49 protein-coding genes (1 of these 49 running past the window's edge) are annotated in these 57,671 nt (G+C 59.1%); 17 read left to right on the forward strand and 32 right to left on the reverse strand.

Annotated features, from left to right (window positions below):
* The 4 genes in view from truD to AC3WK5_RS07385 are tightly spaced (at most 42 nt apart) and all read right to left on the reverse strand, a layout consistent with a single transcriptional unit that may run on beyond the window.
* A protein-coding gene (gene truD, locus AC3WK5_RS07370) for a tRNA pseudouridine(13) synthase TruD (RefSeq protein ID WP_103315506.1) crosses the window boundary here: on the reverse strand, nt 1-378 show its start. 681 nt of this gene lie to the left of the window's left edge; only the first 378 of its 1,059 coding nucleotides appear in the window; the start codon lies at nt 376-378; its stop codon lies beyond the left edge, outside the window.
* Nucleotides 375-848, reverse strand: a complete 474-nt coding sequence (gene ispF / locus AC3WK5_RS07375) for a 2-C-methyl-D-erythritol 2,4-cyclodiphosphate synthase (RefSeq protein ID WP_054595926.1) — start codon at nt 846-848, stop codon at nt 375-377. The genes truD and ispF overlap by 4 nt, the downstream gene beginning before the upstream one ends.
* Nucleotides 849-890: 42 nt before the next feature.
* Complete coding sequence (gene fghA / locus AC3WK5_RS07380) at nt 891-1,736, reverse strand: S-formylglutathione hydrolase (protein ID WP_103315507.1); 846 nt, start codon at nt 1,734-1,736, stop codon at nt 891-893.
* Nucleotides 1,737-1,744: 8 nt separating this feature from the next.
* The gene (locus AC3WK5_RS07385) at nt 1,745-2,857 is read right to left on the reverse strand and encodes an S-(hydroxymethyl)glutathione dehydrogenase/class III alcohol dehydrogenase (protein ID WP_054595925.1); all 1,113 of its coding nucleotides are present in this window, start codon (nt 2,855-2,857) and stop codon (nt 1,745-1,747) included.
* Between the two features lie 106 nt (nt 2,858-2,963).
* On the opposite strand from AC3WK5_RS07385, the gene AC3WK5_RS07390 reads away from it, so the two are divergent.
* Nucleotides 2,964-3,860, forward strand: coding sequence for a LysR substrate-binding domain-containing protein (locus AC3WK5_RS07390; protein WP_103315508.1), 897 nt, complete (start codon nt 2,964-2,966; stop codon nt 3,858-3,860).
* A 693-nt stretch (nt 3,861-4,553) separates the two neighbouring features.
* Here AC3WK5_RS07390 and ispD read toward each other — a convergent pair.
* The 23 genes from ispD to rpsB all read right to left on the reverse strand — a co-directional run bounded on the left by ispD (nt 4,554) and on the right by rpsB (nt 30,958).
* Nucleotides 4,554-5,261, reverse strand: a complete 708-nt coding sequence (ispD, locus tag AC3WK5_RS07395; RefSeq protein ID WP_103315509.1) for a 2-C-methyl-D-erythritol 4-phosphate cytidylyltransferase — start codon at nt 5,259-5,261, stop codon at nt 4,554-4,556.
* Nucleotides 5,258-5,536 (reverse strand): cell division protein FtsB, encoded by a 279-nt coding sequence (gene ftsB, locus AC3WK5_RS07400; RefSeq protein WP_019692104.1) that lies wholly within the window; start codon nt 5,534-5,536, stop codon nt 5,258-5,260. Before ftsB ends, ispD begins: the two co-directional genes overlap by 4 nt.
* 333 nt (nt 5,537-5,869) lie before the next feature.
* A complete protein-coding gene (gene eno / locus AC3WK5_RS07405; RefSeq protein WP_103315510.1) occupies nt 5,870-7,159 on the reverse strand; it encodes a phosphopyruvate hydratase in 1,290 nt (429 codons plus the stop codon).
* 163 nt (nt 7,160-7,322) lie between these two features.
* Nucleotides 7,323-8,168, reverse strand: a complete 846-nt coding sequence (gene kdsA, locus AC3WK5_RS07410) for a 3-deoxy-8-phosphooctulonate synthase (protein ID WP_054595922.1) — start codon at nt 8,166-8,168, stop codon at nt 7,323-7,325.
* A gap of 5 nt (nt 8,169-8,173) precedes the next feature.
* Complete coding sequence (gene pyrG, locus AC3WK5_RS07415; RefSeq protein ID WP_054595921.1) at nt 8,174-9,805, reverse strand: CTP synthase; 1,632 nt, start codon at nt 9,803-9,805, stop codon at nt 8,174-8,176.
* 274 nt (nt 9,806-10,079) lie between these two features.
* On the reverse strand, nt 10,080-11,393 hold the full coding sequence (tilS, locus tag AC3WK5_RS07420) for a tRNA lysidine(34) synthetase TilS (protein WP_103315550.1): 1,314 nt from the start codon (nt 11,391-11,393) through the stop codon (nt 10,080-10,082).
* A gap of 201 nt (nt 11,394-11,594) precedes the next feature.
* The gene (locus AC3WK5_RS07425; RefSeq protein ID WP_019692099.1) at nt 11,595-12,542 is read right to left on the reverse strand and encodes an acetyl-CoA carboxylase carboxyltransferase subunit alpha; all 948 of its coding nucleotides are present in this window, start codon (nt 12,540-12,542) and stop codon (nt 11,595-11,597) included.
* 153 nt (nt 12,543-12,695) lie between these two features.
* Nucleotides 12,696-16,217, reverse strand: coding sequence for a DNA polymerase III subunit alpha (gene dnaE, locus AC3WK5_RS07430; protein WP_103315511.1), 3,522 nt, complete (start codon nt 16,215-16,217; stop codon nt 12,696-12,698).
* A 76-nt stretch (nt 16,218-16,293) separates the two neighbouring features.
* On the reverse strand, nt 16,294-16,920 hold the full coding sequence (gene rnhB, locus AC3WK5_RS07435; RefSeq protein ID WP_081013746.1) for a ribonuclease HII: 627 nt from the start codon (nt 16,918-16,920) through the stop codon (nt 16,294-16,296).
* A gap of 11 nt (nt 16,921-16,931) precedes the next feature.
* Nucleotides 16,932-18,065, reverse strand: a complete 1,134-nt coding sequence (gene lpxB, locus AC3WK5_RS07440; protein ID WP_103315512.1) for a lipid-A-disaccharide synthase — start codon at nt 18,063-18,065, stop codon at nt 16,932-16,934.
* A 2-nt stretch (nt 18,066-18,067) separates the two neighbouring features.
* Complete coding sequence (gene lpxA / locus AC3WK5_RS07445) at nt 18,068-18,844, reverse strand: acyl-ACP--UDP-N-acetylglucosamine O-acyltransferase (RefSeq protein WP_103315513.1); 777 nt, start codon at nt 18,842-18,844, stop codon at nt 18,068-18,070.
* The gene (gene fabZ / locus AC3WK5_RS07450; RefSeq protein ID WP_007978374.1) at nt 18,841-19,281 is read right to left on the reverse strand and encodes a 3-hydroxyacyl-ACP dehydratase FabZ; all 441 of its coding nucleotides are present in this window, start codon (nt 19,279-19,281) and stop codon (nt 18,841-18,843) included. The genes lpxA and fabZ overlap by 4 nt, the downstream gene beginning before the upstream one ends.
* Before the next feature lie 108 nt (nt 19,282-19,389).
* Nucleotides 19,390-20,445 carry a UDP-3-O-(3-hydroxymyristoyl)glucosamine N-acyltransferase gene (gene lpxD / locus AC3WK5_RS07455; RefSeq protein ID WP_054595916.1) on the reverse strand — a complete coding sequence of 352 codons (1,056 nt, stop codon included), beginning with the start codon at nt 20,443-20,445 and terminating at the stop codon, nt 19,390-19,392.
* 3 nt (nt 20,446-20,448) lie between these two features.
* On the reverse strand, nt 20,449-20,952 hold the full coding sequence (locus AC3WK5_RS07460; protein WP_019692093.1) for an OmpH/Skp family outer membrane protein: 504 nt from the start codon (nt 20,950-20,952) through the stop codon (nt 20,449-20,451).
* 45 nt (nt 20,953-20,997) lie between these two features.
* Entirely contained in the window at nt 20,998-23,397 is a 2,400-nt protein-coding gene (bamA, locus tag AC3WK5_RS07465) for an outer membrane protein assembly factor BamA (protein ID WP_103315514.1), read from the reverse strand.
* A gap of 74 nt (nt 23,398-23,471) precedes the next feature.
* On the reverse strand, nt 23,472-24,824 hold the full coding sequence (gene rseP, locus AC3WK5_RS07470; RefSeq protein WP_054595914.1) for a sigma E protease regulator RseP: 1,353 nt from the start codon (nt 24,822-24,824) through the stop codon (nt 23,472-23,474).
* Between the two features lie 54 nt (nt 24,825-24,878).
* A complete protein-coding gene (gene ispC, locus AC3WK5_RS07475; RefSeq protein WP_103315515.1) occupies nt 24,879-26,069 on the reverse strand; it encodes a 1-deoxy-D-xylulose-5-phosphate reductoisomerase in 1,191 nt (396 codons plus the stop codon).
* Nucleotides 26,066-26,872 carry a phosphatidate cytidylyltransferase gene (locus AC3WK5_RS07480; RefSeq protein WP_103315516.1) on the reverse strand — a complete coding sequence of 269 codons (807 nt, stop codon included), beginning with the start codon at nt 26,870-26,872 and terminating at the stop codon, nt 26,066-26,068. Before AC3WK5_RS07480 ends, ispC begins: the two co-directional genes overlap by 4 nt.
* Nucleotides 26,872-27,627 carry a polyprenyl diphosphate synthase gene (gene uppS / locus AC3WK5_RS07485; RefSeq protein ID WP_103315517.1) on the reverse strand — a complete coding sequence of 252 codons (756 nt, stop codon included), beginning with the start codon at nt 27,625-27,627 and terminating at the stop codon, nt 26,872-26,874. The genes AC3WK5_RS07480 and uppS overlap by 1 nt, the downstream gene beginning before the upstream one ends.
* A gap of 17 nt (nt 27,628-27,644) precedes the next feature.
* Nucleotides 27,645-28,202: a ribosome recycling factor gene (gene frr / locus AC3WK5_RS07490; protein WP_019692087.1), complete on the reverse strand. Its 558-nt coding sequence runs from the start codon at nt 28,200-28,202 to the stop codon at nt 27,645-27,647.
* Nucleotides 28,199-28,942 carry a UMP kinase gene (gene pyrH / locus AC3WK5_RS07495; protein WP_011059526.1) on the reverse strand — a complete coding sequence of 248 codons (744 nt, stop codon included), beginning with the start codon at nt 28,940-28,942 and terminating at the stop codon, nt 28,199-28,201. The genes frr and pyrH overlap by 4 nt, the downstream gene beginning before the upstream one ends.
* Nucleotides 28,943-29,152: 210 nt before the next feature.
* On the reverse strand, nt 29,153-30,016 hold the full coding sequence (tsf, locus tag AC3WK5_RS07500; RefSeq protein ID WP_054595910.1) for a translation elongation factor Ts: 864 nt from the start codon (nt 30,014-30,016) through the stop codon (nt 29,153-29,155).
* A 204-nt stretch (nt 30,017-30,220) separates the two neighbouring features.
* Entirely contained in the window at nt 30,221-30,958 is a 738-nt protein-coding gene (rpsB, locus tag AC3WK5_RS07505) for a 30S ribosomal protein S2 (RefSeq protein WP_003219330.1), read from the reverse strand.
* A 370-nt stretch (nt 30,959-31,328) separates the two neighbouring features.
* Here rpsB and map point away from each other — a divergent pair, with 370 nt between their 5' ends.
* From map to AC3WK5_RS07540, 7 genes are all read left to right on the forward strand, one after another.
* Complete coding sequence (gene map, locus AC3WK5_RS07510) at nt 31,329-32,111, forward strand: type I methionyl aminopeptidase (RefSeq protein ID WP_054595909.1); 783 nt, start codon at nt 31,329-31,331, stop codon at nt 32,109-32,111.
* A gap of 43 nt (nt 32,112-32,154) precedes the next feature.
* Nucleotides 32,155-34,857, forward strand: a complete 2,703-nt coding sequence (locus AC3WK5_RS07515) for a [protein-PII] uridylyltransferase (RefSeq protein WP_054595908.1) — start codon at nt 32,155-32,157, stop codon at nt 34,855-34,857.
* Nucleotides 34,858-34,901: 44 nt separating this feature from the next.
* On the forward strand, nt 34,902-36,101 hold the full coding sequence (gene dapC / locus AC3WK5_RS07520) for a succinyldiaminopimelate transaminase (protein WP_103315518.1): 1,200 nt from the start codon (nt 34,902-34,904) through the stop codon (nt 36,099-36,101).
* Nucleotides 36,102-36,379: 278 nt separating this feature from the next.
* Nucleotides 36,380-36,688, forward strand: a complete 309-nt coding sequence (locus tag AC3WK5_RS07525) for an arsenate reductase (protein WP_256585141.1) — start codon at nt 36,380-36,382, stop codon at nt 36,686-36,688.
* Between the two features lie 33 nt (nt 36,689-36,721).
* On the forward strand, nt 36,722-37,756 hold the full coding sequence (gene dapD, locus AC3WK5_RS07530; RefSeq protein WP_103315520.1) for a 2,3,4,5-tetrahydropyridine-2,6-dicarboxylate N-succinyltransferase: 1,035 nt from the start codon (nt 36,722-36,724) through the stop codon (nt 37,754-37,756).
* A gap of 137 nt (nt 37,757-37,893) precedes the next feature.
* Complete coding sequence (locus tag AC3WK5_RS07535) at nt 37,894-39,099, forward strand: aminotransferase class V-fold PLP-dependent enzyme (protein ID WP_103315521.1); 1,206 nt, start codon at nt 37,894-37,896, stop codon at nt 39,097-39,099.
* Nucleotides 39,096-39,500, forward strand: a complete 405-nt coding sequence (locus AC3WK5_RS07540; RefSeq protein WP_103315522.1) for a SufE family protein — start codon at nt 39,096-39,098, stop codon at nt 39,498-39,500. Before AC3WK5_RS07535 ends, AC3WK5_RS07540 begins: the two co-directional genes overlap by 4 nt.
* Nucleotides 39,501-39,638: 138 nt before the next feature.
* Here AC3WK5_RS07540 and tcdA read toward each other — a convergent pair whose 3' ends face one another.
* On the reverse strand, nt 39,639-40,451 hold the full coding sequence (tcdA, locus tag AC3WK5_RS07545) for a tRNA cyclic N6-threonylcarbamoyladenosine(37) synthase TcdA (protein ID WP_162491271.1): 813 nt from the start codon (nt 40,449-40,451) through the stop codon (nt 39,639-39,641).
* 268 nt (nt 40,452-40,719) lie between these two features.
* Between tcdA and AC3WK5_RS07550 the strand changes: the two genes are divergently transcribed.
* The 4 genes from AC3WK5_RS07550 to AC3WK5_RS07565 all read left to right on the forward strand — a co-directional run bounded on the left by AC3WK5_RS07550 (nt 40,720) and on the right by AC3WK5_RS07565 (nt 45,966).
* Complete coding sequence (locus AC3WK5_RS07550) at nt 40,720-43,311, forward strand: glycosyltransferase (RefSeq protein ID WP_054595901.1); 2,592 nt, start codon at nt 40,720-40,722, stop codon at nt 43,309-43,311.
* A 217-nt stretch (nt 43,312-43,528) separates the two neighbouring features.
* Nucleotides 43,529-44,680, forward strand: coding sequence for a succinyl-diaminopimelate desuccinylase (gene dapE, locus AC3WK5_RS07555; protein WP_103315523.1), 1,152 nt, complete (start codon nt 43,529-43,531; stop codon nt 44,678-44,680).
* Nucleotides 44,680-45,489 (forward strand): putative RNA methyltransferase, encoded by an 810-nt coding sequence (locus tag AC3WK5_RS07560; RefSeq protein WP_019692073.1) that lies wholly within the window; start codon nt 44,680-44,682, stop codon nt 45,487-45,489. Before dapE ends, AC3WK5_RS07560 begins: the two co-directional genes overlap by 1 nt.
* Nucleotides 45,490-45,588: 99 nt before the next feature.
* Nucleotides 45,589-45,966 carry a hypothetical protein gene (locus AC3WK5_RS07565; RefSeq protein WP_054595899.1) on the forward strand — a complete coding sequence of 126 codons (378 nt, stop codon included), beginning with the start codon at nt 45,589-45,591 and terminating at the stop codon, nt 45,964-45,966.
* A gap of 179 nt (nt 45,967-46,145) precedes the next feature.
* On the opposite strand, the gene AC3WK5_RS07570 is transcribed toward AC3WK5_RS07565, so the two are convergent.
* Nucleotides 46,146-46,355 (reverse strand): cold shock domain-containing protein, encoded by a 210-nt coding sequence (locus AC3WK5_RS07570; protein ID WP_054595898.1) that lies wholly within the window; start codon nt 46,353-46,355, stop codon nt 46,146-46,148.
* Nucleotides 46,356-46,600: 245 nt separating this feature from the next.
* Between AC3WK5_RS07570 and plsB the strand changes: the two genes are divergently transcribed.
* From plsB to AC3WK5_RS07590, 4 genes are all read left to right on the forward strand, one after another.
* Entirely contained in the window at nt 46,601-49,114 is a 2,514-nt protein-coding gene (gene plsB, locus AC3WK5_RS07575) for a glycerol-3-phosphate 1-O-acyltransferase PlsB (RefSeq protein WP_103315524.1), read from the forward strand.
* A 42-nt stretch (nt 49,115-49,156) separates the two neighbouring features.
* Nucleotides 49,157-49,555 carry a YbaY family lipoprotein gene (locus AC3WK5_RS07580; RefSeq protein ID WP_103315525.1) on the forward strand — a complete coding sequence of 133 codons (399 nt, stop codon included), beginning with the start codon at nt 49,157-49,159 and terminating at the stop codon, nt 49,553-49,555.
* Between the two features lie 31 nt (nt 49,556-49,586).
* Nucleotides 49,587-50,276, forward strand: coding sequence for a DUF4197 domain-containing protein (locus AC3WK5_RS07585; protein WP_103315526.1), 690 nt, complete (start codon nt 49,587-49,589; stop codon nt 50,274-50,276).
* A gap of 475 nt (nt 50,277-50,751) precedes the next feature.
* Nucleotides 50,752-51,126 carry a DUF6124 family protein gene (locus AC3WK5_RS07590; RefSeq protein ID WP_103315527.1) on the forward strand — a complete coding sequence of 125 codons (375 nt, stop codon included), beginning with the start codon at nt 50,752-50,754 and terminating at the stop codon, nt 51,124-51,126.
* A gap of 58 nt (nt 51,127-51,184) precedes the next feature.
* On the opposite strand, the gene AC3WK5_RS07595 is transcribed toward AC3WK5_RS07590, so the two are convergent.
* From AC3WK5_RS07595 to AC3WK5_RS07605, 3 genes are all read right to left on the reverse strand, one after another.
* Nucleotides 51,185-52,540, reverse strand: coding sequence for a Fic family protein (locus tag AC3WK5_RS07595; protein WP_103315528.1), 1,356 nt, complete (start codon nt 52,538-52,540; stop codon nt 51,185-51,187).
* 181 nt (nt 52,541-52,721) lie between these two features.
* Complete coding sequence (locus AC3WK5_RS07600) at nt 52,722-55,787, reverse strand: efflux RND transporter permease subunit (RefSeq protein ID WP_103315529.1); 3,066 nt, start codon at nt 55,785-55,787, stop codon at nt 52,722-52,724.
* 6 nt (nt 55,788-55,793) lie between these two features.
* The gene (locus AC3WK5_RS07605; protein WP_054595892.1) at nt 55,794-56,882 is read right to left on the reverse strand and encodes an efflux RND transporter periplasmic adaptor subunit; all 1,089 of its coding nucleotides are present in this window, start codon (nt 56,880-56,882) and stop codon (nt 55,794-55,796) included.
* Between the two features lie 93 nt (nt 56,883-56,975).
* On the opposite strand from AC3WK5_RS07605, the gene AC3WK5_RS07610 reads away from it, so the two are divergent.
* On the forward strand, nt 56,976-57,620 hold the full coding sequence (locus tag AC3WK5_RS07610) for a TetR/AcrR family transcriptional regulator (RefSeq protein ID WP_103315530.1): 645 nt from the start codon (nt 56,976-56,978) through the stop codon (nt 57,618-57,620).
* The last annotated feature ends 51 nt before the right edge of the window (nt 57,621-57,671 follow it).

Raw genomic sequence — 57,671 nt, forward strand, 5'->3', positions numbered from 1 at the left:
CGCACCGCGCTGCAGCTTGCGTTTATGGCGTGCGGTCTTGAGGATTTTCAGTGTGTCGTTTTCTGCCGCGGACAAGTCAGGATCGGCCTTGCCCGGCAATTGCACGCTGAACCACTGGCGGGTCAGTGCCTGGCGATCTTTCAAGCCGGCATAGCTGACGGTGCGCAACGGCACGCCGGCAGCCTTGGCAATCCGCCGGGCCGCCTCTTCGGTGTTCAAGCCGCGTTTTTCCACCCAGATCCACAGGTGTTCGCCTTCGCCGGTCAGCGGGATATCGAGGACTTCATCGACCTGAAAATCTTCCGCGATGGCTTTCAGTACGGCAGTGCCGAGGGCTTCACCGTAAGCGCGCGAGCCGAGCAATTGCAGTTCATTCATGCGCGCAGCAACAAGGCAACGGAGTGCACGGCGATGCCTTCTTCGCGACCGACAAAGCCGAGCTTTTCGGTGGTGGTAGCTTTCACGTTCACTTGATCCAACTCAACTTGAAGATCCGCGGCGATCAGCGCACGCATCGATTCGATATGCGGGGCCATTTTCGGCGCCTGGGCAACGATGGTGTTATCGACATTACCGACCTTCCAGCCCTTGGCGTGGATCAGCGCGACAACGTGACGCAACAGTACGCGGCTGTCAGCACCTTTGAATTGCGGGTCGGTGTCTGGAAAGTGTTTACCGATATCACCCAGCGCCGCTGCGCCGAGCAAGGCATCGCTCAACGAATGCAGCAAGACGTCGCCGTCGGAATGGGCGAGCAGTCCGAAACCGTGTGCAATTCGCACGCCGCCCAGAGTGATGAAATCGCCTTCAGCGAAACGGTGCACATCATAGCCGTGGCCAATACGCATAAAAAAACGCCCCGATTTAGTCAGGGCGTGATTCTACCTGCTTTAGGCGCCTAGAGCGTGTGCGTGATGTCGCAAGTGTTCATCAATAAAGCTGGCGATAAAGAAATAGCTGTGGTCGTAGCCCGGTTGCAGACGCAAGGTCAGCGGATGGCCGGCCAGTTTCGCCGCCTGCTGCAGCGCTTCGGGTTTGAGCTGAGTGGCGAGGAAGTCATCCCGATCACCCTGATCCACCAGCAACGGCAGCTTTTCGCTGGCCTCGCTGATCAACACGCAAGCATCCCATTCGCGCCACTTCGAACGCTCTTCGCCCAGGTAGCGCGAAAACGCCTTCTGACCCCACGGGCAATCCATCGGATTGTTGATAGGCGCGAAGGCCGACACCGACTGATACCGCCCAGGGTTGCGCAAGGCACAGACCAGCGCGCCGTGCCCGCCCATGGAGTGGCCGCTGACGCCACGTTTGTCCGAGGCCGGAAAATGCGCTTCGACCAACGCAGGCAATTCCTGCACCACGTAGTCGTGCATCCGATAGTGTTTGGCCCAAGGCTCCTGCGTGGCGTTCAGATAGAACCCGGCACCGTGGCCGAAATCCCATGCGCCATCCGGGTCGCCCGGAACATCGGCACCTCGCGGACTGGTGTCCGGCGCGACGATGATCAACCCCAGCTCGGCCGCCATGCGCATCGCGCCGGCCTTGTGCATGAAGTTTTCGTCGGTGCAGGTCAATCCCGACAACCAGTACAACACCGGCAGCTTGCCGCCCTGCTCCGCTTGCGGCGGCAAGTACACGGCAAACACCATGTCGCAGCCCAGCACTTCGGAATGATGCTTGTAGCGTTTATGCCAGCCACCGAAGCTCTTCTGGCATGAGAGATTTTCCAGACTCATGACCGACCTCAGAAATGGATGACAGAGCGGATGCTTTTGCCTTCATGCATCAGGTCGAATGCCTTGTTGATGTCTTCCAGGCCCATGGTGTGGGTGATGAACGTGTCCAACGGGATTTCGCCGCTCTGGGCCATTTCCACGTAGCTTGGCAACTCGGTGCGACCGCGCACGCCGCCAAATGCCGAACCGCGCCAGACGCGACCGGTCACCAGTTGGAACGGACGGGTGGAGATCTCCTGGCCAGCACCGGCAACGCCGATGATCACCGACTCACCCCAACCTTTATGGCAGCACTCCAGCGCCGCACGCATCAGTTGTACATTACCGATGCACTCGAAGGAGAAGTCGACGCCGCCGTCAGTCATGTCGACGATCACGTCCTGAATCGGACGGTCGAAATCTTTCGGGTTCACACAATCGGTAGCGCCCAACTGCTTGGCGATTTCGAACTTGGCCGGGTTGATGTCGATGGCAATAATTCGCCCCGCCTTGGCTTTGACCGCACCGATGACCGCTGACAGACCAATGCCGCCCAGGCCGAAGATGGCCACGGTGTCGCCCGGCTTGACCTTGGCAGTGTTGATGACCGCGCCGATACCGGTGGTGACGCCGCAACCCAGCAGGCAGACTTTTTCCAGTGGTGCCTCTTTAGGAATCTTCGCGACGGAAATTTCCGGCAATACGGTGTATTCGGAAAAGGTCGACGTGCCCATGTAGTGGAAAATCGGCTGACCTTTGTAGGAGAAACGCGTGGTGCCGTCTGGCATCAGGCCTTTGCCCTGGGTCGCACGAATAGCCTGGCAGAGGTTGGTCTTGCCCGACTTGCAGAATTTGCACTGGCCGCATTCCGGGGTGTACAGCGGAATCACGTGATCGCCGACCGCGACCGAAGTCACGCCTTCGCCGATAGCTTCGACAATCGCGCCACCTTCGTGGCCGAGGATCGACGGGAAGATACCTTCCGGGTCAGCGCCCGACAGGGTGTAGGCGTCGGTATGGCAAACACCGGAGGCGACCACACGCAACAGGACTTCACCCGCCTTGGGCATGGCGACATCGACTTCAACGATCTCAAGGGGTTTCTTGGCCTCGAAGGCAACGGCAGCGCGCGACTTGATCATCCTGTCTCTCCAGCGAATAAAAACGAGACAACGAGTGTAAAACACCACCGGACGATTAATAATCCAGCCGAAAGCAAAACATTATTGCTGCACAGGGATAATCCTCATGTCCGAGAACCGCTGGGAAGGCATCGATGAATTCGTCGCCGTCGCCGAATGCAACCAGTTCACGGCTGCCGCCGAACGCCTCGGGGTTTCGTCCTCGCACATCAGTCGACAAATCGTACGCCTTGAAGAGCGCCTGCAAACCCGCCTGCTTTACCGCAGTACCCGTCGGGTGACGCTGACCGAAGCCGGGCAGACGTTCCTGCAACACTGCCAACGCTTGCAAGACGGACGCGAAGAAGCCTTGCGCGCCGTCGGCGACCTGACCAGCGAACCCAAAGGCATGCTGCGCATGACCTGTGCAGTGGCGTACGGCGAGCGCTTCATCGTGCCTCTGGTGACCAGCTTCATGGGGCTTTATCCACAATTGCGGGTCGATATCGAGCTGAGCAACCGTCCGCTCGACCTGGTGCACGAGGGCCTGGACCTGGCAATCCGGCTCGGCCGCCTGCAAGACTCACGACTGGTGGCCACGCGCCTGGCGCCACGACGTATGTACTTGTGCGCATCACCGTCCTATCTGGAACGGTATGGCCGACCGCACAGTTTGTCCGAGCTGAGTCGACACAACTGCCTGATCGGCAGCTCGGATATCTGGCAACTGGAACAGGACGGCAGAGAATTTTCCCAGCGAGTACAAGGCAATTGGCGCTGTAACAGCGGGCAAGCAGTGCTGGACGCAGCGCTACAAGGTGTCGGGTTGTGTCAGCTGCCGGACTATTACGTGCTGGAGCACCTGAACAATGGCGCACTGGTGTCGTTGCTGGATGCCCATCAACCACCGAACACCGCCGTCTGGGCACTGTATCCACAGCAACGGCATCTATCGCCGAAAGTGCGCAAACTGGTGGACTATCTGAAAGAAGGGTTGGCAAAAAGGCCGGAATACCAACTTTGATCAAAGGATCAAAGGATCAAAGGATCAAAGAATCGCAGCCTACCGCAGCTCCAAAGATAACCAATGACACGCCCCCACCACTCAACAGGCCGAGCGTTAGCTCGCCTGCCGCTGCTGATCTTGATCCACCCGCCCCTATCGGAAGGCCGAGCGCAGGTGTTCATCAGGGGGTGGGCGCGCAGCGCCGTACGGCGCAGCCGGACACATCGAGAGGAGGTCGTCGCGAAGCAGACCGTAGGCGATGCCCCCTGATGAATACCGGAGTGAGGGAACGCCGAGCCTAGGCGAGGTGCCGTACGCTTGGGGCGAAGACCTTTGCTTCCTTTGGGGCGTTTGCCAAAGGGAGTCGCCGTCAGGGCGAAACCCTAAGCGGTCGTTACCGCAGGAATGGATATGTACACCTGCAGGAGGTTGGTCGGCTTTCAGGCCGCCATCGCGAGCAGGCTCGCACAGTTGAACGGTGTACATTCGCAAGAGATGGGTCGGCTGTCAGGCCGCCTTCGCGAGCAAGCCCGCTCCCACAGTTGAACTGTGTACATCTGCGGGAGGTTGGTCGGCTGTCAGGCCGCCTTCGCAGGCAAGCCAGCTCCCACAATTTTGATTGGTGTACATCTGCAAGAGATTGGTCGGCTGTCAGGCCGCCATCGCGGGCAAGCCCGGCTCCTACATCAGGTGAGCGGTATGACAGAGGAATCAGCGGCGACTAGCCCAACGCAGCCGCAACCATTCAAGGTCTTCAGGCCGAGTAACCTTGAGATTATCCGCCCGCCCCTCGATCAAGCGTGGCGCCTGACCCGACCACTCCATCGCAGACGCCTCATCAGTAATGGTCACATCAGCCACCAGACTGTCCGCCAACGCCCGATGCAAAGCCCCCAAACGAAACATCTGCGGCGTATACGCCTGCCAGATCAAACTGCGATCAACCGTTTCAAGGACCCGACCATGCTTGTCCACACGCTTGAGCGTGTCACGCGCAGGCACAGCCAGTAACCCGCCGACAGGATCGTCAGCCAACTCCGACAATAACTTGTCGAGATCATCACGGGTCAGATTCGGCCGCGCAGCATCGTGGACCAACACCCAGTCTTCATCTGCAGCGCCTAGCGCATGCAAATGCAGCAACGCGTTCAGCACCGAACCCGAGCGTTCTTCACCACCGTCCACCCGCTGGATACGCGGATCGGTAGCACACGCCAGGGTCGGCCAATAAGGGTCATCAACGGCAAGACTGACCACCAGGCCTTTCAAGGCTGGATGATCGAGGAAACAGCCAAGGCTGTGTTCGAGAATAGTGCGCCCGCCCAGTTGCAGATATTGCTTGGGACGGTCCGCGGCCATGCGGGCACCGACGCCCGCGGCAGGAATCACGGCCCAGAAGGCCGGTAACGTATTCATCATTGAGCCAACTGGTAAAGGGTTTCACCGTCCTTGACCATGCCCAACTCATGGCGAGCCCGCTCTTCAACGGTCTCCATGCCTTTTTTCAACTCACTGACCTCGGCGTCCATGACCCGATTGCGCTCCAGCAACGACTCGTTCTCAGCATGCTGATCAGCAATTTGCTGAGTCAACTCGGCCACTTGCGCCAGACTGCCATTACCCACCCACAGGCGGTATTGCAGACCAGCCAGCAGCAAGAGCAAGACAAGAAACAACCAGTAAGGACTGCGCATCGAATATCAGGTATCCAGTGAAAAAAGACAGCCATGCCAACTTTAAAGCTTCTGATAGCACGAAGCCTGGAAGAACCAGGCTCGTACTTATAAGGCATCAGATTAGTGGCAAAAATCCCGATCAGTCACTGTAAAAACTACTGCAGGCTGTGCGCCTTCGGCGCTACGCACAAAATACTGCGTTAAAAACAGGCTCGGACTGCTCATTTACAACACGTAAACTCCGCGTCCTCGCCTGTTTTTGCCTTGTCTTTCCTGCGCTCGCTACGTTTTTACAGGGACTGATGCTGCGATTTTTTCGACACAATCCGGTGTCTTTTTAACTACCCAAGCTTAGCCGCGGAATTCGCCACGACCGTTGTACTTGGCTTTGCCGCCCAATTGCTCTTCGATGCGCAGCAGTTGGTTGTACTTGGAAACGCGGTCGGAACGGCACAGCGAACCGGTTTTGATCTGGCCAGCCGAAGTGCCCACAGCCAGGTCGGCAATGGTCGAATCTTCGGTTTCGCCGGAGCGGTGCGAGATCACGGCAGTGTAACCAGCGGCCTTGGCCATCTGGATCGCTTCCAGGGTTTCGGTCAGGGTGCCGATCTGGTTGAACTTGATCAGGATCGAGTTGGCGATCTTCTTGTCGATGCCTTCTTTCAGGATCTTGGTGTTGGTCACGAACAGGTCGTCGCCCACCAGCTGGGTTTTTTCGCCGATTTTGTCGGTGAGGATTTTCCAGCCAGCCCAGTCGGACTCGTCCAGGCCATCTTCAATGGAGATGATCGGGTAACGTTCGGTCAGGCCTTTGAGGTAGTCGGCAAAACCTTCAGCGGTGAACACCTGGCCTTCACCGGACAGGTTGTACTTGCCGTCTTCGTAGAATTCGCTGGCCGCGCAGTCCAGAGCCAGGGTCACGTCGGTGCCCAGTTTGTAGCCAGCGTTGGCCACGGCTTCGGAGATTACTTTCAGTGCATCTTCGTTGGACGCCAGGTTCGGTGCGAAACCACCTTCGTCGCCCACCGCAGTGCTCAGGCCACGAGCCTTCAGTACAGCTTTGAGGTGATGGAAAATCTCGGTGCCCATGCGCAGACCTTCCGAGAAAGTCTTGGCGCCCACTGGCTGAACCATGAATTCCTGGATGTCGACGTTGTTATCGGCGTGCTCGCCACCGTTGATGATGTTCATCATCGGAACCGGCATCGAGTAAACACCCGGAGTACCGTTCAGGTTGGCAATGTGTGCGTACAGCGGCAGGTCCTGGTCGTGGGCAGCAGCCTTGGCAGCAGCCAGCGACACGGCGAGGATTGCGTTGGCGCCCAGGCAGCCCTTGTTCTCGGTACCGTCCAGCTCGATCATGATGCGGTCGAGGGCTTTCTGGTCAACCGGGTCTTTACCCAGCAGCGCGGTGCGAATCGGGCCATTGATGTTGGCTACAGCTTTCAGTACACCCTTGCCCAGGTAACGGCTCTTGTCGCCATCACGCAGCTCGAGCGCTTCGCGCGAACCGGTGGAAGCACCGGACGGCGCGCAAGCGCTGCCGATGATGCCGTTATCGAGAAGCACGTCCGCTTCGACGGTGGGATTGCCACGGGAGTCGAGAACTTCACGACCTTTGATGTCGACGATTTTTGCCATTGTTGTAAACACTCCAAAGTTGACGAAAACGCTGTAGGAGCACGGCTTGCCGGCGATGGGGCCCTCAAGGACACCATCGCTGGCAAGCCCTGCTCCTACAAGAGCAGTGCGGCCAGCGGGCCAGAGCGATAAATCGAGCGGTACTTTACCGGAGAATTGAGGATTACGCGGTTTCTACCGTCGGAAAACTCTTCACCAACTCGTCCAGAGCCTTGAGCTGAGCCAGGAATGGCTCCAGTTTGTCCAGACGCAAGGCGCAAGGGCCGTCACATTTGGCGTTGTCCGGATCCGGATGCGCTTCCAGGAACAGGCCGGCCAGCGACTGGCTCATGCCCGCCTTGGCCAGGTCGGTGACCTGCGCACGGCGTCCGCCGGCAGAATCCGAGCGACCACCAGGCATTTGCAGCGCGTGGGTCACGTCGAAGAACACCGGGTATTCGAACTGTTTCATGATGCCGAAGCCGAGCATGTCCACGACCAGGTTGTTATAGCCGAAGCTCGAACCACGCTCGCAGAGGATCAACTGATCGTTACCGGCCTCTTCGCATTTGCTCAGGATGTGTTTCATTTCCTGAGGGGCGAGGAACTGGGCTTTCTTGATGTTGATCACAGCGCCGGTCTTGGCCATCGCGACGACCAGATCGGTCTGGCGCGACAGGAAGGCCGGCAACTGGATGATCTCGCAGACTTCAGCGACAACTGCAGCCTGCTCAGGCTCATGGACATCGGTGATGATCGGCACGCCAAAGGCTTGCTTGATGTCCTGAAAAATCCGCATGCCTTCCTCGAGGCCGGGGCCCCGATAGGAGGTTACCGACGAACGATTGGCCTTGTCGAAGCTGGCCTTGAATACGTAAGGGATACCGAGTTTCTCGGTGACCTTTACGTACTCTTCACAGACCTGCATCGCCATGTCACGGCTTTCCAGCACGTTCATGCCACCGAACAGCACCATCGGTTTGTCGTTGGCGATTTCGATGTTGCCTACGCGGATGATCTTCTGAGCCATCAGGTTCAAGCCTTCTTCTGGTGTTGAGCCAAAGCTGCTTTGACGAAACCGCTGAACAACGGGTGGCCGTCGCGCGGAGTCGAGGTGAACTCCGGGTGGAACTGGCAAGCAACGAACCATGGGTGGTTCGGCGCTTCAACCACTTCAACCAGCGCACCGTCACCGGAACGACCGGAGATTTTCAGACCGGCTTCGATCAGTTGCGGCAGCAGCTTGTTGTTCACTTCATAGCGATGACGATGACGCTCGACGATCACGTCCTTGGCGTAGCAATCGTGAACCAGGGAGCCGGCTTCCAGCAGGCATTCCTGAGCACCCAGACGCATGGTGCCGCCCAGATCGGACGATTCGGAACGGGTTTCAACGGCACCGGTGGCATCTTCCCACTCGGTGATCAGACCCACGACCGGGTGACCGCTGGTGCGATCGAATTCGGTGGAGTTGGCATCTTTCCAGCCCAGCACGTTACGGGCGAACTCGATCACGGCGACTTGCATGCCCAGGCAGATACCCAGATATGGAACCTTGTTTTCGCGAGCGTATTGAACGGCGGTGATCTTGCCTTCCACGCCACGCAAACCGAAGCCGCCAGGCACCAGAATCGCATCAGCGCCTTCCAGCAGCGCGGTGCCCTGGTTCTCGATGTCTTCGGAGTCGATGTAACGCAGGTTGACCTTGGTACGGTTGCTGATGCCGGCATGACTCATCGCTTCGATCAGCGACTTGTAGGCGTCCAGCAGTTCCATGTACTTGCCGACCATGGCGATGGTGACTTCGTGCTCAGGGTTGAGCTTGGCATCGACCACGGCTTCCCACTCGGACAGATCGGCGCCGCCACATTGCAGGCCGAAACGCTCGACGACGAAATCATCCAGGCCCTGGGAATGCAGGATGCCCGGGATCTTGTAGATGGTGTCGGCGTCTTCCAGCGCGATGACCGCACGTTCTTCAACGTTGGTGAACTGCGCGATCTTGCGACGCGAAGAGATATCGATCGGGTGGTCGGAACGGCACACCAGCACGTCTGGCTGCAGGCCGATGGAACGCAGTTCCTTGACCGAGTGCTGAGTTGGCTTGGTTTTGGTTTCGCCGGCAGTGGCGATGTACGGCACCAGTGTCAGGTGCATCAGCATCGCGCGCTTGGCGCCGACTTCGAAACGCAATTGACGGATGGCTTCGAGGAACGGCTGGGATTCGATGTCACCCACGGTGCCACCGATCTCGACCATCGCCACGTCGGCATCGCCTGCACCCTTGATGATGCGGCGCTTGATTTCGTCGGTGATGTGCGGAATCACCTGGATGGTTGCGCCCAGGTAATCACCACGGCGCTCTTTGCGCAGGACGTGCTCGTAGACACGGCCGGTGGTGAAGTTGTTGTTCTGGGTCATGGTCGTGCGGATGAACCGCTCGTAGTGGCCCAGGTCCAGGTCGGTCTCGGCGCCGTCGTGAGTGACGAACACTTCACCGTGCTGGAACGGGCTCATGGTGCCCGGGTCAACGTTGATGTACGGGTCCAGCTTGAGCATGGTGACCTTAAGTCCCCGCGCCTCCAGGATGGCCGCCAATGAAGCCGATGCAATGCCTTTCCCCAATGAAGAAACAACACCGCCCGTGACGAATATGTAGCGCGTCATGAAAAACCCTAGAAGTCTGCGTTAAAGCGGTCCGAGCCGCCGGGGAAAGCGAAGGAAGGCCGAAGCCCCCGATCACCTGCATTAATTACAGTGCATCTTTCAAAAAAACCGCCGCGTTGGGACAGACCGGAAGAAGAATCACCGGTACGTTGCTCGCTACACATTTTTTGGAATCGCCCAGCAAAGACTGCTTGGTAATCGGCAACTCCTGCAATTCAGCTGAATCCACAGAAGTTGTATCAAGAAGGGAGCGTAGTCTACCGGAAAGCCCCTTTCAGCTCAAACCTTGATCGTTGATCGCTGGCTGCCACCGCAAAAGACCGTTTCCCCCCGCACTACCGTCGAGCCCACGCAGGTTTGCCACCGCGAGCAATTGTTCATTGCAGAAGAGCAGCGGCAATCTGCCACGGGCAAACAGCGGCAGGCCGCTTTCATTGAGCAAACGCTTGAGGTCGCGATGCCCGCGCCCCGGCAAATGCATGTTTTCACCGCCCTGCCGGTAGCGCACGCTTAATACGCCGGCAGGAATGGTCCCGCTGAAGGTCAACCGGCCGTTGTTCGGCAGCAGCAGTGCCACCGACGGATCAGGCCAAAGCGGAGCCGGCTCGGGGAGGTTCAGCCAATGGCCGGACAACCACCAGATTCGCCCGTTCGCACGATGCAACTCACCGTCGGCCAGGCGCCAGATCGGCCGTGCATCCGTCGCTGCATCGCGCAAATTTTCCCAACCCGACCAATGGTCGCTGTCCGGCATCCGCGTCAACGGCGCCAGCCAGTGGCTGAGAGCATTGCGCTGGCGGGCGGCGGAAAGCGTTTCAAGCGCAGCCATTTCCAGCGACGGCACGCCCAGCCAATCGAATTCGCTGACCGTTGCGGCGGGCGCCAGATCCATCTCGGCCAAATCATCGAGCAAACCCTGCGCTTCACTCAAATGCGCGGCGCTGCGAGCGATGGTGGCCACGGCCTGTGGCCAACGCTGAGTGAGCGCTGGAAAAATCTGCTGGCGAAGGTAATTACGAGAAAACTGTTGATCGGCGTTCGACGGATCCTCGATCCAGCTCAACCGATGCTCGACGGCATAGGCTTCGAGTTCAGCCCGCGACACCTCAAGCAACGGTCGCAGCAAAAAACCACGGCCCAAAGGACGCTGTGACGGGATCGCCGACAAACCTCTCACCCCTGCCCCGCGCAACAGGCGGAACAAGAGGGTTTCCGCCTGATCGTTCTGGTGCTGCGCCGTGAGTAGCAGCTCATTGGTTTGAGTCGCCTCGACAAAGGCGCCATACCGCGCCTCGCGCGCCGCGCGCTCCAGGCTCGCCCCAGGCTGAACCTGAACGTGAATAACCTCCAATGGCACCCCCAGGGCGTCACACACCGACTGACAATGTCCCGGCCACGCATCAGCCGCAGCCTGGAGACCGTGATGGATATGAATGGCTTTGAGTTCAGGCAGGGAATGTTTTTTTGCGAGTTGCGCAAGAAGGTGCAGCAGAACGGTGGAGTCGAGACCACCGGAGAAAGCGACACGCCAGGTCGGCGCGGTGTGCCAGGGAGCCAGGCGTTTGAGAAGTGCAGCTGAAAGGCTCATGAACATCCCCAAACCTGCAGGAGCAAAGCTTGCTCGCGATGAACTTGTGGTGAGGAGGCTTGCCCCCGTTCGGCGGCGTAGCCGTCGCAAAAAGGTCGATTCGTTCGATCGCATCGACTGTATTTGGGACTACTTCGTAGTCCAACGGGGGCAAGCCCCCTCACCACAACAAGACTCGCTCCTACAGAGAGCTGTGCTCGATCAGAGACCGTAGCTCATCAGACGCTCGTAACGGCGGGCCAACAGCGCGTCGTTGTCGAACTTCTTCAGCATCGCCAGTTGCGAGCTCAGTTCCGCACGGATCGAAGCAGCAGCAGCGGCCGGATCACGGTGCGCGCCACCCAGCGGCTCGCTGATCACTTTATCAACGATACCCAGGCCTTTCAGGCGCTCGGCGGTGATGCCCATGGCTTCAGCGGCATCCGGGGCTTTCTCGGCGGTTTTCCACAGGATCGAGGCGCAACCTTCCGGCGAGATCACCGCGTAGGTCGAGTACTGCAGCATGTTCAGCTGGTCGCAAACGCCGATCGCCAGCGCACCGCCGGAACCACCCTCACCGATCACGGTGGCGATGATTGGGGTTTTCAGGCGGGCCATGACACGCAGGTTCCAGGCAATCGCTTCGCTCTGGTTACGCTCTTCAGCGTCGATGCCAGGGTATGCACCCGGGGTGTCGATGAAGGTCAGGATCGGCATTTTGAAACGCTCGGCCATTTCCATCAGACGGCAGGCCTTGCGGTAGCCCTCCGGGCGCGGCATGCCGAAGTTGCGGCGAACTTTCTCGCGCACTTCACGGCCTTTCTGGTGGCCGATGATCATCACCGGCTGGTCGTCCAGACGGGCAACACCACCGACAATCGCAGCGTCGTCGGAGAAGTGACGGTCACCGTGCAATTCATCGAACTCGGTGAAGATGTGTTCAATGTAGTCCAGGGTGTACGGGCGACGTGGGTGACGCGCCAGACGCGCGATCTGCCAGCTGGTCAACTTGCCGAAGATGTCTTCGGTGAGCGTGCTGCTCTTGTCCTGCAAGCGGGAGATTTCATCGCCGATATTCAGCGAATTGTCATTACCGACCAAGCGCAACTCTTCGATCTTGGCTTGCAGGTCGGCGATCGGCTGTTCGAAATCAAGAAAATTCGGGTTCATAGGCGTCCGTCTTGGGTCGACGTCCAAGAGAGCTTGGGCCGGCCGGTTGTCTATTCGCGCCCTACCTTAAGGGACAGGCGCGTTCAGGTCGAGATTAAAAATTGGGTCAAGGTCAAGGCCAAGCTTTCAAAAGTAAAGAATGGCACCTGACCGTCAACGGTATTGGAGGAAGACGTTGTCTCGCCCGAACTGGTCACGCAGGGCTTGAATCAAGGCATCCGCCGGATCGATTCGCCAGGTCTCGCTGAACTGCAACAAGGCCTTGGCGTCAGGACTGGTGTACTCCATGGTAATCGGACACGCACCACGATGACGCTTGAACAACTCACCCAGCCAGCGTAGCTGATCGCCTTTGAGGTCTTGGGTCTGGACCTTCAAGCGCAGGCTTTCGGCCAGGTTGGTGCGTGCGTCCTCCATGCTCATCACCCGCTTGACCCGCAAGCGCAGGCCACCGGAGAAGTCGTCATTGCTGACTTCGCCTTCGACCACCACCATCGCGTCAGTCTGCAACAGCGACTGCGCGGAATGGAACGCCTCGGCAAACAGCGACGCTTCGATCCGGCCCGAACGGTCGTCGAGGGTGATGAACCCCATCTTGTCGCCCTTTTTGTTCTTCATCACCCGCAAGGCGATGATCATGCCCGCGACCGTTTGTGTATCACGCGCCGGTTTCAAATCGATGATGCGTTGACGGGCAAAGCGGCGGATTTCACCTTCGTATTCGTCGATCGGGTGACCGGTCAGGTACAGCCCCAGGGTATCTTTCTCCCCCTTCAGGCGCTCCTTGAGCGTCAACTCCTTGGCCTTGCGGTGATTGGCGTAGACGTCGGCGTCTGCTTCGACAAACAGGCCGCCAAACAGGTCCGCGTGGCCACTGTCGTGGGTCCGTGCGGTCTGCTCGGCCGCCTTGATCGCTTCTTCCATGGCCGTCAGCAAGACTGCGCGATTGCGGTCGATGTTGGCCTGATAGGCTTTCGGTTCGTCGTGGAAATACGGACCGAGTCGGTCCAGCGCACCACTGCGGATCAACCCGTCGAGGGTCCGCTTGTTGATGCGCTTGAGGTCGACTCGGGCGCAGAAATCGAACAGATCCTTGAATGGCCCTTCCAGGCGCGCTTCAGTAATTGCTTCAACCGGCCCCTCACCAACCCCCTTGATCGCCCCCAGACCGTAAATAATCCGGCCTTCGTCGTTCACCGTGAACTTGAACTCCGAGGTGTTCACGTCCGGCGCGTCGAGGCGCAGCTTCATGGTCCGCACTTCTTCGATCAAGGTCACGACCTTGTCGGTGTTGTGCATATCCGCCGAGAGTACCGCAGCCATGAACGGCGCCGGGTAGTGGGCTTTCAGCCAGGCGGTCTGGTACGACACCAGGCCGTAGGCGGCGGAGTGAGATTTGTTGAAGCCGTAACCGGCGAATTTTTCCACCAGGTCGAAAATGTTACCGGCAAGGTCGGCATCGATATTATTGGTCGCGCAACCTTCAATGAAGCCACCACGCTGCTTGGCCATTTCTTCGGGTTTTTTCTTACCCATGGCCCGACGCAGCATGTCCGCACCACCGAGGGTGTACCCGGCCATGACCTGAGCGATCTGCATCACCTGTTCCTGATACAGGATGATGCCGTAGGTCGGCGCCAATACCGGCTTGAGGCCTTCGTACTGGTAATCCGAGTGCGGGTACGCCAGTTCGGCGCGACCGTGCTTACGGTTGATGAAGTCATCCACCATGCCCGATTGCAACGGACCGGGACGGAACAACGCCACGAGTGCGATCAAGTCTTCCAGGCAGTCGGGCTTGAGCTTTTTGATCAGCTCTTTCATGCCGCGCGACTCGAGCTGGAACACTGCGGTGGTTTCAGCTTTTTGCAGCAGCGTGTAGGTCGGTTTATCGTCCAGCGGGATAAATGCGATATCCAGCGGCGGCTCATTGACCTTGGCGCGGTCGCGGTTGATGGTTTTCAGCGCCCAGTCGATGATGGTCAGGGTTCGCAGACCCAGGAAGTCGAACTTCACCAGACCGGCCGCCTCGACGTCGTCCTTGTCGAACTGGGTTACCAGGCCGCCACCTTCTTCGTCGCAATAGATCGGCGAGAAGTCGGTCAGCTTGGTCGGTGCGATCACCACACCACCGGCGTGCTTGCCGACGTTACGCACAACGCCTTCAAGCTTGCGCGCCATCTCCCAGATTTCCGCAGCCTCTTCATCGACCTTGATGAAGTCGCGGAGGATTTCTTCCTGCTCGTAGGCTTTTTCCAGGGTCATGCCGACTTCGAAGGGGATCATCTTCGACAGACGATCCGCCAAACCGTAGGACTTGCCCTGCACCCGCGCCACGTCACGGACCACAGCCTTGGCGGCCATGGAACCGAAGGTGATGATCTGGCTTACCGCGTTGCGGCCGTATTTCTCGGCCACGTAGTCGATCACCCGGTCACGACCGTCCATGCAGAAGTCGACGTCGAAGTCGGGCATGGATACCCGTTCCGGGTTCAGGAAACGTTCGAACAGCAGGTCATATTCCAGCGGGTCGAGGTCGGTGATCTTCTGTACATAGGCCACCAGCGACCCGGCACCCGACCCACGGCCAGGACCTACCGGTACGCCGTTGTTCTTGGCCCACTGGATAAAGTCCATAACGATCAGGAAGTAACCGGGGAAGCCCATCTGGATGATGATATCCAGCTCGAAATTCAACCGGTCGACATAGACCTGACGCTTGGCCTCGTAATCTTCGGTGGTGTCCTTGGGCAGCAGAACGCTCAAGCGCTCTTCCAGGCCGTCAAAGGAGACTTTGCGGAAATACTCGTCGATGGTCATGCCATCGGGAATCGGGAAGTTGGGCAGGAAGTGCTTGCCGAGCTTCACATCGATGTTGCAGCGCTTGGCAATCTCGACGGTGTTTTCCAGCGCTTCGGGCAAGTCGCTGAACAACTCGGCCATTTCCTCGGCGCTTTTGAGGTATTGCTGGTCACTGTAGTTCTTCGAGCGGCGCGGATCGTCGAGCGCCCGCCCTTCACCGATGCATACGCGGGTTTCGTGAGCGGCGAAATCTTCCTGCTTGATGAAGCGCACGTCGTTGGTGGCCACCAGCGGTGCGCCGATCTTGTCAGCCAGGGCCACGGCGGCGTGCAACTGTTCTTCGTCGTTGGGGCGATTGGTGCGCTGGATTTCCAGATAGAAGCGATCCGGGAATACGGCCATCCACTCACGGGCCAGAGTCTCGGCCTCATCAGGATTGCCACCGAGCAAGGCGATACCGATCTCGCCCTCCTTGGCCGCCGACAACATGATCAAGCCTTCGTTGGCCTCGGCCACCCATTCGCGCTCGATGATGACCTGGCCATTGCGCTGGCCATCGATAAAGCCACGCGAAATCAACTCGGTGAGGTTGCGGTAGCCAACGGCGTTCATCGCCAGGAAGCTGATCCGGCTCAGCGGATTGTCAGGATCCTTGTTCGACAGCCACAGGTCAGCGCCACAGATCGGCTTGATCCCGGCGCCCATGGCGTTTTTGTAGAACTTGACCAGGGAACACATGTTGTTCTGGTCGGTGACCGCCACGGCAGGCATGTTCATGCCGACCAGGGTCTTGACCAGCGGTTTGATCCGCACCAGACCGTCGACCAGGGAGTATTCAGTGTGCAGGCGTAGGTGAACGAATGAAGCCGGCATAGTGATCCTGTCTGAAAACGTGAAGACAACAAGGCCCGGATTGTACCGGGCCTTGGCAAAAACATCAGCCTTGTGACTAGCTCTCGATCAAACCCTCGCGGGCCTCGTAAGCAAGGCGCACCGGCGCGAACGAACGCCGGTGAATCGGTGTCGGCCCCAGTCGGGCCAAGGCTTCCAGATGAACGGGCGTCGGGTAGCCTTTGTGGCCGCCGATGCCATAACCCGGGTAAATCAATTCGAATGCCGCCATTTCGCGATCACGGCTGACTTTCGCCAGAATCGATGCCGCTGCGATGGCCGGAACCTTGCTATCGCCTTTAACCACCGCTTCAGCCGGCATGGCCAGCTTCGGGCAGCGGTTGCCGTCGATCATCGCCAGCTTCGGCGTGATGTGCAGACCTTCGACGGCACGCTGCATGGCCAGCATGGTGGCGTGCAGAATATTCAGTTCATCGATTTCTTCGACTTCGGCACGTGCGATGCACCAGCTCAGGGCTTTCTCGCAGATTTCGTCGTAGAGCTTTTCACGGCGTGCTTCGGTGAGTTTTTTCGAGTCATTGAGCCCGAGAATCGGCCGGTTCGGATCGAGGATCACCGCCGCCGTCACCACAGCGCCGCAAAGCGGGCCACGACCCACCTCATCGACACCGGCGACCAGATCTTCGACGTCTGCGACGAGGGTAAAATCCAGACCCATTTGCATCTTTACGTTACTCACTGAGATTTGCCGATCAGATTGAGGACGGCATCTGCGGCCTGGTTCGAGGCGTCGCGACGCAAGGTCCGGTGAATCTGGTCAAAACCGGTGGTTTGCTCTTCACCGCCATCGATCAATGGCGACAGCGTCAGCGCCAATGCCTCGGGGGTTGCATCGTCTTGCAGCAATTCGGGCACCAGCAGACGCTGGGCCAGCAAATTCGGCAAGGAGATGTAAGGGCTTTTCACCATGCGCTTGAGAATCCAGAACGTCAGCGGCGCCAGACGGTAAGCCACGACCATCGGTCGCTTGTACAACAGCGCTTCCAGCGTGGCGGTTCCCGAAGCAATCAGCACCGCGTCGCAAGCGGCCAGCGCCTGATGGGAACGACCATCGAGCAGGGTCACTGGCAAATCGCGGCCCGCCAACAGCTCTTCGAGCTGCACGCGGCGCTCGGGGCTGGCGCACGGCATGACGAACCGCACACCGGGGCGCATGGCCCGCAAACGCTCGGCGGTGTCGAGGAACAAGGCACCCAGGCGCCCAACTTCCCCACCCCGACTGCCTGGCATCAGCGCAACCAATGGGGCGTCTTCTGGCAATCCCAGTTCGGCGCGCGCAGCCGTGCGGTCAGCCTCAAGGGGGATTGCATCGGCCAGGGAGTGACCGACAAACCGCACCGGCACGCCTTTCTCTTCGTAGAATTTGGCTTCAAACGGGAACAGCGTGAGCATCAGATCGCAGCCTTCGCGAATCTTCAGCACGCGCTTTTGACGCCATGCCCAAACCGATGGGCTGACGTAATGCACGGTCTTGATCCCGGCCTGACGCAGTTTGAGTTCAATGTTAAGGGTGAAGTCCGGAGCGTCGATACCGATGAAAACATCCGGCTTTTCGGCTATGAGGGTCGCGATCAGTTTTTTTCGACGAGCCAACAGCTCACGCAAGCGGCCGAGCACCTCGACCAGGCCCATGACCGCCAGACGCTCCATCGGGAAGTAAGACGTCAGGCCTTCAGCCTGCATCAGCGGACCGCCGACACCGATGAACTCAACCGCAGGATGCTGAGCCTTGAGCGCCCGCATCAGACCTGCGCCCAGAATATCGCCGGAGGCTTCGCCCGCCACCAGTGCAACACGCAGATTGGCCATGATTAACGGGTGATGCCGCGAGTCGAAGACTGAATGGAGTCACGGAATATCGCGACTTCCGGAAACTCTTCCGACGGCTCGGCCAACTCGGCAAGCGCTTGTTCGACTGTCAAACCCTGGCGATAAACCACTTTGTAGGCACGGCGTAATGCGTGGATCGCCTCTTCGCTGAAACCACGGCGACGCATGCCTTCGAAGTTCATGCTACGGGCTTCGGCAGGGTTGCCGAACACCGTGACATAGGCTGGAACATCCTTGCCAATGGCTGTGCCCATACCGGAAAAGCTGTGGGCGCCAATATGGCAATACTGATGAACCAGGGTAAAGCCTGACAGGATCGCCCAGTCATCGACATGCACATGACCGGCCAACGCGGTGTTGTTGACCAAGATGCAGTTATTGCCGATAACGCTGTCATGACCAATGTGGGCATAGGCCATGATCAGGTTGTGGTCGCCCAGAGTCGTTTCGGAACGATCCTGAACGGTGCCACGGTGAATCGTCACGCCTTCACGGATGACATTGTGGTCACCGATCACCAGGCGGGTTTCTTCACCCTTGTACTTCAAATCGGGCGTGTCCTCACCTACCGAGGAAAACTGGTAAATGCGGTTGTGCTTACCAATACGCGTCGGCCCTTTGAGAATCACGTGCGGGCCAATCACTGTTCCCTCGCCGATTTCCACACCAGCGCCGACGATCGACCATGGGCCGACCTCGACGTCGTCGGCCAGAATGGCCGTCGGATCGATGATTGCGCGAGGGTCAATCAAACTCATAGCTTGCGTTCCGCACAGATGATTTCAGCAGAGCAGACTGGCTTGCCATCGACCGAAGCCTGGCATTCGAACTTCCAGATCTGACGCTTGCAGCTGATGAACTTGGCTTCAAGAATCAACTGATCACCCGGCAGAACCGGCTGGCGGAAACGCAGCTTGTCGGAGCCAACGAAGTAGTAAAGCGTGCCATCGGCCGGCTTGACGTCGAGCATTTTGAAACCAAGGATCCCGGCAGCCTGAGCCATCGCTTCAATGATCAATACGCCGGGCATGATTGGATGCGCCGGGAAGTGACCATTGAAGAACGGCTCGTTGATGCTGACATTCTTGTAGGCGCGAATGCGCTTGCCCTCAACATCCAGCTCCACTACCCGGTCCACCAACAGGAACGGGTAACGGTGAGGCAGGTATTCGCGAATCTCGTTGATGTCCATCATTTCGGGGGGAAGCCTATGTAAAGATTGGGAGCGCGCGACTGACGCACACTCCTCTAGCAAATCAAGGAGGCAGTCTAACGGCTGTGCACACTTGATATGGAAATGGTATCAGCCATCTGATGAAGCATTGCCGTCAGGGGTCACGTCCCCAACACGCTTTTCCAGCTGTCGCAGACGTCGCGCGATATCATCGAGTTGACGGATACGTGCGGCGCTTTTGCGCCACTCGGCAGCCGGTTGCATAGCTGTCCCGGAGGAATAGGAACCCGGCTCGGTAATCGAGTGAGTCACCATGGTCATCCCGGTCAGGAATACGTTGTCGCAAATATCAATGTGTCCGACCAGCCCCACACCACCTGCCAGCATGCAGTGCTTGCCGATTTTGGTGCTGCCGGAAATCCCCACGCACGCCGCCATGGCGGTGTGATCACCGACTTGCACGTTGTGGGCGATCTGAATCTGGTTATCGAGCTTCACGCCATTGCCGATGATGGTGTCAGCCAACGCACCGCGGTCGATGGCGGTATTTACGCCAATCTCCACATCGTCACCGATCAATACCCCACCCACCTGGGCGATCTTCTGCCAGATGCCTTTTTCGTTGGCAAAACCAAAGCCTTCACCACCGAGCACGGCACCGGACTGAATCACCACGCGCTTGCCGATGCGTACGTCGTGGTACAGGGTCACACGCGGGGCCAACCAGCCGCCCTCACCGATCTCGCTGCGCGCACCGATGAAGCAGTGGGCACCGACCGTCACGCCGGCGGCAATTCGCGCAGCACTTTCGATCACGGCAAACGCGCCAATGCTCGCAGCCGGATCAACCACTGCGTCCGCTGCCACCACCGCTGTCGGATGGATACCGGCAGCAGCCTTGGGCTTGGGGTCGAACAGATGGGAAACCCGGGCATACGCCGCATACGGATCAGGCACAACCAGCGCATCACCGGCAAAACCTTCTGCGTCAGCGGCCTTCAGCAACACGGCTGCGGCCTGGCTGTCAGCCAGATATTTACGGTATTGGGGGTTTGCCAGAAAGCTCAACTGAGCTGGGCCAGCCTCCTGCAAGGTGGCTAGCCCAGTGATTTCTTTCTCCGCGGAGCCACGGAGAGTGGCCCCGAGGAACTCGGCCAATTGACCGAGCTTTATAGTCGCTGTCATGGATTACTTCAGCTGATTCATGCGCTCGATAACCTGGCGAGTGATGTCGTACTGAGGCTTGACATCAATCACTGCGCCACGCTCGAAGACCAGGTCAAAAGCACCTTTCTTGATGACTTCTTCCACAGCGCTGTCCAGTTTCGGCTTGAGCTGCTTCAGCATTTCACGGTCAGCAACGGCTTTGGCTTCGTTCAGCTCTTTGGACTGGAACTGGAAGTCACGGGCCTTTTGCTTGAATTCAAGCTCAAGACGCTCACGCTCGCCCTGGGCCATCTTGTCGCCACCACTTACCAGACGATCCTGAATGCCTTTGGCACTGCTTTCCAGGGTTTTCAGCTTGGTCAGCTGTGGCCCGAACTTCTTCTCGGCATCCACGGCGTACTTCTTCGCCGCGTCAGATTCCAGCAGAGCCATTTGATAGTTCAGTACCGCGATTTTCATTTCGGCAAATGCCGGGGTTGCTACCAGGACAGTTGCCAGGAGAACCAATTGAGTCAACTTACGCACGATGCACTCCTACAAAATCCATTGTCGTTATCTTGGATCAGGCTATTAGAAAGTCTGACCGAGGGAGAATTGGAACACCTGAGTCTCCGCATTGCTGTCCGGCTTCTTGACCGGCATTGCCAAGGCAAAGCTCAACGGACCAAGGGCGGTAACCCATGTCACACCTACACCCACCGAACTGGCCATATTGCTCAGGCTGATGTCGTTGCACTGAGTATTGGAAAAACTGCCATTGGTATTCCTGACCTGCTCGCACTTGGAGTCAAACACGTTACCGACGTCCCAGAACACAGAGGTACGCAGGGATCGCTGGTCCTTGACGAAAGGCAATGGGAAGAGAACTTCTACACCACCTTGAATCAGGACGTTACCACCGAATGGCAGCGGATCCTGATCCGGATCGGCGAGAGTGCCTGCGTTACCTGTACCGTTTGTACCGCCAGCACCCCGACTCGGCGTACTACGAGGCCCCAATGTACTGTCCTTGAAACCGCGTACCGAGTTGAAACCACCAGCATAATAGTTCTCGTAGAACGGCAGCCCGCTCGTAGAACCATAACCATCACCGTAACCCAGCTCGGTGTGCAGGCGCATGGTGTAGTTCTCAGACAATGGCTGGAACAACTGACCACGGTAGTCGAGCTTGAAGAATGACAGATCGCTGCCCGGGGTAGTGGCTTCCAGTGTCAGGCTTTGCGAGTGACCGCGGGTCGCCAGCACGCCTTTGTTCAGGGTCGACTCGGACCAACCGGCCGAAGCCTTGAAGTTCAGGTACTGGTCGCCTTGCGTGTTAACAAAGTTGAAAATCTCGTCAACGGTGTACTGACCGGTCTTGATCTTGTCTTGCTGCGCCGTCAGACCAAAGGTCAGACGCGAAGTCTCGCTGATCGGATAACCGACGTTGACACCTGCGCCCAAGCTGTCTACCGCATAGCTCGATACGTTGACGTCGAGGTTTTTGTAGTCAGTGGTGCGATAGAAAGCGTTGTAACCCAGGCTCACGCCATCGGCTGTCCAGTACGGGTCGACATAACCGAAGTTATAACGGCTCTGGTATTGGCTACGGGTCAAGCCGATGCTGACCTTGTTACCGGTACCCAGGAAGTTGTTCTGGGTAATCGAACCACCCAGGATCAAACCGGCGCTCTGAGCAAAACCAACGCTGGCGGTAATCGAACCGGAAGGTTGCTCTTCAACGGCGTAGTTCACGTCAACCTGGTCATCGACACCCGGTACAGCCGGAGTCTCGACGTTGACCTCCTTGAAGAAGCCCAGACGTTCCAGACGGGTCTTGGACTGGTCGATCAGGTAGGTCGAAGCCCAGCCACCTTCCATCTGGCGCATTTCACGACGGAGCACTTCGTCTTCCGACTTGGTGTTGCCGCGGAAGTTGATACGGTTTACGTAGGCACGCTTGCCCGGATCGACCACAAAGGTGATATCAACGGTGTGATCGTCGTCATGCGGGGTCGGTACGCCGTTGACGTTGGCGAAGGTGTAGCCCTCGTTACCCAGGCGACGGGTGATCAGCTCGGAAGTCGTGGTCATCAGCTTGCGCGAGAACACCTGACCTTTTTGCACCAGCAGCAGCGCCTTGACCTGGTCTTCAGGGACCTTCAGGTCTCCGCTGAGCTTCACGTCACGAACGTTGTACTTCTGACCTTCGTTGATGTTGACGGTGATATAGACGTGCTTTTTGTCCGGAGTGATCGAAACCTGGGTCGAAGCGATATCCATGTTGATATAGCCACGGTCCAGGTAGTAGGAACGCAGACGTTCCAGGTCACCGGAGAGTTTTTCACGAGCATACTTGTCATCGTTCTTGAAGAACGACAACCAGTTGCTGGTCTTGAGTTCGAACAGGTCGATCAGGTCTTCGTCAGGGAAAACCGTGTTACCCACCACGTTGATGTGCTGGATAGCCGCGACAGTGCCTTCGTTGATATTGACCTTCAAGCCAACGCGGTTGCGCGGCTGAGGAACAACCTCAGTGTCAACGGTGGCCGAGTAGCGGCCTTGAGCGACGTACTGGCGCTGCAGCTCGTTACGCACGCCTTCAAGCGTCGCACGCTGGAAGATCTCGCCTTCGGCCAGACCGGATTGTTTAAGGCCTTTCATCAGGTCTTCAGTGGAGATCGCCTTGTTGCCTTCGATCTCGATACTGGCGACCGACGGGCGCTCGACTACAGTAATGACCAGGACATTGCCATCGCGGCCCAGCTGGATATCTTGAAAGAAACCGGTTTTGAACAGCGCACGAGTGGATTCCACCAGGCGACGATCATCCGCCTGTTCACCGACGTTCAACGGCAAGGCACCAAAGACGCTACCCGCGGATACCCGCTGGAGGCCATTGATACGAATATCGGAGATAGTGAAGGACTCGGCGTGAACTTCGGCGATCATCAATACGGTGAGAACCGCAGTTAGCAGCAGACGTTTCATGAAGTCCTTTCTTATTCCAACTGGCAATAAACAAACTGCCGCAAAATGCGGCAGATTCGCAATTCAGCGAAGCGTTACAGTCGACCCAGATCGTTGACCAGAGCAAGCAACATCACCCCGATCACCAAACTGATACCGATCTGTATCCCCCAACTCTGCACCCGATCCGACAAGGGACGACCACGCGCCCACTCGATCAGATAAAACAACAGATGCCCCCCATCCAGTACAGGAATGGGCAGCAAATTCAGAACACCCAAGCTAATACTCAGATAAGCCAGGAAATTCAGGAAATCAGCGACACCCGACTGGGCAGAAGCGCCCGCCACTTTAGCAATGGTTATCGGTCCACTCAAGTTTTTTACCGAGAGCTCGCCGAACAACATTTTCTTTAGTGAATCAAGGGTCAGCACACTCATGGTCCAGGTGCGTCGAGCACCTTCGCCAATCGCAGCCACGGGACCGTAGCTGACCTCGCGAATCATCTCTGGTGGCCAATCGATAGCCTTCACCCCGGCACCCAGATAACCACTGGCTACTTTCGCCTTGTCGCGAGTTGCCAAGGTAACCGGGACGTCGATTTGAGCACCGTCACGCTCGATATGCAGCACAATTTTGGTATCAGGACGCACACGCACCCAATCGACCACTTGCTGCCAATCGGTCAGCGCCTGGCCATCAAGCGCCAGCAGACGGTCACCGGTCTTCAGGCCTGCTGCCTGCGCCGGGCCCTTAGGGTCCAGCTCTGCCAACACAGGCGGCAATGCCGGACGCCAAGGACGGATACCCAACGAACGAATCGGGTCCGGCTCATCAGCCCCCTTGAGCCAGTGATCCAGGACCAGCTCGCGCGGCGAATCGGCGGTAGAGCCCTGTTCGCGCACCAGCAATTGCAACGAACCACTTTCACCAAGACGCCGGACCAGTTGCAGATTCACCGCTGCCCAACCCGAAGTCGGCTCACCATCGATGGCGACGATTTCCTGCCCCGGACTCAAACCGGCCTTGGCGGCCATGCTGCCGACTTCAACGGCGCCGATGACAGGACGCACCTGCTCGGTGCCAAGCATCGCCAGCACCCAGAAAAACGCCAGTGCCAACAAAAAGTTGGCGATAGGCCCGGCAGCTACGATGGCGATGCGCTGACGAACGGATTTGCGATTGAAGGCCTGATCAAGCTGCTCGGCCGGAACTTCGCCTTCACGCTCATCAAGCATCTTCACGTAACCACCCAAAGGGATGGCAGCGATCACGAACTCGGTGCCGCGCCGGTCATGCCAGCGCAGCAATGGCAGGCCGAAGCCCACGGAGAAACGCAGAACCTTGACGCCACAGCGACGCGCGACCCAGAAATGGCCAAATTCATGGAAGGTGACCAGCACGCCCAAAGCCACCAGGGTGCCGACAATCATATAGAGCGCGCTCATCTACTTTCTCCGCAATCCTATTCAGTGCTGCCGTGGGCAAACCCGCCGCAACACCTATCGCCCGTGACGACTCAACCAACGCTCGGCCAGGACACGTGCTTTCGCGTCCGCAGTGAAAACCGCATCGAGATCATCGACCGAAACCACAGGTTCGAGGTTTAACACCTCTTCGATGATACTCGCGATCTCCAGGTAACGGACACGTCCATCGAGAAAGGCTGCAACAGCCACCTCATTCGCGGCGTTCAGCATGGCCGGAACACTGTTCCCGGCCTCGGCCGCCTGGCGCGCCAGACGCAAGCACGGGAAACGTTCTTCGTCAGGCGCCTGGAAGTCCAGACGCGCGATTGCAAACAGGTCCAGCGGCGCAACCCCGGAGTCGATGCGCTCAGGCCATGCCAGTGCATTGGCGATCGGCGTGCGCATATCCGGATTGCCCAACTGCGCCAATACCGAACCATCAACATAGTCGACCAGCGAATGAATCACGCTTTGCGGATGAATCACCACCTCAACCTGAGACGGCTTGGCATCAAACAGCCAACAGGCCTCGATCAGCTCCAGGCCCTTGTTCATCATGCTGGCCGAATCGACCGAAATCTTGCGCCCCATCGACCAATTGGGATGGGCACATGCCTGCTCTGGCGTAACATGCGCCAACTCAGCCATGGATGTCTGCCGGAACGGACCGCCAGAAGCTGTCAGTAAAATCCGTCGAACGCCTACAGCGCCGAGCCCACGAGAAAAATCTGCGGGCATGCACTGAAAGATCGCATTGTGCTCGCTGTCGATCGGCAGCAGCACCGACCCGCTCTTGTGCACGGCCTGCATGAACAGGGCGCCGGACATCACCAGCGCTTCCTTGTTGGCCAGCAGAATCTTCTTGCCCGCCTCCACCGCCGCCAGCGTCGGACGCAATCCCGCCGCACCGACAATCGCCGCCATCACCGCATCGACTTCAGCGTCGGAAGCGACCTGACACAGACCCTCCTCCCCCACCAGCACGCGCGTAGAAAGGCCCGCAGCCCGCAAATCGTCTTGCAGACGCCGGGCAGCCACGGGCTCCGGCACAACAGCAAAGCGCGGCACATGGCGGACGCACAAGGCCAGCAGCTCACTCAGGCGAGAGAAGCCGCTCAAGGCAAAGACTTGATAGCGTTCAGGATGACGCGCAATGACATCAAGGGTGCTCAGGCCAATAGAGCCGGTCGCCCCCAAGACAGTGATCTGTTGTGGGCGGCTCACGATGCAGCCATCCACAGCAATACTGCAAACACCGGAATCGCCGCAGTGAGACTGTCGATACGATCCAGAATGCCGCCATGACCCGGCAGCAGATTACTGCTGTCCTTGATACCCGACTGGCGCTTGAACATACTTTCGGTCAAATCGCCGACCACCGAGATAAACACGATAATCGCCGCGCCGATCAACCCTTTCAGCATCTCGCCGACCGTCCAGTCACGCACCAGACCAACAATGGCGGTGATCACCAGACTCAGCAGCAAGCCGCCGTACACGCCTTCCCAGCTCTTGCCAGGGCTGACCTGCGGAGCAAGCTTGCGCTTGCCGAATGCCCGACCGGAAAAGTAAGCGCCAATATCTGCGCCCCAGACCAATACCATCACCGCCATGATCAACCAGTTACCCAGCGGTTCTTGCTTGATCAGGATCAAACCTTGCCAGGCCGGCAACAGGATCAGCAGCCCGATAACCAGCTTGCAGGCCGCACTGGCCCAATGCTCACTGGTCTTGGGATAGGTCAGCACCAGATAGGTCGCCACCGCCCACCAAAGCACGGCAGCCCCCAGCACCCAAGGCGAAAGCCCCGGCAACACGTGCATGACAAACAGCATCGCCGCGACCACCGCGGCATAAGCGACACGCATCGGTTGTGCAGTGAAACCTGCCAGACGCGCCCATTCCCAGGCACCAAGAGTCACGACCAGGCCGATAAACAGCGCAAAACCGGAGCCCTCGAGCAGAAAAAATCCGCACAGGGCGATCGGCAGCAGGATCAGCGCAGTGATGATTCGTTGTTTAAGCATTAAACCCGGGCTCCAGCCTCGACCTGCTCACTCGTTTTACCGAAGCGACGCTGGCGAGAAGCGAAATCGGCCAATGCGTTACGCATGGCTTCGTGTTTGAAGTCCGGCCAGAACAGGTCGGAGAAATACAGCTCGGAGTACGCCAATTGCCACAGCAGGAAGTTGCTGATGCGATGCTCGCCACCGGTACGAATGCACAAATCCGGCAACGGCAGATCACCGGTAGCCAGACAGGTCTGCAGCAATTGCGGAGTGATGTCCTCCGGACGCAAATGCCCGGCCTGAACCTCTCGCGCCAGACGTTGGGCTGCCTGGGCGATATCCCATTGGCCGCCGTAGTTGGCCGCGATCTGCAGGACAAAACGATTGGCGCCGACGGTCATTGCCTCCGCCTCACGCATGGCGGCCTGAAGCTCGGGATGAAAGCGCGAACGATCGCCGATAATACGCAACGTGATGTTGTTGTCGTTGAGGCGCTTGGCCTCGCGACGCAACGCCTTGAAAAACAAATCCATCAAGGCGCTGACTTCATCGGCCGGACGCTGCCAGTTTTCACTGGAGAAGGCGAACAGGGTCAGTACTTCAACCCCGGCCTCAGCGCACACCTCAATAACCGCGCGCACAGCATCGACGCCAGCCTTGTGCCCGGCAACACCGGGCAAGAAACGTTTTTTTGCCCAGCGATTATTACCGTCCATGATGATCGCGACGTGGCGCGGCACCGAGGACAGCACTGGCTGCTTGGTCTTTTCCATGAAGGCGTCCTGACCCCTTATACGGCCATCAGGTCCTTTTCTTTGTCTTCAGTGAGCTTATTGATCTGAGCCTCGAAGTCTTTGATCAACTTGTCGATATCGGCACTCGCACGACGCTCTTCGTCTTCGCTGATTTCCTTATCCTTGACCAGCTTCTTCAGGTCGCCCAGTGCATCACGGCGAATATTACGCACCGCGACACGAGCATCTTCGGCTGCGCTGCGCGCCTGCTTGGTGAAGCCCTTGCGGGTCTCCTCGGTCAAGGCCGGCATAGAGATCAGCAGCAACTCACCCAGGTTCGTCGGGTTGAGGTTCAGGCCAGCACTCTGGATCGCCTTGTCGACCGCGGCGAGCATGTTGCGCTCGAAAGCCACGACTTGCAGGGTCCGGGAGTCCTTCACGGTGACGTTGGCCACACTGCTCAAAGGAGTATCCGAACCGTAGTAAGGCACCATCACGCTGCCCAGGATGCTTGGGTGCGCCTTGCCTGTACGAATCTGACCAAAAGCGTGGGCCAGGGACTCCAGGGACTTGGTCATGCGCTCTTGAGCGTCTTTCTTGATTTCGTTGATCATTGCTCGCCTTCCTCGATCAGGGTTCCTTCAGCGCCGCCATGTACGATGTTCAGCAGGGCGCCGGGCTTGTTCATATTAAATACGCGCAGCGGCATCTTGTGGTCGCGGCACAGGCAAATAGCCGTCAGATCCATCACACCCAGCTTGCGATCCAGTACTTCATCGTAGGTCAGATGATCGAACTTCTCGGCATGCGGGTCTTTGAATGGGTCAGCGGTGTACACACCATCAACCTTGGTCGCCTTCAACACAACGTCAGCATCGATCTCGATCGCACGCAAGCAGGCTGCCGAGTCGGTGGTGAAGAACGGGTTGCCGGTACCGGCAGCGAAAATGACCACTTCCTTGGAGTTCAGGTGACGCATGGCTTTGCGGCGATCGTAGTGATCGGTCACGCCTACCATCGAAATAGCCGACATCACGATGGCCGAGATATTCGCACGTTCCAGCGCATCACGCATGGCCAGGGCGTTCATCACAGTGGCAAGCATGCCCATGTGGTCGCCAGTCACCCGATCCATGCCGGCCGCACTCAGTGCCGCGCCGCGGAACAGATTACCACCACCAATCACCAGACCGACCTGAACACCGATACCGACCAGTTGGCCGACTTCCAGTGCCATGCGATCCAGAACCTTGGGGTCGATCCCGAACTCTTCGGAGCCCATCAAGGCCTCGCCGCTAAGCTTGAGTAGAATGCGTTTATAGCGAGCCTGATAACCACTGCCCTGCTGAGCCATTGCGAATCTCTCCTGCGGCGTATTTTAAAAAATTCTTTGCGGGCTGTTTGCAGCCTGCGTTTACTCTAACGTGACGCTGTCACAGCGCCATCGGAACACGGCTTTGTAAGCCAGTTCCGACGGAAAACCAAATAAATTGGCTTCCCCATCTGAAAAGAGGCTGCGCGCGTAAGCGGGCAGCCTCTTCAGGGCGACAGTTAAAAAACCGTCTTACTGCTTGGCAGCAGCCAGTTGAGCAGCAACTTCTTCAGCGAAGTTGTCGACTGGCTTCTCGATGCCTTCGCCTACTTTGAAGTAAGTGAAAGAAACGATTTCAGCACCGGCTTTCTTGGCCAGTTCGCCAACCTTGATTTCAGGGTTCTTGACGAACGCCTGCTCAACCAGGCTCGCTTCAGCCAGGAACTTGCTGATACGGCCTTTGACCATGTTTTCAACGATGTTTTCTGGCTTGCCGGCGATTTTGTCAGCGTTGAGGGTCAGGAACACGCCTTTCTCGCGCTCGATCGCTTCAGCGGAAACTTCCGACGGCAGCAGGAATTCAGGGTTGGTAGCCGCTACGTGCATAGCGATGTCTTTGGCCAGCTCAACGTCGCCGCCCTTCAGAACAACAGCTACACCGATCTTGTTGCCGTGCAGGTAACCACCAACAACATCACCTTCAACGCGAGTCAGGCGACGAATGTTGACGTTTTCGCCAACCTTGCCGACCAATACCAGGCGAGCAGCTTCTTGAGCTTCGATCAGAGGCTCAACGGTAGTCATCTTGTCGGCGAACGCTTTTTCAACGCTAGCAGCAACAAATACCTTGAAGTCGTCCTGCAGAGCCAGGAAGTCAGTCTGCGAGTTCACTTCCAGCAGGACTGCGGATTTACCGTCTTCTTTCAGAGCGATCGCGCCTTCAGCAGCAACGTTGCCTGCTTTTTTGGCAGCCTTGATGGCGCCCGAAGCACGCATGTCATCAATGGCTTTTTCGATGTCGCCGCCAGCCTTGGTCAAGGCTTTCTTGCAGTCCATCATGCCTTCGCCAGTACGCTCGCGCAGTTCTTTGACCAACGCTGCAGTAATCTCTGCCATTTCAAAATTCCTCTTGGATAGGTTATCAACCATTCCACCCGATCGAACGGGCGTTCAATTCTTCCCGAACCACCCTTGTTAGCTGCTGCACATTACAGATGCAGTAGCGGCATCCTGAAAACAGGCGCCAACAAATGGTTTTCGAGGTGGCAAAAAGGGGGCCAAGCCCCCTTTTTGCTTACTGAGTCAACGCCAAGGCGTCAATTACTCAGCTGCTGCTACCGGAGCTTCTTCAACGAACTGCTCGGTGCCGCCAGCAACGTGGTTGCGACCGCGGATTACAGCGTCAGCCATCGAACCCATGTACAGCTGGATAGCGCGGATTGCGTCATCGTTGCCTGGGATGATGTAGTCAACGCCTTCCGGGCTGCTGTTGGTATCGACTACGCCGATAACCGGGATGCCCAGTTTGTTGGCTTCGGTGATCGCGATGCGCTCGTGATCAACGTCGATAACGAACAGTGCGTCAGGCAGACCGCCCATGTCCTTGATACCACCCAGGGAACGATCGAGCTTTTCCAGGTCGCGAGTGCGCATCAGCGCCTCTTTCTTGGTCAGCTTGGCGAAAGTACCGTCTTCGGCTTGCACTTCAAGGTCACGCAGACGCTTGATGGAAGCACGGATGGTTTTGAAGTTGGTCAGCATGCCGCCCAACCAGCGGTGATCGACGTACGGCGAACCGCAACGTGCTGCTTCTTCAGCAACGATCTTGCCAGCGGAACGCTTGGTGCCGACGAACAGAATCTTGTTTTTGCCCTGGGCCAGACGCTCTACGAAAGTCAGAGCTTCGTTGAACATTGGCAGGGTTTTTTCAAGGTTGATGATGTGGATCTTGTTACGCGCACCGAAAATGTACTTACCCATTTTCGGGTTCCAGTAACGGGTCTGGTGACCGAAGTGCACACCGGCCTTCAGCATATCGCGCATGTTGACTTGGGACATGATAGTTCCTTAATAAGTCGGGTTTGGCCTCCACGTATCCCAATGACCAACCAGCAGCATCAGCTGAAGGCACCCAGGTCATCGTGTCGACACGTGTGTGGATTTAAGCTTTTCGGGGTATACCCGGAAAGCGGCGCATTTTATATCACAAGGAGGGCGAAAACGAAACCCGGATTCTTAAAACCTGATCAGTGCGTTGGTTCCGGCCCTTGGAATCCCCCCAGAATGCGCCATTCTATAGAGAGAAGCGATGCACAGAGGCGCGGATTCGCCGTGATCGTCTGTTAGAATCGTGTTTTTCAGGGCTGCGAGCAGCATCACGCAGGCCCATTCCGTATAGAAAGCGCCACTGAGCGTAGAGAGAACCTGTATGACCGTCACCCTCAAAACCCCAGAGGACATCGCAAAAATGCGGATCGCCGGCAAGCTTGCCGCCGACGTGCTGGAAATGATTGCCGAATACGTCAAGCCGGGCGTCACGACCGAAGAGCTGGACCGCATCTGCCACGACTACATCGTCAACGAGCAGAAAGCCATCCCTGCCCCGCTCAACTACAAAGGCTTTCCGAAGTCGATCTGCACCTCGATCAACCACGTGGTCTGCCACGGCATCCCGAACGAGAAGCCGCTGAAAGACGGCGACACGCTGAACATCGACGTCACCGTGATCAAAGATGGCTATCACGGCGACACCAGCCGCATGTTCCACGTCGGCACCGTGCCGGTCTGGGCCGAGCGCCTGTCGCAAGTCACCCAGGAATGCATGTACAAGGCCATCGAACTGGTCAAGCCCGGCTGCCGCCTCGGCGATATCGGCGAAGTCATCCAGAAGCACGCTGAAAAGAACGGTTTCTCGGTGGTTCGCGAGTTCTGCGGCCATGGCATCGGCAAGGTGTTCCACGAAGAACCGCAAATCCTGCATTACGGCCGCGCCGGTACCGGCATGGAACTGAAAGCCGGCATGACCTTCACCATCGAGCCGATGATCAATCAGGGCCGTGCCGACACCAAGGTCCTCGGCGATGGCTGGACCGCGATCACCAAGGATCGCAAGCTGTCGGCCCAGTGGGAACACACCCTGCTGGTGACCGAAACCGGCTACGAGATCTTCACCCTGCGCAGCGATGACACCATCCCTCGCGTTTCGGCCTGATCCGACAAGTTCTGCACCCAGCCTATAGAAGGAAAGCCAATCGATGCCGCAGGTGGATCCCGAACTCTTCGACCGCGGCCAGTTCCAGGCCGAACTGGCCCTGAAGGCAAGCCCGATCGCGGCCTTCAAGAAGGCTATCCGCCAGGCACAAGAGGTGCTCGACGCGCGATTTCGCAGCGGACGGGATATTCGCCGGCTGATAGAGGATCGCGCCTGGTTCGTCGACAACATCCTGCAACAGGCCTGGGAGCAGTTCAATTGGAGTGAAGACGCCGACATCGCGCTGGTCGCGGTCGGCGGCTACGGTCGCGGCGAACTGCACCCCTACTCCGACATCGATTTGCTGATTCTGCTGGACAACGCCGATCACGAAGTTTTCCGCGACTCCATCGAGCGTTTTCTGACGCTGCTATGGGACATCGGCCTGGAAGTTGGCCAGAGCGTACGCTCGGTGGACGAATGCGCCGAACAAGCCCGCGCCGACCTGACCATCATCACCAACCTGATGGAGAGCCGCACCATTGCCGGTCCCGAGCACTTGCGCCAGCGCATGCTCGATGTCACCAGCACTGAGCACATGTGGCCGGCCAAGGATTTTTTCCTGGCCAAACGTGCTGAACAGAAGGCACGTCACCACAAATACAACGACACCGAATACAACCTGGAACCCAACGTCAAAGGCTCGCCTGGCGGCCTACGGGATATTCAGACAATTCTGTGGGTGGCACGCCGCCAATACGGCACGCTGAACCTGCGCGCACTGGCAGGCGAAGGCTTCCTGGTCGAAAGCGAAAACGCCCTGCTGGCCTCATCCCAGGAGTTTTTGTGGAAGGTCCGCTACGCCCTGCACATGCTCGCTGGCCGCGCCGAAGACCGCCTGCTGTTCGATCACCAGCGCTCGATCGCCGGGCTGCTGGGCTTTGAAGGCGATGACGCCAAGCACGCCATCGAAAACTTCATGCAGCAGTACTACCGGGTGGTGATGAGCATTGCCCAGCTCAGCGACCTGATCATCCAGCATTTCGAGGAAGTCATCCTCGCGCCGGAAGATGAAGCGCCGCCGCAACCGATCAACTCGCGCTTCCAGCTGCATGACGGCTACATCGAGGCGATCAACACCAACGTGTTCAGACGCACACCGTTTGCCATGCTGGAAATTTTCGTGCTGATGGCTCAACAGCCGGAAATCAAGGGCGTGCGGGCTGACACCATTCGCCTGCTACGCGAACACCGGCACCTGATCGATGACGACTTCCGCAACGACATTCGCAATACCAGCCTGTTCATCGAACTGTTCAAATGCAAGATCGGTATCCACCGCAACCTGCGACGGATGAACCGTTACGGCATCCTCGGGCGCTACCTGCCGGAGTTCGGTTTTATCGTCGGGCAGATGCAGCACGACCTGTTCCATATTTATACGGTCGACGCCCACACCCTGAACCTGATCAAACACCTGCGTAAGCTGCAGTACACCCAGGTGTCCGAGAAATTCCCGCTGGCCAGCAAGCTCATGGGCAAGCTGCCCAAGCCGGAGCTGATCTACCTTGCCGGGCTGTACCACGACATTGGCAAGGGCCGGCATGGCGATCACTCGGATATCGGGGCGGTCGACGCCGAAGCGTTTTGCCAACGCCATCAACTGCCCCTGTGGGACAGCCGACTGATTGTCTGGCTGGTGCAAAACCACCTGGTGATGTCGACCACCGCCCAGCGCAAAGACCTGTCCGACCCGCAAGTGATCCACGACTTCGCGCAGATCGTCGGCGACGAAACCCGCCTCGACTACCTGTACGTGCTAACCGTTTCGGACATCAACGCCACCAACCCGACGCTGTGGAACTCCTGGCGCGCCAGTCTGTTGCGCCAGCTCTACACCGAAACCAAGCGCGCCTTGCGCCGTGGCCTGGAAAACCCGGTCGATCGTGAAGAACAGATCCGCCAGACCCAACGCGCCGCCCTGGATATTCTGGTACGCGGCGGCACTGACCCGGATGATGTCGAACAGCTCTGGTCGCAACTGGGCGACGACTATTTCCTGCGTCACACCGCTGGCGACGTGGCCTGGCACACTGAGGCCATCCTCCAGCAGCCAGCCGACGGCGGGCCACTGGTACTGATCAAGGAAACCACCCAGCGCGAGTTCGAGGGCGGCACGCAGATCTTCATCTATGCGCCGGACCAGCACGACTTCTTCGCCGTGACCGTGGCGGCGATGGACCAGCTCAACCTGAACATTCACGACGCCCGGGTGATCACCTCGACCAGCCAGTTCACCCTCGACACCTATATCGTGCTCGACACCGATGGCGACTCGATTGGCGACAACCCGGCGCGGGTCAAGCAGATCCGCGACGGCCTGACCGAGGCCCTGCGCAATCCGGACAACTACCCGACCATCATCCAGCGTCGGGTGCCGCGTCAGCTCAAGCACTTTGCGTTCGCACCGCAAGTGACGATCCACAACGACGCCCAGCGTCAGGTGACGGTGCTGGAACTCAGCGCCCCCGACCGTCCGGGCCTGTTGGCACGGATCGGAACAATCTTTCTCGAATTCGACCTGTCGCTGCAGAATGCCAAGATTGCCACCCTCGGCGAGCGGGTCGAAGACGTGTTCTTCATCACCGACGCGAGCAATCACCCGTTGTCCGACCCGCAACTGTGCAGTCGCTTGCAGGATGCGATCGTCGAACAACTGAGCGTCAGCCCCGAACCCTCTATCGAACTGTCGCGCATCAGCATCTGAATGCGCGCCATGATTTAACTGCTTTTGAGTGAGACCCCGCACCGATGAACAACGCTCTGAACCAGCTCCAGCCTTACCCGTTCGAGAAACTGCGCGCCCTGCTCGGTGCGGTGACGCCAAACCCGGACAAGCGCCCGATTGCGTTGTCCATCGGCGAACCGAAGCACCGTTCGCCAAGCTTTGTCGCTGAAGCGCTGGCGAGCAATCTGGATCAGATGGCGGTGTACCCGACCACGCTTGGCATCCCGGCCATGCGGGAAGCCATTGCCGGCTGGTGCGAGCGGCGCTTTGGCGTGCCGAGTGGCTGGATCGATCCGGCGCGCAACGTGCTGCCGGTCAACGGCACTCGCGAAGCGCTGTTCGCCTTCACCCAGACCGTGGTCAATCGCGGCGACGACGCGCTGATCGTCAGCCCGAACCCGTTCTACCAGATCTATGAAGGCGCAGCGTTCCTCGCAGGCGCCAAGCCGCATTACTTGCCGTGCCTGGATGAAAACGGCTTCAACCCGGACTTCGACGCCGTATCGGACGATATCTGGAAGCGCTGCCAGATCCTCTTCCTGTGCTCGCCGGGCAACCCGACGGGGGCGCTGATCCCGGTCGAAACCCTGAAGAAACTGATCGCCCTGGCCGATGAACACGACTTCGTGATCGCTGCCGACGAGTGCTACAGCGAGCTCTACTTCAACGAACAGACCCCACCGCCAGGCCTGCTCAGCGCCTGCGTGGAACTGGGTCGCAAGGACTTCAAACGCTGCGTGGTGTTCCACAGCCTGTCCAAGCGTTCCAACCTGCCGGGCCTGCGCTCGGGTTTTGTCGCCGGCGATGCCGAGATTCTCAAGGGCTTCCTGCTGTATCGCACCTACCATGGCTGCGCCATGCCGGTTCAGACCCAACTCGCCAGCGTTGCCGCGTGGAATGACGAAGTGCATGTGCGGGCCAACCGTGCGCTGTACCGCGAGAAGTACGATGCGGTACTGGAAATCCTCAGCCCGGTGATGGACGTACAGCGCCCGGACGGCGGTTTCTACCTGTGGCCGAACGTCGAAGGCGATGATGCCGCGTTCTGCCGTGATCTGTTTGTCGAAGAACACGTGACGGTGGTGCCAGGCTCGTACCTGTCCCGTGAGGTTGACGGTTTCAATCCGGGTGCTGGCCGGGTGCGCCTGGCATTGGTCGCGCCGTTGGCGGAATGCGTTGAAGCGGCAGAACGGATTCGCGACTTCATTCTGCGCCGTCGATAACTGTTACATCGCCCGCAGGAGTTGCCGCAGGCAGCTCCGGCATGAAATCCGACCAGGGTTCCCGATCAATCGCCGTTGAAGTGCCATATTGGTCGCTTAAGCTGCCCGCTGACAGCTGCCATTGGCAATGCGACAAAGCCCGGTCATGGCCGACGCCGAACCCGCTCGCTCATGGCATAATCCTTGATCTTTTATTTCCAGCACCTCCAAAGGGGGGCAATTCCTTGACCGCTTCAAGCAAAACGTTGCACCTTTTCGGCATCAAAGCCTGCGACACCATGAAAAAGGCGCGCACCTGGCTCGATGAAAATGCTGTGCATTTTGACTTTCATGATTACAAAACGGTCGGAATCGACCGTGAACACCTGACCCAGTGGTGCAACGAGCACGGCTGGCAAGTGGTGCTCAACCGTGCAGGCACGACCTTTCGCAAACTCGACGACGAACGTAAAGCCGATCTCGACCAGGCGAAAGCTATCGAATTGATGCTCGCACAACCTTCGATGATCAAGCGCCCGGTGCTCGATCTCGGTGACCGAACCCTGATTGGCTTCAAGCCAGACATTTACGCGGCAGCGCTCAAGTAAGCCAGCCCGTTCAATTTTGTTAGAGGTATAAACATGTCCACTACCCTGTTCAGCCTGGCCTTTGGTGTCGGCACTCAAAACCGTCAAGGTGCATGGCTGGAAGTGTTTTACGCAGCTCCGGTACTCAAGCCATCGGCTGAGCTGGTCGCCGCTATCGCGCCGATTCTGGGCTACACCGAAGGCAATCAGGCTATCGCTTTCACTACCGCCCAGGCCGCGCAACTGGCTGAAGCCCTGAAAGGTGTCGACGCTGCTCAAGCGGCGCTGCTGACCCGCCTGGCCGAAAGCCACAAGCCGCTGGTCGCCACCGTGCTGGCCGAAGACGCACAACTGAGCTCCACCCCTGAGGCCTACCTCAAGCTGCACCTGCTGTCCCATCGCCTGGTCAAGCCACACGGCCTGAACCTGGCCGGGATCTTCCCGCTGCTGCCGAACGTGGCCTGGACCAGCCAGGGCGCAATCGACCTGAACGAACTGGCCGAGCATCAACTGGAAGCCCGTCTGCGTGGCGAGCTGCTGGAAGTGTTCTCGGTCGACAAGTTCCCGAAAATGACCGATTACGTCGTACCGGCTGGCGTGCGTATCGCTGACGCGGCACGTATTCGTCTGGGCGCCTACGTGGGCGAAGGCACCACCGTGATGCACGAAGGTTTCGTCAACTTCAACGCCGGCACCGAAGGCCCGGGCATGATCGAAGGTCGCGTCTCTGCGGGCGTGTTCGTCGGCAAGGGTTCGGACCTGGGCGGCGGCTGCTCGACCATGGGCACCCTGTCGGGCGGTGGCAACATCGTGATCAAGGTCGGCGAAGGCTGCCTGATCGGCGCCAACGCCGGTATCGGCATTCCATTGGGCGACCGCAACACTGTTGAGTCGGGCCTGTACGTGACCGCTGGCACCAAAGTGGCACTGCTGGACGAGAACAACAAACTGGTCAAAGTGCTCAAGGCCCGCGAACTGGCCGGCCAGCCTGACCTGTTGTTCCGCCGCAATTCGGAGACCGGTGCCGTGGAATGCAAAACCCACAAATCGGCCATCGAACTGAACGAAGCGCTGCACGCTCACAACTAAGCAGAGCGTCAAACACCCCCTGTAGGAGCAAAGCTTGCTCGCGATGCTTTTGGCGGCCTCAAGGGCCCCATCGCGAGCAAGCTCTGCTCCTACAGGGCCAGGCGTACACCCGCCCATGTTTATCAGGGCCCGATAGCATGATGATTCCCTCTCCCTGGCGCGCCGATTTTCCGGCCATCGCCGCTCTGCAACGGCAAGACCAGACCTATTTGGACAACGCCGCCACCACCCAGAAACCCCAAGCCCTGCTCGACGCACTGGCGCATTACTACGCCAACGGCGCGGCCAACGTCCATCGTGCGCAACACCTGCCCGGCGCCCACGCCACGCAGGCGTTCGAAGGCAGCCGCAGTAAAGTCGCGCATTGGCTCAATGCCGGCAACAGCGGGCAAATCATCTTTACCCACGGCGCAACCTCTGCGCTGAACCTCCTGGCCTACGGCCTGGAACACCTTTTCAATCCGGGCGATGAGGTTGCCATCAGCGCCCTGGAACACCACGCCAACCTGTTGCCGTGGCAGCAATTGGCGCACCGTCGCGAGCTGAAACTGCTGGTGTTGCCGCTGGACGCAGACGGTCTGATCGATCTCGACGCCGCCGCCCGGTTGATCGGCCCACGCACGCGGTTGCTGGCGGTCAGCCAGTTGTCCAACGTGCTCGGCGCGTGGCAACCGTTAGCGCCGTTGCTGGCGCTGGCCAAGGTGCAGAACGCCTTGACCGTAGTCGATGGCGCCCAAGGCGTAGTCCATGGCCGCCATGACGTGCAGGCACTGGGTTGCGACTTTTACGTTTTTTCCAGCCACAAACTCTATGGCCCGGACGGTCTCGGCGTGCTGTATGGCCGCAACGAAGCCTTGCAGCAGTTGCGCCCATGGCAGTTCGGCGGCGAGATGGTGCTGGACGCCAACTACCACGACGCACGCTTCCGCCCAGCCCCGCTGGGCTTTGAAGCCGGCACACCGCCGATTGCCAGCGTGATTGGCCTGGGCGCGACCCTCGACTATCTGGCCGGCCTGGACCAGGACGCCGTGTGCGCCCACGAAGCCGCGCTGCATGATTACCTGTTGAAGGGCTTACAGGCGCGCAATGGCATTCGCCTGCTTGGCAAACCGCAACTGGCACTGGCCAGTTTTGTCGTCGAAGGCGTGCACAACGCCGACCTGGCGCATCTGCTCACCGAACAGGGCATCGCCGTACGTGCCGGACACCACTGCGCAATGCCGTTGCTGAAAAGCTTCGAATTGGCAGGAGCGATTCGGGTGTCGTTGGCGCTGTACAACGACTCGGAAGACCTCGAGCGCTTTTTCGAAGCCCTTGATCAAGCGCTGGAGTTGCTGCGATGAGCCTGCCGGCGGATGCCATTACGGCACTGGAAACCTTTCAGGACGCCGCGGGCTGGGAACAACGCGCTCGCCTGTTGATGCAATGGGGCGAACGGCTTCCGGCGTTGAGCGATGCAGACAAGACCGAGGCCAATCGCGTACACGGCTGCGAAAGTCAGGTGTGGCTGGTGGGCGCGCTGCAGGACGGCCATTGGCAGTTTGCCGCCAGCAGCGATGCACGGTTGATTCGCGGGTTGGTGGCGCTGCTGCTGGCGCGGGTCAACGGCTTGACCGCCGCCGAGTTGCAACAGGTGGACTTACCCGATTGGTTCAATCAACTGGGGTTATCGCGACAACTGTCGTCGTCGCGCAGCAATGGCCTCAATGCGGTGTTGCAGCGGATGCTCGAACTGTCCACCTGACGCACTCTCGCCTTTTTCTGTAGGAGCAAAGCTTGCTCGCGATGCAGGCGACTCGGTCCATCCAATGACCGCGTTGATGCCATCGCGAGCAAGCTTTGCTCCTACGGGGCGGAGGCAGCGTCGGATTTCAGCGTCGTGTCAGACCGCTGGTTTGATCTTGTCTGCCGGCCGACGCACACCCGCAACAATCTTATCCACAGCCTTGGTCGCGGCGACCATGCCAAAAGTCGCGGTCACCATCATCACCGCGCCAAAACCGCCGGCGCAGTCGAGTTTCACCCCATCGCCGACAAAGCTCTTCTGCAAGCAAATGCTGCCATCGGGTTTCGGATAACGCAGTTGCTCGGTTGAGAATACGCACGGCACGCTGTAGTGACGGGTCACGGTACGTGAGAAACCATAATCGCGACGCAACGTGGAGCGCACTTTCGAGGCCAGCGGGTCATTGAAGGTACGGTTCAGGTCACACACCTGGATCAGCGTCGGATCGATCTGCCCGCCTGCACCGCCCGTGGTGATGATCTGGATCTTGCGACGTTTGCACCAGGCGATCAGCGCAGCCTTGGCGTTGACGCTGTCGATGCAGTCAATCACGCAGTCGATGTTTGGTGTGATGTACTCGGCCATGGTCTCGCGGGTGACGAAATCCGCCACCGCGTGCACGGTGCATTCCGGGTTGATCCCGCGCAAGCGCTCGGCCATCACCTCGACCTTGGGTTTGCCGACGGTACTGTCCAGTGCATGCAACTGACGATTGGCGTTGCTGACGCACACGTCATCAAGGTCGAACAGCGAGATTTCGCCGACACCGCAACGGGCCATGGCTTCCGCCGCCCAGGAACCGACGCCACCGACGCCAACAATCGCCACATGGGCCGCGCGCAAACGCGCCAGGCCTTCGATGCCATACAAGCGGGCAATGCCAGCAAACCGCGGATCTTCTGTACTCATGACCACTACCCTAAAAACCGGCGCGCATTATAGGGCCGATACGTGCCAAGAACATCTTTGCGCTATAAACGGCAGCAGGTCGTGCTTTATTTGTGCCGGCATATGTACATTTTTTGTCACACAAAAGAACTTAAGCGAAGATGGCTTGCCCAATGTCCGGCTTTTTTCTGTCTGCTGTACGCTCAGTTGAACGCCAGTGTAGGATGCGCGCCGATTGGCGCGTGCCAACCGTCCCCTCGTTCCACACCTTTTGGAACCCGATATAGCTATGTCATCGCGTAAATTTGGACTCAATCTGGTGGTAGTGCTGGCGATTGCCGCGCTGTTCACCGGTTTCTGGGCGCTGATCAACCGCCCCGTCACGACCCCCAACTGGCCTGAGCAGATCTCCGGTTTTTCTTACTCGCCGTTCCAGCAAGGCCAGTTCCCACAGAAAAACCAGTTCCCGTCCGACGATGAAATGCGTCGCGACCTGGAGATCATGAGCAAGCTGACCGACAACATCCGGACCTACTCCGTCGACGGTACGCTGGAGGACATCCCGAAACTGGCGGAAGAATTCGGCCTGCGCGTGACGCTCGGGATCTGGATCAGCCCCGATCTTGAGCGTAACGAGCGCGAGATCCAGCGCGCCATCGAGCTGGCCAACAGTTCGCGCAGCGTCGTGCGCGTGGTAGTCGGTAACGAAGCGATCTTCCGCAAGGAAATCACCGCCGAGCAATTGAGCGTGATCCTCGATCGCGTGCGCGCAGCGGTAAAGGTCCCGGTGACCACGTCCGAGCAGTGGCACGTCTGGGAAGAAAACCCGATGCTGGCCAAGCACGTCGACCTGATCGCGGCTCACATCCTGCCTTACTGGGAATTCATTCCGGTGGACCAGGCCGGCCAGTTTGTTCTGGACCGTGCCCGCGACCTGAAAAAACTCTTCCCGAAAAAGCCGCTGCTGCTGTCCGAAGTGGGCTGGCCGAGCAACGGCCGCATGCGCGGTGGTGCGGATGCGACCCCGGCTGACCAGGCGATTTACCTGCGCACGCTGGTGAACAAGCTCAACCGCCAGGGCTTCAACTACTTCGTGATCGAAGCGTTTGACCAGCCATGGAAAGCCAGCGACGAAGGTTCGGTAGGCGCCTATTGGGGTGTGTTCAACGCTGCGCGTCAGCAGAAATTCAACTTCGAAGGCCCGGTCGTAGCGATTCCGCAATGGCGAGTACTGGCGGTCGGCTCCGTGGTTCTGGCGTTGTTGTCCCTGACCCTGCTGATGATCGACGGCTCGGCCCTGCGCCAGCGCGGTCGGACCTTCCTGACCTTCACCGCGTTCCTCGGCGGTTCGGCACTGGTGTGGATCGGTTACGACTACAGCCAGCAATACAGCACCTGGTTCAGCCTGACGGTGGGCTTCCTGCTCGCCCTCGGTGCGCTCGGGGTATTTATCGTACTGCTGACCGAAGCCCACGAACTGGCCGAGACCGTCTGGACCCACAAACGTCGGCGTGAATTCCTGCCGGTGGTGGGCGACTCGGACTACCGTCCGAAAGTCTCGATCCATGTGCCGTGCTACAACGAGCCGCCGGAGATGGTCAAACAGACCCTCAACGCCCTGGCCAACCTCGACTATCCGGACTTCGAAGTCCTGATCATCGACAACAACACCAAGGACCCGGCCGTCTGGGAACCGGTGCAGGCCTATTGCGAAACCCTCGGCCCGCGCTTCAAGTTCTTCCACGTCTCGCCATTGGCCGGTTTCAAGGGCGGTGCGCTGAACTACCTGATCCCGCACACTGCCAAGGATGCCGAAGTCATCGCGGTGATCGACTCGGACTACTGCGTCGACCCGAACTGGCTCAAGCACATGGTGCCGCACTTCGCCGATCCGAAAATCGCCGTGGTGCAGTCACCACAGGATTATCGCGACCAGAACGAAAGCACCTTCAAGAAGCTCTGCTACGCGGAATACAAAGGCTTCTTCCACATCGGCATGGTCACCCGTAACGACCGTGACGCGATCATCCAGCACGGCACCATGACCATGACCCGTCGCTCGGTGCTCGAAGAGCTCGGCTGGGCTGACTGGTGCATCTGCGAAGACGCCGAATTGGGTCTGCGGGTGTTCGAAAAAGGCCTGTCGGCGGCGTACTACCACAACAGTTACGGCAAGGGCCTGATGCCCGATACCTTTATCGACTTCAAGAAACAGCGTTTCCGCTGGGCCTACGGAGCGATTCAGATCATCAAGCGGCACACCGCCAGCCTGTTGCGCGGCAAGGACACCGAGCTGACCCGTGGCCAGCGTTACCACTTCCTCGCGGGCTGGTTGCCGTGGGTCGCGGATGGCATGAACATCTTCTTCACCGTCGGCGCCCTGCTCTGGTCGGCGGCGATGATCATCGTGCCGCAACGGGTCGATCCACCGCTGCTGATCTTCGCAATCCCGCCCCTGGCGCTGTTTGTGTTCAAGGTCGGCAAGATCATTTTCCTCTACCGCCGTGCGGTCGGGGTCAACCTGAAGGATGCATTCTGCGCGGCATTGGCCGGTCTGGCGTTGTCGCACACCATCGCCAAAGCGGTGCTGTACGGTTTCTTCACCAGCAGCATTCCGTTTTTCCGTACCCCGAAAAATGCCGATAACCACGGCTTCTGGGTAGCGATTTCGGAAGCGCGCGAAGAGCTGTTCATCATGCTGCTGTTGTGGGGCGCGGCACTGGGGATTTACCTGGTGCAGGGCATCCCGAGCAACGACATGCGCTTCTGGGTGACCATGTTGCTGGTGCAGTCGCTGCCGTATCTGGCCGCGCTGATCATGGCCTTCCTGTCTTCGCTGCCAAAACCTGCGCCAGAAACCGAGCCGGCACCTGCCGCTTAAATCTGCGCAAACCACTAAACGGCGGCCTCTGGCCGCCGTTTTGCTTTAAGATATCTGCCATTTTGTGGGGCTTGGCCGGTCACAATCCAACGGCCGAACTCAATACCTGTGGGAGCGGGCTTGCTCGCGAAGCTGTTGGCGCCAGTGCTGGCCCCTTCGCGAGCAAGCCCGCTCCCACATTAGTCCGCGCCCATATTTCATGTTTCTGGAGCATCCCATGACGGCCCACGCCGACCTTTCGCCGACCCTCCAACTCGCCATCGACCTGATCCGTCGTCCGTCCGTGACGCCGGTCGACGCCGATTGCCAGAAGCAGATGATGCAGCGCCTGGGCGATGCCGGTTTTGCGCTTGAGCCGATGCGCATCGAGGATGTGGATAACTTCTGGGCCACCCACGGCAAACACGACGGTCCGGTGCTGTGCTTCGCCGGTCACACCGATGTGGTGCCGACCGGCCCGGTGCAGGCCTGGCAGATCGATCCGTTCGACGCGGTGATCGACGAACACGGCATGCTCTGCGGCCGTGGCGCGGCAGACATGAAAGGCAGCCTGGCCTCCATGACCGTGGCGGCCGAACGTTTTGTCGCCGACTACCCGGACCACAAGGGCAAGGTCGCCTTCCTGATCACCAGCGACGAAGAAGGCCCGGCGCATCACGGCACTAAAGCAGTGATCGAACGCCTCGCAGCGCGCAAAGAGCGTCTGGACTGGTGCATCGTCGGCGAACCGTCGAGCACCACGCTGGTGGGTGACGTGGTCAAGAACGGCCGTCGCGGCTCCCTTGGCGCCAAGCTCACCGTGCGCGGTGTGCAAGGTCACGTGGCCTACCCGCACCTGGCGAAGAACCCGATCCACCTCGCCGCCCCGGCCCTGGCCGAACTGGCCGCCGAGCACTGGGACCACGGCAACGACTTCTTCCCGCCGACCAGTTTCCAGATTTCCAACGTCAACTCCGGCACTGGCGCGACCAACGTGATCCCGGGTGATCTGGTGGCGGTGTTCAACTTCCGTTTCTCCACCGAATCGACCGTCGAAGGCCTGCAACAGCGGGTGGCCGACATCCTCGACAAACATGGCCTGGACTGGCATGTCGACTGGGCGCTGTCCGGCCTGCCGTTCCTCACCGAGCCGGGTGCCCTGCTCGATGCGGTGTCGGCAAGCATCAAGACCATCACCGGACGCGAAACCAAGGCATCCACCAGCGGTGGTACTTCGGACGGGCGCTTCATCGCCACCATGGGTACGCAAGTGGTCGAGCTTGGCCCGGTCAACGCGACGATCCACCAGGTCAACGAGCGCGTGCTGGCCAGCGACCTCGATCTGCTGACCGAAATCTACTACCAGACCCTGATCAAGTTGCTCGCCTGATGCTTGCCTGTCCTATCTGCAGCGCGCCGCTGAACGCGGTCGACAACGGCGTCGCGTGCCCGGCCGGGCATCGCTTCGACCGTGCCCGCCAGGGTTACCTGAACCTGCTGCCGGTGCAGCACAAGAACAGCCGTGACCCAGGCGACAACCTGGCCATGGTCGAAGCCCGTCGCGACTTCTTGAACGCCGGGCATTACGCCCCGGTGGCCAAACGTCTCGCCGAACTGGCGGCTGAACGTGCGCCACAGCGCTGGCTGGACATCGGTTGTGGCGAGGGTTACTACACCGCGCAAATCGCCGACGCTCTACCGAATGCCGATGGCTACGCGCTGGATATTTCCCGCGAAGCGGTCAAGCGTGCCTGCAAACGTAACCCGCAGCTGACCTGGTTGATCGCCAGCATGGCCCGGGTGCCGTTGGCCGATGCCAGCTGCCAGTTCCTCGCCAGCGTGTTCAGCCCGCTCGACTGGCAGGAAGCCAAACGCCTGCTCAGCCCGGGTGGCGGCTTGATGAAAGTCGGGCCGACCAGCGGCCATCTGATGGAACTGCGTGAGCGTCTGTATGACGAAGTGCGCGAATACACCGACGACAAGCACCTGGCCCTGGTGCCGGAAGGCATGACGCTGCAACACAGCGAAATCCTCGAATTCAAACTGAACCTGGTCAGCGGCCAGGACCGCGCCAACCTGCTGGCCATGACGCCTCACGGCTGGCGCGCGAGTGCCGAACGCCGGGCGGCCGTCATCGAACAGGCCGAGCCGTTCGAGGTCAGTGTGTCGATGCGCTACGATTACTTCGTTCTGCAGTAATTATTTCAGAGCAACCCTTAAACTTTTGGTCTTGAGCAGTGGCTTGAGACCGGCTAAATCCGCGAATGGATTTTTCGAAACCCGCAGTGAGGAACATCCATGCGCCAACCCGATATCGAGATTTACCTGAAAGACGCCGACGTCGACTACAAGGCTATTGCCACCTGGCTCGGCGCGGCGCTGGGTCCTTGCACCGACTGGGTTCAGAAAGGTCAGACCTACAAGTGCAAGGCCGGCAACGTGCCTGTGACCTGGCTGCCAAAAGCCGTGGGCAAGTGGAACAGCCTGTACCTGGAAAGCGACCAGACGCCGTGGGACGACGACATCGCCTGCGCCCGCGCCGCCTTTGCCGCACTGAATGTCGAAGTGCGCTGCGCGCCAGGGACCTGGGTCGAGGAAGAAGGTGAAGAGACGGCGGATCGCTGGATTCGGATCAGCGTCGACGGTGAAGAAGAGATCACCTGGAAAACCGCTTAACCCTGCTAGACAGCCGTGTGGCGAGGGGGCTTGCCCCCGTTCGACTGCGCAGCAGTCGTAAAACCAGCGAACGCGTACTTCCTGAAACACTGCGTTTGCTGAATTTGGGGCCGCTTCGCGACCCAACGCGGGCAAGCCCGCTCGCCACAGGGAATGATGGTGATTTCGCAGTCCGTGGGTTACAGGCCGACTACATCCTCAGCCTGCAAACCTTTCTGCCCATCGACCACGGCGTATTCAACCTGCTGGCCTTCGGCCAACGAGCGGTGGCCTTCGCCACGGATCGCGCGGTAATGCACGAACACGTCTGCCCCGTCCTCACGCTGAATGAAGCCGTAGCCCTTGGCGTCGTTGAACCACTTCACGTTGCCGGTCTCGCGCGTTGCCATCAATCAATCCCCCTATTTTTATTATTGGTCGGCGTGCTCATGAACACGCCTTGTGAACGTTTGCCAGCGCTCGGTTGACTGTAAGAAACAGCGCCGATAGTGGCAAACGACTGGCCGAGTATATGACAGTGGTAAAAACTCTCAACTCAAGATTACTTCGGCGCTTTTTTGCCGATTTTCGACGAATACGGCACACTACCGGCCCCGAGCGCTTGCTCGGTTTTTTCAACTAAAGCAGAAGCCGTATGACCCGCTCCCCGTTCCGCCGTCTGGTGTTTGGCACCTTGCGCCGACTGTTGTACCTCTGGGTTCGCTCGGAGACGATCAATCAGTCGTCCTTCACCCTCAACCTCGACCGCAGTCGTCCGGTGTTCTACGTCCTGCAAAATCCTTCGCTGACTGATCTTGCCGTGGTTGATACCGAATGCAGCAAGGCCGGACTGCCGCGTCCGGTGCTGCCGACATCAGTGGGCAATCTGCTGGAGCCTGCGGCGTTTTTCTACCTGACGCCTGAGCCCGACTGGCTCGGCCGCCAGGACAAGCGCGGCGCACCGCCCACCCTGACCCGGCTGGTCAGCGCCTTGAGCCAGAATGGCGCCGAAGACGCGCAGATCATCCCGGTCAGCGTGTTCTGGGGCCAGTCGCCGGACAGCGAATCGAGCCCGTGGAAATTACTCTTCGCTGATAGCTGGGCGGTGACCGGACGTCTGCGCCGACTGCTGAGCATCATGATCCTGGGGCGCAAGACCCGCGTGCAATTCTCCGCGCCGATCCACCTGCGCGAGCTGATCGAGCACAACAAGGGCCATGAACGCACCGTGCGCATGGCCCAACGTATTTTGCGGGTGCACTTTCGCAACCTCAAAGCCGCGGTCATCGGCCCGGACATTTCCCACCGTCGCAACCTGGTCAAAGGCCTGCTGAATCAGCCACTGGTCAAACAGGCGATCCTCGACGAAGCCGAGCGTGAAAACATTTCACCCGAGAAAGCCAAGGCGCAGGCTCTGCGTTACGGCAACGAAATTGCCTCGGACTACACCTACACCGCGATCCGCTTTCTGGAAGTGGTGCTGAGCTGGTTCTGGAACAAGATCTACGACGGGATCAAGGTCAACCACATCGAAGGCGTGCAGAAAGTCGCCCAAGGTCACGAAGTGATCTACGTGCCGTGCCATCGCAGCCACATCGATTACCTGCTGCTCTCCTACCTGCTGTTTCGCAACGGCCTGACGCCGCCGCACGTCGCCGCCGGGATCAACCTCAACATGCCAGTGATCGGCAGCCTGCTGCGGCGCGGCGGGGCGTTCTTCATGCGCCGCACCTTCAAGGGCAATCCGCTCTACACCTCGGTGTTCAACGAATACCTGCACACGCTGTTCACCAAAGGCTTCCCGGTGGAGTACTTCGTCGAGGGCGGCCGTTCGCGCACCGGGCGCATGCTGCAACCGAAAACCGGGATGCTGGCGATCACCCTGCGCAGCTTCCTGCGTTCGTCGCGCATGCCGATCGTCTTCATCCCGGTGTATATCGGTTACGAACGGGTGCTGGAAGGCCGGACTTACCTCGGCGAACTGCGTGGCGCGAGCAAGAAGAAAGAGTCGATCTTCGACATTTTCAAAGTCATCGGCGCGCTCAAGCAACGCTTCGGCCAGGTGGCGGTGAACTTCGGCGAGCCGATCAAACTGGCGGAGTTCCTCGACAGCGAACAACCGGATTGGCGCACCCAGGAGCTTGGCCCACAGTTCAGGCCAGCCTGGCTCAACGAAACCACCAACCGCCTCGGCGAGCGCGTGGCGCGGCACTTGAACGAAGCGGCCGCGATCAACCCGGTAAACCTGGTGGCGCTGGCCCTGCTCTCCACCAGCCGTCTGGCGCTGGACGATCGCGCCATGGCGCGGGTGCTCGATTTGTACCTGGCCTTGCTGCGCAAAGTGCCTTACTCGCCACACACCACGCTGCCGGAAGGTGACGGCCGGGCGTTGATCGAACACGTCAAGGACATGGACCTGCTCTCTGAGCAAAGCGATGCGCTGGGCAAGATTCTTTACCTGGACGAGCAAAACGCCGTCCTGATGACCTACTACCGCAACAACGTGCTGCACATTTTCGCCCTGCCGGCGTTGCTCGCGAGCTTCTTCCAGAGCGCCTCGCGCATGAGCCGCGAACAAATCCTGCGCTACGCGCGCGCGCTGTATCCGTACCTGCAATCGGAGCTGTTCATTCGCTGGTCGCTGGACGAACTGGATGCGGTGATCGACCAATGGCTCGAAGCCTTTGTCGAACAAGGCCTGCTGCGTTTCGAGAACAACGTGTACTTGCGCCCGGCGCCAAGCTCCCGGCATTTCGTGCTGCTGACCTTGCTGTCCAAGAGCATCGCGCAGACCTTGCAGCGCTTCTACATGACCGTTTCCCTGCTGCTCAACAGCGGCCAGAACACCCTCAGCGCCGAAGAACTGGAAGACCTGTGCACGGTCATGGCCCAGCGCCTGTCGATCCTGCATGGCCTGAACGCCCCGGAGTTCTTCGACAAGAGCCTGTTCCGCCACTTCATCCAGACCCTGCTGAACCTCGACGTGCTCAAGCGCGACGAAGCCGGCAAGCTGAGCCACCACGAACTGCTCGGCGAACTGGCTGAAGGCGCGGCCAAACGCGTGCTGCCGGCGGAGATTCGCTTGTCGATCCGTCAAGTGGCGCTGCATCGCAGCGAAGATGCGGCGGATCAACCCGCACCTGCGCTGCAAACCGACTCAATTACTTAAGGCGCCAGCGTGGTTCTGGCGCCCTCGATACGGAGATCTCCGATGAAAAAGCTCACCCTGCTCGCCGTCGCCGCACTGCTCGGTGCCTGCCAGAGCCCACAACCGGCGCCTAAAGCGTCCCTTGATGGCGAAGTCTTCTACCTGCAACGCATTGCCCTGCCACCGACCGCGACCCTGAGCGTCAGCCTGCAGGACGTATCGCTCGCCGATGCGCCGGCGCTGGTGCTCGATGAGCAGAAAGGTCCGGTCAAAGGTCAGGTGCCGCTGGCGTTTCATTTGAATTACGATCCGGCGCAGGTCAAACCCGGCCACCGTTATTCAGTGAGTGCGCGCATCGAAGTCGATGGCAAACTGATGTTCATCACCACCGAACATAACGCGGTGCAACTGGACGGCAAGGATCCACAGCCGTTGCGGATCCGTGTCGATTCCGCTCGGTAATTTCTTCACTTCTCGAATAAGGAAGCTTTCCATGCTCCGTCCTTCCCTACGTCTGGTCGGCCTCTGTGCCGGCCTGCTGATCTCCGCCAACACGCTGGCCCTGTCGCTGGGCAGTCTTTCCCAGGGCGAAGCCTCGGGCGGCCTCAAGGACGCCCTGGCCCAAGGGGCCGTAGCGGCCGTCACCACGCTCGGCAAACCGGGCGGTTTCAGCAACAACCCTGAAGTGAAGATCGAACTGCCGGGCAAACTGGGCAAGGTCGCCAGCAAGATGAAACAGTTCGGCATGGGGGACCAGGTCGATCAACTGGAAACCAGCATGAACAAGGCGGCGGAAGCGGCCATGCCGCAGGCCCAGGCGCTGCTGGTGGATGCGGTGAAAAAGATGACCGTGACCGATGCCAAGGGCATCCTCACCGGCGGCAAGGATTCGGCCACCCAATACCTGGACAAGACCAGCCGCGAACAAATCCGCGCCAAGTTCCTGCCGATCGTCAAGCAAGCCACTGACCAGGTAGGCCTGGCCAAGCAGTACAACTCGTTCGCCAGCCAGGCGGCAACCTTCGGTGTGCTTGATGCCAAGAGTGCCAACGTTGAAGGCTACGTGACGGAAAAGGCCCTGGACGGCCTGTTCAAGATGATCGCCCAGAAAGAAGAAGGCATCCGCGCCAACCCGGCGGAAGCCGCGACCAGCCTGGCGAAGAAAGTCTTCGGTTTGCTCTAAGCCCGCCCCCCGTCAGTTAAATGCAATCCCTGTGGGAGCGGGCTTGCTCGCGAAGACGACGGCACATCCAACATCAATGTTGAGTGATCCATCGCCTTCGCGAGCAAGCCCGCTCCCACATTAGGTTTGTGGTGTTTAATTGCATGGCGACCGCGTTCGTCACAAGCCACAGCATCTTGCGTTGCGCCCTACACCTACGCCAGAATCCGCCGGCTTGTGCGCTTGGGCACTGGGCTCTATCGTCTCCGGGTCGCTGAAAATCAGCGATCGGGTTTGGTAGCCCGGTGGTACTAGGCGCAAAGCGTCACTTCTGCGGAGCCATATTTTGGCCTCTGCTAAATGGTGGCCGTGCGCAGGGCGCCTTCGGGTGCGCCGGGTTCCTAGTACACCGGTCTACCAACCTGCGTATGGCCGCCACCCTAATCGTTTGGTAGCGATGGTGTCGGCTCCTTACTTACGTACTAGGAGTTTCATCATGTTCAAGCCCACACCCAATCCCCCCGAAGCCGATGCCGAAAGCGTCTCCCCCTATGCGTCCCTCGACTCGAAAGAACTCCACGCCGCCGCCCACCGGGCACTCGATCATTACCTGCTGTTGCCTGAAACCAAGAAACTACTGACCGACCGCCGCCCCAGCTGCATCTTCGTCATCGCCCCAGAGGTCGACAGCGAAACCCTGCTGGCCCACGCCTGCGAAACCCTGGCCTCGGCCAATGTCATGGCCAGCGACCTGGCGTTTGAACTCGACGGCCCCAAGCGCAACAGCGCACTGGCGATTCAGCAGATGGTGGCCCTGGCGGAACTGGCGGTAAACCGCGCGCTGGATAACATTGATCAGCCAGAGACTTAACAGCACCACCGCGTAGGAGCTGCCGCAGGCTGCGATCTTTTGATGTTTGGATCGCAGCCTACGACCAGTCTGTTTTGATGTGTGATGACTCGCGCAAAAAGAACACCCACTCACGGCCCATCTTTTTCTTCTCGAACAGCTTCAACTCAACCAAACCATTCAAGGTCGTGGCCGCCGTATTGTAGGAGCAGTTCAGGTTGTCCTTCACATTGACCGCGGTGAATTCCTTGGCCCTGCCGCTCTTGGCAATCTGAAACAGCGTGCGCTGCTTCTCGGTCAACTGCTCGAAAAGCCCGGATTCCTCCAGCCAGCGATCAAAACCTTCGGCATCAACCAGGCTTTTTTGATAAGCCGCCGTGAACCCGGTCACGGCCCGCAAAATCACCGAACACTGGTAATCGATGAAGTACGTCAGGTCCAGCGCGTCGCTCTCGGTATGCACATAAGACCGACCGTACTTCACCGGCGCATTGCGCAGCAGAATGCTGATCGCGATGTAGCGAAATGCCGAGAAGTCATTCTTGAACATGAACCAGTAAAACAACGCCCGCGCCACCCGGCCATTGCCATCGCGAAACGGATGCTCGTAGCCCAGGGCAAAATGCAGGGCGATGGCCTTGATCATCGGGTGCACATAATCAACGCGTAGAGGGTCGTCGTGGGGCTGGTTGATCCAGCTCGCCAATCCATCGAGCCGAGCGCTGATGCCCGTGGCTGGCGGCGGTGTATGAACGGTATTGCCTTCGCCATCCTGCACCACCACTTGATCATTGCTGCGAAAAAGTCCCGGCGAATACAGCGCGTCATCAATGCCTTCGACGCCGACACGATGCAGTTGCCGGATCAGTTCGACACTCAATGGCTCGTGACGCTTCTCCCAGGCGAAGATCATCATTTTGTAGTTGCCGATGACCATTCGCTCGTCCGGGGTACGCGGCAGGCGATTGCGCTTGAGCATATCTTTGGCCACCAGCGTGGTGGTCGCGGCGCCCTCGAGCTGGCTGCTGCTGATCGCTTCGTCTTCGATCAGGTCATTGAGCAGGTAACTGAAATGCGCCGTCTCACCAATATGATGGGTCATGTATTCCAGCGCGGCGGTCGTGGCCTGACGATCAACCGTCGAGAGGGTTTTCTGTGCCAGCGGTGTCAGGACGAACTGGCCCCATTGGCTCGGCTCGCCCAGCGGCAACAAACGCACGTATTGCGCCACGCGGGCCTTTTTCACCAAGGCCCAGCATAAGGTCGGATCAAGACCGGGCGGCCAGCGAAAACGCAGATCATCGAACGGCAAGTAACGCCCCTGATCATCCAGCGGCTTGAGCAGTGCCAGATAGTCGACCAGCTTTTCCTTGTGAGGCGATTGGCCGAGTGCGTCGAAAAGACTCGGGTCTATGGCTGGAGGGCTTTTTATCATCGCTGTCTCAAAAACTCGAGAAACTGAGTTATGAGTACAACATAACGACGCCCATGTCTCAATATCAGCCAAAACTGAGATATCTGTAGGAGCAATGCTTGCTCGCGATGCAGGCGACGCGGTCGACCTGATGACCGCGTTGATGCCATCGCGAGCAAGCTTTGCTCCTACGGTTCCAGTGTCAAACCGGTTCTTTCTTGACCCTGAACCACGCCGCATACAGCGCCGGCAGGAACAGCAAGGTCAGCGCCGTCGCGACGATCAAGCCGCCCATGATCGCTACCGCCATCGGGCCGAAGAACACGCTGCGTGACAACGGAATCATCGCCAGCACGGCGGCCAGTGCAGTCAGCACGATAGGCCGGAAGCGCCGCACCGTGGCTTCGATGATCGCTTGCCAGGGTTTGAGCCCGGCGAGGATGTCCTGTTCGATCTGGTCGACCAGGATCACCGAGTTACGCATGATCATCCCCGACAGCGCGATGGTCCCGAGCATGGCCACGAAACCGAACGGCTGACGGAACACCATCAGGAACAAGGTGACACCGATCAATCCCAACGGCGCTGTCAGAAACACCATCGCGGTGCGTGAGAAGCTGCGCAGTTGCAGCATCAGCAAGGTCAGCACAACCACGATGAACAACGGCACGCCGGCATTCACCGAATCCTGGCCACGGGTCGAGTCTTCTACTGTGCCGCCGACGTCCAGCAAATAGCCGTCAGGCAATTCGGCACGAATCGGCTCGAGTGTCGGAAGGATCTGCTTAACCAGGGTTGCCGGCTGCTCCTTGTCATAGATGTCGGCGCGAATCGTCACGTTTGGCAAGCGGTTGCGGTGCCAGATAATGCCTTCTTCGAAGCCGTATTCCAGGGTCGCCACCTGCGACAGCGCGACACTTTTGCCGTTGTCGGTCGGCACCGCCAGGCTCGACAGCCGCGACAGTTCGGTGCGTTCGTGCAAGGTGCCGCGCAAGAGGATCTCGATCAACTCGTTGTCTTCACGGTACTGGCTGACGCTGGAACCTGTCAGTGAGCTTTGCAAGAACCTCGACAGGTTTGCCGTGCTCACGCCCAAGGCTCGCGCGCGGTCCTGATCGACGTTCAGGTACACCACTTTGCTCGGCTCTTCCCAGTCCAGGTGCACGTTGACCACATGCGGGTTCTCACGCACCTTGGCCGCGACTTTACGTGCCAGGGCGCGGACTTCTTCAATGTGTTCGCCAGTGACCCGGAACTGCACCGGATACCCCACTGGCGGACCGTTTTCCAGGCGCGTGACCCGCGAGCGCAAGGCCGGGAATTGTTCGTTCAGGGTTTCGATCAGCCAGGTGCGCAGGCTTTCGCGCTCCTCGATGGTTTTTGCCAGGACCACAAATTGCGCGAAGCTCGCTGCCGGCAATTGCTGGTCCAGCGGCAGGTAAAAACGCGGCGAACCGGTGCCGACATAGGCGACATAGTTGTCGATGCCCGCGCGCTCCTTGAGCATCGCTTCCAGGCGCTTGACCTCCTCGTTGGTGTTGCTCAACGAGGCGCCTTCGGCCAGTTTCAGATCAACCATCAGTTCCAGGCGCCCAGAAGCCGGGAAGAACTGTTGCGGCACAAAACGGAACAACAGCACCGAGGCCACGAACAGCAGGATGGTCAACGCGATCACGGTTTTGCGGCGGCGCACACACCACTCCACCAGACGCCGAACGCGTTGATAGAACGGTGTACCGTAAGGGTCCGGCTGACCGGCACCGTGTTTGGCAGCGTGAATTTTCGCCAGGTCCGGCAGGAGCTTTTCACCCAGATAGGGCACAAACATCACGGCGGCGACCCACGAGGCCAGCAACGCGATGGTCACCACCTGGAAGATCGAGCGGGTGTATTCACCGGTGCCGGATTGCGCGGTGGCAATCGGCAGGAAACCGGCCGCGGTAATCAATGTCCCGGTGAGCATCGGGAACGCGGTGCTGGTCCAGGCAAAGCTGGCAGCCTTGAGCCGGTCGTAGCCCTGCTCCATTTTGATCGCCATCATTTCCACGGCGATGATCGCGTCGTCCACCAGCAATCCCAAGGCCAGCACCAACGCGCCGAGAGAGATCTTGTGCAGGCCGATTCCGAGGTAATACATGCAGGCAAACGTCATTGCCAGCACCAGCGGAATCGCCAGGGCGACCACCATGCCAGTGCGTACACCGAGGGAGAAGAAGCTCACCAGCAAGACAATCGCCAGCGCTTCCACCAGCACCTGGACGAACTCGCCGACGCTGCTTTTCACCGCGGCCGGCTGGTCGGAGACCTTGCGCAGTTGCATACCGGCCGGCAGGTTGTTCTGGATACGCTCGAACTCCAGCTCCAGCGCCTTGCCGAGCACCAGAATGTCGCCGCCATCCTTCATCGCCACGGCCAGGCCGATTGCGTCCTCGCCCATGAAGCGCATGCGCGGTGCCGGTGGATCGTTGAAGCCACGGTGCACATCAGCCACATCGCCGATACGGAAGGTCCGGTCGCCGACACGGATCGGAAAATCCCTGATCTGCTCGACCGTCTGGAAATTGCCCGTCACCCGCAGCTGCAAACGCTCGCTGGAGGTTTCGAAGAATCCGGCGTTGGACATCGCGTTCTGTTCTTCCAGCGCTTGCTGCACCGTGGCCAACGGCAATCCCAGGGTGGCGAGTTTGACGTTGGACAGTTCGATCCAGATCTTCTCGTCCTGCAGCCCGAGCAAGTCGACCTTGCCCACATCCTTGACCCGTTGCAGCTGGATCTGGATACGGTCGGCGTAATCCTTGAGCACCGCGTAATCGAAACCCTCGCCGGTCAGCGCATAGATATTGCCAAAGGTAGTGCCGAATTCATCGTTGAAGAACGGTCCCTGGATCCCCGGCGGCAAGGTCTGGCGGATGTCGCTGATCTTCTTGCGCACCTGATACCAGAGCTCGGGGATCTGCGCCGAATGCATCGAGTCCCGGGCCATGAAGGTCACCTGGGATTCACCGGGGCGAGAGAACGAGACAATCCGCTCATACTCACCGGTTTCCATCAGCTTCTTTTCAATGCGCTCGGTGACTTGCCGCGAGACTTCCTGGGCCGTCGCCCCCGGCCAACTGGTCTTGATCACCATGGCCTTGAAGGTGAACGGCGGGTCTTCGCTCTGGCCCAGCTTGGTGTAGGACAACGCGCCGACGACCGCCAGCAAAATCATCAGGAACAGTACGATCTGGCGGTTATGCAGCGCCCATTCGGAAAGGTTGAAACGCATCGGGGATTACTCCTTGACCGCCAGATTGACCACGCGGTTGGAGCGATCCACCGGCCGTACTTGCTGGCCCTCGTGGAGCACATGAACGCCAGCGGCTACCACCCAGTCGCTGGGGTTGAGGCCGTCAAGCACCGGCACGCTTTTCTCACCGAAGGCGCCGACACGAACCGGGGCCTTTTTCAGGGTGTTGTTGGCACCGACGACCCAGACGTATGTCGCGCCGTTTTCTGCGGTGAGCGCCGAGAGCGGCACCGACAGCGGCACCACGTCAGCCAGTTGAATGAATACCCGGGCGCTTTGACCAAGCTCGGCCGGCACCTTGCCAGCACTAAAGGTGATGCGCGCGGCAAAGGTCCGCGACTTTGGATCGGCAGCCGGCGACAGCTCACGAATGCTCCCGGCGAACCGCTGACCTTGCTGGGTCCACAGTTCAACGGTGACCGGCTGGCCCACCTTGAAACGGCCGAAGTTTTGCTCCGGCAGGCTGATCAGCACTTCACGCTCGCCGTCGGTGGCCAGGGTGAAGGCGGTTTGCCCGGCGGCCACCACTTGCCCGACTTCCACGGCGCGCTTGGCCACGACACCGTCATGTGGCGCACGCAGCACGGCGTAGCTGGCCTGGTTGCTGGCCACATCGAATTCGGCCTTGATCTGCTTGAGTCGCGCTTCGCCGGAGCGGTAGAGATTTTCAGAATTGTCGTACTGCGAGCGGCTGACCATCTGACGGTCCATCAGGGTCTTGTAGCGATCACGCTCGGCACGCACCAGGTTCAGGTTGGCCTCAGCGGCAGCAACCTGCGCGCGAGTCGCTTCCAGTTGCAGGCGTACGTCCTGGGGATCGAGTTCTGCCAGCGGCTGGTTGGCCTTGACCCTCTCCCCTTCCTCGACCAGTCGTCGGCTGACTTTGCCGCCAATACGGAAGGCCAGGTCTGGCTCGTAACGCGCGCGAACTTCGCCGGGATAGCTGTCCATCGCCTGCGCGGAAGGCTCTGGCTGAACCACCATGGCCGGACGCACGGTGACTTGCGCCGGCTCTTCGTGGCCGCACGCAGACAACAAGAACGCCAGGCTGACTGGCAAGGCATAGCGGAACATGGTGAACGACCTTTCGCTAATGGAGCTCGGAATATTTATACTGGCCGGTATGTTATTAATAGCAAACTCACCAGTCCAGTATTAAAGCGAAAAATGTCCAACAATCTTCCTGCACCCAACGGCCCCGGCCGCCCGAAGGATCTCGCCAAGCGCGAGGCGATCCTCGAGGCGGCGAAGCGTCTTTTTCTAAGCAATGGTTACGCAAGCACCAGCATGGACGCGGTGGCGGCTGAGGCCGGAGTATCAAAGTTGACCGTTTACAGTCACTTCAACGACAAGGAGACGCTGTTCTCCTCTGCCGTGATGGCCAAATGCGAAGAGCAATTGCCCATACTGTTCTTCGAACTGCCCGACGGCATGCCGATCGAGAACGTGCTGTTGAACATCGCCCGACGCTTTCATCTGCTGATCAACAGCGATGAATCGGTGAACCTGAATCGCCTGATCATGACGCTGGGGAGTCAGGACCCGAAACTCTCGCTGATCTTCTTCGAGGCAGGTCCGCAGCGGATGTTGCAGGGCATGGAGCGCTTGCTGACGAAGATCGACCAGATCGGCGCCTTGAGCATCGACAAGCCACTGAATGCCGCCGAGCACTTTTTCTGCATGCTCAAAGGCGCAGCAAATTTTCGCTTGCTCTACGGCTGCGGCGAACCCCTGACCGGGGACGCGGCCGAGGCTCACATACAGGAAGTGGTGGGGTTGTTTATGCGGGCGTATCGGCCGGATTCGGCCTGATAGATATCTAGCGCTGTAGGGACGCCTTCGCGAGCAAGCCCGCTCCCACAT

This window comes from Pseudomonas sp. FW306-02-D09B (assembly GCF_058782685.1).

Bases quoted from the DNA above. Each gene is read 5' to 3' on its own strand.
- AC3WK5_RS07535 (WP_103315521.1), top strand. From the start codon at position 37,894: ATGATGATTCCCTCTCCCTGGCGCGCCGATTTTCCGGCCATCGCCGCT.
- lpxD (WP_054595916.1), bottom strand. From the start codon at position 20,445: ATGACAGCGACTATAAAGCTCGGTCAATTGGCCGAGTTCCTCGGGGCC.
- AC3WK5_RS07565 (WP_054595899.1), top strand. From the start codon at position 45,589: ATGCGCCAACCCGATATCGAGATTTACCTGAAAGACGCCGACGTCGAC.
- ispF (WP_054595926.1), bottom strand. From the start codon at position 848: ATGCGTATTGGCCACGGCTATGATGTGCACCGTTTCGCTGAAGGCGAT.
- map (WP_054595909.1), top strand. From the start codon at position 31,329: ATGACCGTCACCCTCAAAACCCCAGAGGACATCGCAAAAATGCGGATC.
- dapE (WP_103315523.1), top strand. From the start codon at position 43,529: ATGACGGCCCACGCCGACCTTTCGCCGACCCTCCAACTCGCCATCGAC.
- tilS (WP_103315550.1), bottom strand. From the start codon at position 11,393: ATGAGCCTTTCAGCTGCACTTCTCAAACGCCTGGCTCCCTGGCACACC.
- AC3WK5_RS07515 (WP_054595908.1), top strand. From the start codon at position 32,155: ATGCCGCAGGTGGATCCCGAACTCTTCGACCGCGGCCAGTTCCAGGCC.
- AC3WK5_RS07585 (WP_103315526.1), top strand. From the start codon at position 49,587: ATGCTCCGTCCTTCCCTACGTCTGGTCGGCCTCTGTGCCGGCCTGCTG.
- AC3WK5_RS07600 (WP_103315529.1), bottom strand. From the start codon at position 55,787: ATGCGTTTCAACCTTTCCGAATGGGCGCTGCATAACCGCCAGATCGTA.
- uppS (WP_103315517.1), bottom strand. From the start codon at position 27,627: ATGGAAAAGACCAAGCAGCCAGTGCTGTCCTCGGTGCCGCGCCACGTC.
- AC3WK5_RS07525 (WP_256585141.1), top strand. From the start codon at position 36,380: ATGAAAAAGGCGCGCACCTGGCTCGATGAAAATGCTGTGCATTTTGAC.
- dnaE (WP_103315511.1), bottom strand. From the start codon at position 16,217: ATGCCGGCTTCATTCGTTCACCTACGCCTGCACACTGAATACTCCCTG.
- AC3WK5_RS07560 (WP_019692073.1), top strand. From the start codon at position 44,680: ATGCTTGCCTGTCCTATCTGCAGCGCGCCGCTGAACGCGGTCGACAAC.
- rnhB (WP_081013746.1), bottom strand. From the start codon at position 16,920: ATGCAAATGGGTCTGGATTTTACCCTCGTCGCAGACGTCGAAGATCTG.
- ispD (WP_103315509.1), bottom strand. From the start codon at position 5,261: ATGATGAATACGTTACCGGCCTTCTGGGCCGTGATTCCTGCCGCGGGC.
- AC3WK5_RS07570 (WP_054595898.1), bottom strand. From the start codon at position 46,355: ATGGCAACGCGCGAGACCGGCAACGTGAAGTGGTTCAACGACGCCAAG.
- AC3WK5_RS07605 (WP_054595892.1), bottom strand. From the start codon at position 56,882: ATGTTCCGCTATGCCTTGCCAGTCAGCCTGGCGTTCTTGTTGTCTGCG.
- tsf (WP_054595910.1), bottom strand. From the start codon at position 30,016: ATGGCAGAGATTACTGCAGCGTTGGTCAAAGAACTGCGCGAGCGTACT.
- lpxB (WP_103315512.1), bottom strand. From the start codon at position 18,065: ATGGCCAATCTGCGTGTTGCACTGGTGGCGGGCGAAGCCTCCGGCGAT.
- AC3WK5_RS07580 (WP_103315525.1), top strand. From the start codon at position 49,157: ATGAAAAAGCTCACCCTGCTCGCCGTCGCCGCACTGCTCGGTGCCTGC.
- tcdA (WP_162491271.1), bottom strand. From the start codon at position 40,451: ATGAGTACAGAAGATCCGCGGTTTGCTGGCATTGCCCGCTTGTATGGC.
- frr (WP_019692087.1), bottom strand. From the start codon at position 28,202: ATGATCAACGAAATCAAGAAAGACGCTCAAGAGCGCATGACCAAGTCC.
- pyrG (WP_054595921.1), bottom strand. From the start codon at position 9,805: ATGACGCGCTACATATTCGTCACGGGCGGTGTTGTTTCTTCATTGGGG.
- AC3WK5_RS07590 (WP_103315527.1), top strand. From the start codon at position 50,752: ATGTTCAAGCCCACACCCAATCCCCCCGAAGCCGATGCCGAAAGCGTC.
- AC3WK5_RS07385 (WP_054595925.1), bottom strand. From the start codon at position 2,857: ATGATCAAGTCGCGCGCTGCCGTTGCCTTCGAGGCCAAGAAACCCCTT.
- dapD (WP_103315520.1), top strand. From the start codon at position 36,722: ATGTCCACTACCCTGTTCAGCCTGGCCTTTGGTGTCGGCACTCAAAAC.
- AC3WK5_RS07610 (WP_103315530.1), top strand. From the start codon at position 56,976: ATGTCCAACAATCTTCCTGCACCCAACGGCCCCGGCCGCCCGAAGGAT.
- bamA (WP_103315514.1), bottom strand. From the start codon at position 23,397: ATGAAACGTCTGCTGCTAACTGCGGTTCTCACCGTATTGATGATCGCC.
- AC3WK5_RS07550 (WP_054595901.1), top strand. From the start codon at position 40,720: ATGTCATCGCGTAAATTTGGACTCAATCTGGTGGTAGTGCTGGCGATT.
- kdsA (WP_054595922.1), bottom strand. From the start codon at position 8,168: ATGGCTCAGAAGATCATCCGCGTAGGCAACATCGAAATCGCCAACGAC.
- AC3WK5_RS07595 (WP_103315528.1), bottom strand. From the start codon at position 52,540: ATGATAAAAAGCCCTCCAGCCATAGACCCGAGTCTTTTCGACGCACTC.
- eno (WP_103315510.1), bottom strand. From the start codon at position 7,159: ATGGCAAAAATCGTCGACATCAAAGGTCGTGAAGTTCTCGACTCCCGT.
- rpsB (WP_003219330.1), bottom strand. From the start codon at position 30,958: ATGTCCCAAGTCAACATGCGCGATATGCTGAAGGCCGGTGTGCACTTC.
- ftsB (WP_019692104.1), bottom strand. From the start codon at position 5,536: ATGCGCAGTCCTTACTGGTTGTTTCTTGTCTTGCTCTTGCTGCTGGCT.
- AC3WK5_RS07425 (WP_019692099.1), bottom strand. From the start codon at position 12,542: ATGAACCCGAATTTTCTTGATTTCGAACAGCCGATCGCCGACCTGCAA.
- fabZ (WP_007978374.1), bottom strand. From the start codon at position 19,281: ATGATGGACATCAACGAGATTCGCGAATACCTGCCTCACCGTTACCCG.
- dapC (WP_103315518.1), top strand. From the start codon at position 34,902: ATGAACAACGCTCTGAACCAGCTCCAGCCTTACCCGTTCGAGAAACTG.
- AC3WK5_RS07480 (WP_103315516.1), bottom strand. From the start codon at position 26,872: ATGCTTAAACAACGAATCATCACTGCGCTGATCCTGCTGCCGATCGCC.
- fghA (WP_103315507.1), bottom strand. From the start codon at position 1,736: ATGAGTCTGGAAAATCTCTCATGCCAGAAGAGCTTCGGTGGCTGGCAT.
- AC3WK5_RS07540 (WP_103315522.1), top strand. From the start codon at position 39,096: ATGAGCCTGCCGGCGGATGCCATTACGGCACTGGAAACCTTTCAGGAC.
- plsB (WP_103315524.1), top strand. From the start codon at position 46,601: ATGACCCGCTCCCCGTTCCGCCGTCTGGTGTTTGGCACCTTGCGCCGA.
- lpxA (WP_103315513.1), bottom strand. From the start codon at position 18,844: ATGAGTTTGATTGACCCTCGCGCAATCATCGATCCGACGGCCATTCTG.
- AC3WK5_RS07390 (WP_103315508.1), top strand. From the start codon at position 2,964: ATGTCCGAGAACCGCTGGGAAGGCATCGATGAATTCGTCGCCGTCGCC.
- pyrH (WP_011059526.1), bottom strand. From the start codon at position 28,942: ATGGCTCAGCAGGGCAGTGGTTATCAGGCTCGCTATAAACGCATTCTA.
- rseP (WP_054595914.1), bottom strand. From the start codon at position 24,824: ATGAGCGCGCTCTATATGATTGTCGGCACCCTGGTGGCTTTGGGCGTG.